This is a genomic window from Mesonia oceanica, assembly GCF_902499555.1.
Classification (GTDB): Bacteria; Bacteroidota; Bacteroidia; order Flavobacteriales; family Flavobacteriaceae; genus Mesonia; species Mesonia oceanica.
The window spans coordinates 403,700-447,101 of the sequence record NZ_CABVMM010000001.1; the positions used below are offsets into that span (position 1 = coordinate 403,700).

Annotated in this window: 23 protein-coding genes, 1 tRNA gene and 1 CRISPR repeat array; of the genes, 11 read left to right on the forward strand and 13 right to left on the reverse strand. The window is 36.4% G+C overall.

Annotation, left to right across the window (positions count from 1 at the left end; all coding sequences use genetic code 11):
* The first annotated feature begins 123 nt into the window (after positions 1-123).
* From FVB9532_RS01845 to FVB9532_RS01855, 3 genes are all read left to right on the forward strand, one after another.
* Complete coding sequence (locus FVB9532_RS01845) at positions 124-855, forward strand: hypothetical protein (protein ID WP_150543507.1); 732 nt, start codon at positions 124-126, stop codon at positions 853-855.
* 89 nt (positions 856-944) lie between these two features.
* The gene (radA, locus tag FVB9532_RS01850) at positions 945-2,309 is read left to right on the forward strand and encodes a DNA repair protein RadA (protein ID WP_150543508.1); all 1,365 of its coding nucleotides are present in this window, start codon (positions 945-947) and stop codon (positions 2,307-2,309) included.
* A 29-nt stretch (positions 2,310-2,338) separates the two neighbouring features.
* Positions 2,339-3,466 (forward strand): SH3 domain-containing M23 family metallopeptidase, encoded by a 1,128-nt coding sequence (locus FVB9532_RS01855; RefSeq protein ID WP_150543509.1) that lies wholly within the window; start codon positions 2,339-2,341, stop codon positions 3,464-3,466.
* Between the two features lie 206 nt (positions 3,467-3,672).
* Here FVB9532_RS01855 and FVB9532_RS01860 read toward each other — a convergent pair whose 3' ends face one another.
* The 11 genes from FVB9532_RS01860 to FVB9532_RS01910 form a co-directional block, all read right to left on the reverse strand.
* Positions 3,673-4,632, reverse strand: coding sequence for an OmpA family protein (locus FVB9532_RS01860; protein ID WP_150543510.1), 960 nt, complete (start codon positions 4,630-4,632; stop codon positions 3,673-3,675).
* 10 nt (positions 4,633-4,642) lie between these two features.
* On the reverse strand, positions 4,643-5,410 hold the full coding sequence (locus FVB9532_RS01865) for an exodeoxyribonuclease III (protein WP_150543511.1): 768 nt from the start codon (positions 5,408-5,410) through the stop codon (positions 4,643-4,645).
* A 138-nt stretch (positions 5,411-5,548) separates the two neighbouring features.
* Positions 5,549-13,036: a CRISPR direct-repeat array (repeat unit 37 nt; unit sequence GTTTCAATCCTAATTGTTTAATGGAATGCTCTGGAAG).
* Positions 13,037-13,229: 193 nt separating this feature from the next.
* Complete coding sequence (gene cas4, locus FVB9532_RS01870; protein ID WP_150543512.1) at positions 13,230-13,805, reverse strand: CRISPR-associated protein Cas4; 576 nt, start codon at positions 13,803-13,805, stop codon at positions 13,230-13,232.
* Positions 13,805-14,095: a CRISPR-associated endonuclease Cas2 gene (gene cas2, locus FVB9532_RS01875; protein WP_013071010.1), complete on the reverse strand. Its 291-nt coding sequence runs from the start codon at positions 14,093-14,095 to the stop codon at positions 13,805-13,807. The genes cas4 and cas2 overlap by 1 nt, the downstream gene beginning before the upstream one ends.
* 143 nt (positions 14,096-14,238) lie before the next feature.
* Positions 14,239-15,237, reverse strand: coding sequence for a CRISPR-associated endonuclease Cas1 (gene cas1, locus FVB9532_RS01880; RefSeq protein ID WP_150543513.1), 999 nt, complete (start codon positions 15,235-15,237; stop codon positions 14,239-14,241).
* The gene (locus FVB9532_RS01885; protein ID WP_150543514.1) at positions 15,237-15,923 is read right to left on the reverse strand and encodes a CRISPR-associated endonuclease Cas6; all 687 of its coding nucleotides are present in this window, start codon (positions 15,921-15,923) and stop codon (positions 15,237-15,239) included. Before FVB9532_RS01885 ends, cas1 begins: the two co-directional genes overlap by 1 nt.
* A 40-nt stretch (positions 15,924-15,963) precedes the next feature.
* Positions 15,964-18,369, reverse strand: coding sequence for a CRISPR-associated helicase Cas3' (gene cas3, locus FVB9532_RS01890; RefSeq protein WP_150543515.1), 2,406 nt, complete (start codon positions 18,367-18,369; stop codon positions 15,964-15,966).
* Positions 18,366-19,127, reverse strand: a complete 762-nt coding sequence (gene cas5b, locus FVB9532_RS01895) for a type I-B CRISPR-associated protein Cas5b (RefSeq protein WP_150543516.1) — start codon at positions 19,125-19,127, stop codon at positions 18,366-18,368. Before cas5b ends, cas3 begins: the two co-directional genes overlap by 4 nt.
* A complete protein-coding gene (gene cas7b, locus FVB9532_RS01900) occupies positions 19,117-20,034 on the reverse strand; it encodes a type I-B CRISPR-associated protein Cas7/Csh2 (RefSeq protein ID WP_150543517.1) in 918 nt (305 codons plus the stop codon). The genes cas5b and cas7b overlap by 11 nt, the downstream gene beginning before the upstream one ends.
* A gap of 22 nt (positions 20,035-20,056) precedes the next feature.
* Positions 20,057-20,476 carry a TM1802 family CRISPR-associated protein gene (locus FVB9532_RS19845; protein WP_150543518.1) on the reverse strand — a complete coding sequence of 140 codons (420 nt, stop codon included), beginning with the start codon at positions 20,474-20,476 and terminating at the stop codon, positions 20,057-20,059.
* An 11-nt stretch (positions 20,477-20,487) separates the two neighbouring features.
* Positions 20,488-21,897, reverse strand: a complete 1,410-nt coding sequence (locus FVB9532_RS01910) for a TM1802 family CRISPR-associated protein (RefSeq protein WP_150543519.1) — start codon at positions 21,895-21,897, stop codon at positions 20,488-20,490.
* A 165-nt stretch (positions 21,898-22,062) separates the two neighbouring features.
* Here FVB9532_RS01910 and FVB9532_RS01915 point away from each other — a divergent pair.
* A tRNA-OTHER gene (locus FVB9532_RS01915) sits at positions 22,063-22,135 on the forward strand.
* 394 nt (positions 22,136-22,529) lie between these two features.
* A complete protein-coding gene (locus FVB9532_RS01920; protein ID WP_150543520.1) occupies positions 22,530-25,940 on the forward strand; it encodes a DUF8818 domain-containing protein in 3,411 nt (1,136 codons plus the stop codon).
* 53 nt (positions 25,941-25,993) lie between these two features.
* On the opposite strand, the gene FVB9532_RS01925 is transcribed toward FVB9532_RS01920, so the two are convergent.
* Positions 25,994-27,058: an endonuclease/exonuclease/phosphatase family protein gene (locus FVB9532_RS01925; protein WP_150543521.1), complete on the reverse strand. Its 1,065-nt coding sequence runs from the start codon at positions 27,056-27,058 to the stop codon at positions 25,994-25,996.
* 122 nt (positions 27,059-27,180) lie between these two features.
* Here FVB9532_RS01925 and FVB9532_RS01930 point away from each other — a divergent pair, with 122 nt between their 5' ends.
* Positions 27,181-29,943: a carboxypeptidase-like regulatory domain-containing protein gene (locus FVB9532_RS01930; protein ID WP_150543522.1), complete on the forward strand. Its 2,763-nt coding sequence runs from the start codon at positions 27,181-27,183 to the stop codon at positions 29,941-29,943.
* Positions 29,944-29,956: 13 nt separating this feature from the next.
* Positions 29,957-31,873: a DUF5689 domain-containing protein gene (locus FVB9532_RS01935; RefSeq protein WP_150543523.1), complete on the forward strand. Its 1,917-nt coding sequence runs from the start codon at positions 29,957-29,959 to the stop codon at positions 31,871-31,873.
* A gap of 69 nt (positions 31,874-31,942) precedes the next feature.
* On the opposite strand, the gene hflX is transcribed toward FVB9532_RS01935, so the two are convergent.
* Entirely contained in the window at positions 31,943-33,181 is a 1,239-nt protein-coding gene (gene hflX, locus FVB9532_RS01940) for a GTPase HflX (RefSeq protein WP_150543524.1), read from the reverse strand.
* A 228-nt stretch (positions 33,182-33,409) separates the two neighbouring features.
* Between hflX and FVB9532_RS01945 the strand changes: the two genes are divergently transcribed.
* The 4 genes from FVB9532_RS01945 to FVB9532_RS01960 form a co-directional block, all read left to right on the forward strand.
* Complete coding sequence (locus FVB9532_RS01945; protein WP_150543525.1) at positions 33,410-38,986, forward strand: choice-of-anchor L domain-containing protein; 5,577 nt, start codon at positions 33,410-33,412, stop codon at positions 38,984-38,986.
* An 82-nt stretch (positions 38,987-39,068) separates the two neighbouring features.
* A complete protein-coding gene (locus FVB9532_RS01950) occupies positions 39,069-39,998 on the forward strand; it encodes a PorP/SprF family type IX secretion system membrane protein (protein ID WP_150543526.1) in 930 nt (309 codons plus the stop codon).
* A gap of 29 nt (positions 39,999-40,027) precedes the next feature.
* On the forward strand, positions 40,028-41,929 hold the full coding sequence (locus tag FVB9532_RS01955) for an OmpA family protein (RefSeq protein WP_150543527.1): 1,902 nt from the start codon (positions 40,028-40,030) through the stop codon (positions 41,927-41,929).
* 121 nt (positions 41,930-42,050) lie between these two features.
* A partial coding sequence (locus tag FVB9532_RS01960; protein ID WP_150543528.1) for a choice-of-anchor J domain-containing protein occupies positions 42,051-43,402 on the forward strand: 1,352 nt, incomplete at its 3' end.

The following is a 43,402-nucleotide window of genomic DNA, read 5'->3' on the forward strand; positions in this document are numbered from 1 at the left end:
TAATAGTTCCTCTATAGTTCTTTTCCTAAGAACTGATCTCTACCAACCAAGTTTTTTTAATTAGTAAGGAATAAGTAAAAATGATCCAAGACATCTATGAATCAGTTTTTTTAGATAATAGTTATGATTACGGGCTTATTCTTGTTTGGATGTTCTTCAAACAGTAAAAAGAGCGAGCCTTTAGAATTGACCATTCTTAATAAAGAATTCTATGCCTATTGCCCTGCCGAGGAATGTAATAGTTTTGAATCCTATAAACAAAATAGAAATTCAAATAAATATAAAAATATAGTTTCCTTTAAAATTACTAACCATTCTAAGGATAACTATTTATTTATTCCATTTAATCTATATCATACCTTAGGCAGTACTCATTTCTTTGAATTTCCCAAACCCCATTCTGGACTTAGCCTCACTAATATAGTTCTAAACGGATCTATAGATAGTACCCATTTTGGGTCTATAATGGGAAGAACAAGTGAATACACTATTCAAACGGAAGAGATCGTCAATAATTTCCGCGATAATATGGGAACAGAGAAGTGGGTTAATGCATTTCATCCTATGATTGTCAATGATAACTTAATAATTATCCCGGCAAAAAGTACGATGTATTTCAAAACCTATTTTTCGCTACCCTATAATAAAACTTATGTTTTTTCAACCGGAGAAGAAATTATCTTAGATAAGAACAAAGAGTATACGGCAGCATTATATTTTCGGGCAACAGCAGCCGATATTTTAAAGTATTTAAATGAGGGTTCTAAAAAAACACTGGAACAGGATAACTTTAAACTTTTTGATGGGGAACTAACCTCTACCAACCAAGTTCCTTTAATTATCAAAGAAAACTAAAATTTAACACCTCAGTAGGGGGTAAAACTATAAGCTGTTCTGCATAAAAAAAGTAAATTTGATGTTCGCTTATAACGAGATCATCATTTATGGCAAAAACAAAAACCACATTTTATTGTCAAAACTGTGGCGCACAATATGCAAAATGGCAAGGCCAGTGTTCTTCCTGCAAACAATGGAATACCATCGCCGAAGAAGTTCTTCAAAAAGAAGATAAAAAAGACTGGAAAACGCCCAGCACAACCGCAAAAAAAAGAGTCCCCAAACCCACGCTGGTCAATGAGATTCAATACGAACAAGAATCTCGTTTGGATACGAATAACAATGAACTTAATCGAGTCTTAGGCGGCGGTTTAGTACCCGGATCACTCACTCTTTTGGGCGGAGAGCCCGGAATTGGAAAAAGTACCTTGTTGCTTCAAATCTCCTTGAATTTAAACTACAAAACACTCTATGTCTCCGGGGAAGAAAGCGCGCAACAAATTAAAATGCGGGCCGAACGTATTAACCCGCGTCCTGCCAATTGTTATATTTTAACCGAAACCAAAACCCAACATATCTTCCGACAGATTGAAGCCATAGAACCGGAAGTGGTCATTATCGATTCCATTCAAACCCTGCATAGCGATTTTATTGAAAGCTCGCCCGGAAGTATTTCCCAGATCCGGGAATGTACCACGGAGCTGATTAAATTCGCCAAAGAAACCCATACGCCGGTCTTGCTTATTGGGCATATCACCAAAGAAGGAAGTATTGCCGGACCTAAAATTTTAGAACATATGGTCGATACCGTACTTCAATTTGAAGGCGATCGTAACCATGTGTACCGAATTTTACGGGCCCATAAAAACCGTTTTGGTTCTACCAATGAGTTGGGGATTTACGAAATGCTGGGTGAAGGCTTGCGTGAAGTAAGCAATCCTTCAGAGATCCTCATTTCTAAAAGCGATCAAGACCTGAGTGGAACTTCCATTGCCGCCACCTTAGAAGGAATGCGTCCTTTGATGATCGAAATTCAAGCCTTGGTAAGTACTGCGGTGTACGGAACGCCCCAACGATCGACTACCGGGTACAATGCCAAGCGATTGAATATGTTATTGGCGGTGCTAGAAAAGCGCGCTGGCTTTAGGTTAGGAGCAAAAGATGTCTTTCTCAATATTACCGGAGGGATTACGGTAGATGATCCAGCGATAGATTTAGCGGTTATTGCTGCCATCCTTTCTTCCAACGAAGATATTTCGATTGCCCGTGATATTTGCTTTGCTGCAGAAGTAGGCTTGGCCGGAGAAATACGACCCGTTACGAGAGCCGACCAACGGGTGATAGAAGCCGAAAAATTAGGTTTTGCCACCATTATGGTTTCCAAACAAGTCAAACTTCCCAAAAAGGAGTTTCATATTCATATTCAAAAAGTAGCTAGAATTGAAGAGGTGGTAGAATATCTATTTGGGTAAATTGGCATAATTCCTGATTTTATCTTTTCGTGAAAAAGAAAAATCAATTCCAATTTATCCTAGTTATCCTTGTGGCGGTCTGCGTGTTCGCCTGTTCAAAACTGAATAAATTCACCGATACCCTTACCCAACCTTCCGCAAGGGAAATTTACAAGCGGGAGTTTGAAGAGCGGCCTGCGGTTTTTTCCCATTGGCAAGCCAAATTTGAAAGCGCTAAAACAGATAGCCTTCAAGTCAATTTGCCCTATGCAGAAGTAGGCTCATTTTCATTCCTTCAAAATGAGGTGTTGAGTTACGAGCTAGCGTTGCAAAAAGGAACTGTTTTCACCGCAGAAGTAGCAAAAGATTCTGCCCATCATCGGGTGTTTATCGATTTATTTCAGCAAAAAGATTCCACTTTTCAACAGGTAGAAAGCAATCAACCGGAAGAAAATCAACTCCGTTTTCAGCCTAAACAGAGTGGAACCTATCGGATCATGATTCAACCTGAAGTAGCTGCTCACACATCTTTTTTTATTTCATTTTATGAAGAACCCACCTATCATTTTCCCGTGGCCGGAAAAGGAAATGAAGCCATCCAAAGTTTTTGGGGCAATGCCCGTGATGGAGGGAAGCGCCGTCATGAAGGCATCGATATTTTTGCGCCTCGGGGAACGCCCGTAGTGGCCGCCATCGATGGACGCGTAAGCCGAACGGGAAATCATGGCTTGGGTGGTAAGCAAGTGTGGTTACGCGAAGGCATGTTCGGGAATTCCTTGTATTATGCCCACCTCGATAGCATTATCGCACAATCGGGACAGAAAGTAAAAATGGGTGATACCTTAGGTTTAGTAGGAAATACCGGAAATGCACGTACCACTCCGCCCCATCTTCATTTTGGGATTTATAGGAGCGGAGCCATTAACCCTTTGCCTTACGTATTTCAAACCAAACGTTTACGGCCAATGGACTTTGAGCCACAATTCCAAACGAACTACTTGGTGATTAAAACTTCCAAAGCCAATTTGCGGCAGGGTCCCGATACTTCCTACCCTAAAATAGGGGAGTTAAGCCGGAACGATACTATTCAATTATTAGGAGAATATAAAAATTGGTTACACGTAAAAACCCCAACTCAACAAGCTTTTCTGCATGCATCCTTGGCAAAAGGCTTATAATAACCTGAGTTTGATCTAAAAGTTTTTTGTAGGCATTAGGGATCATTGAGTGAATTTTCAAGGAAAATTTGTATTGAAATGCTAGCAAAATGGAAACTTTGATACAAAATCTTTTGCAAAGATTTCACTCAGTCTCCGAAATTTTCTTTGATCGGACACAGGATAACATAAAAAAGCCATTCATTTTGTGAATGGCTTTTCCCTTATTACATATCGTTGAGTAATTCTGAAATTTCATCGAGTTTAGGAGTGAGAATCACTTCAATCCTACGGTTTTTCGCTTTTCCTTCCGTCGTTTCATTACTGGCCACAGGAACAAATTCCCCTCGTCCGGCAGCGGTTAAACGGTTAGGATCTATCGAGCTGTTTTCTTGTAAAATATGTACAATTGCCGTAGCACGTTTGGTAGAAAGGTCCCAGTTGTCCTGTAAGGGTCCATTTCCCCCATAGGGATCGTTATCGGTATGGCCTTCAATTAATACATTAATATCCGGGTTTTGCGCTAATACCGTACCCAATTGCTTGACCGCTGGACGCCCTTGGCTGCCCACGGCCCAACTTCCGGAAGAAAACAAGAGTTTGTTTTCCATCGAAACATATACTTTTCCATTTCGTTGCTCTACCGTTAAACCTTTTCCTTCAAAATCGGTTAAGGCTTTAGAAATACTGTTTTTTAAGGCTTGCATTTTCGCGTCTTTTGCGGCAATCATGCCTTCCAGTTCATCAATACGGTTAGACCTGGCCTCTAAGTCTTTTTGAAGCTTGTCTAAACGGGCTTGCTCTTTGGCCAATGCCTTTTCTTTTTCTTCCAACTGTGCTAACAGCTCCCGATTTTGTCGGGAATTTTCTGCTAAGGCTGAAGAACTGTTTTTTTCTAAGGCATTATAAGAATCCTGTAGATTGTTATGCGCCCCGGTTAACTGATCGTATTCTTTTTGAAGTTGGTTCTTTTCTTCCTTTACTTGTTGCAACTCTTTTTCGAGGGTTCCCAGTTCTGCTGTTTGAGAAGTGTTGAAATCTTCACAATCGGAAAGGTCATTCCGTAAATTTTCATTTTTCTTTTCCAACTCAGCAAAGCGGTCTTCTAGCTCCTTAAACTTCTTAGCCGGAACGCAAGCCGTGGTAAAGGCAAAAGCCAAAGCGGGGATTATAAAAACTTTTTTCATCTTCTTTAAATTATAAATCAGTTAATTCAACTAAAATGGGGCAGTGATCACTATGATGTGCTTCCTGTAAGATAACGGCCCTTTTAATGTTTTCTTGTAGAGGTTGTGAGACCATGTGGTAATCTATTCTCCAACCTTTGTTATTGGCGCGGGCATTAGCACGGTAGCTCCACCAAGAATATTGTACTTTTTCATCGTTGAGGTATCGAAAAGAATCCACAAAGCCACTATCGATAAAATTGCCAATCCATTCCCGTTCTACCGGTAAGAAACCCGAGGTGTTTTTAAGTCGGACGGGATCATGAATATCAATGGCTTCGTGACAAATGTTATAATCGCCGCAGATCACCAAATTGGGATAGTCCGCTTTCAGCTCATTGATATAGTGCTGAAAATCGGCCATATATTCCAATTTAAATTCCAATCGGTTGATGTTGGTGCCGGAAGGTAAATATAAGCTCATCACCGAAACCTCTTCAAAATCCACTCGAATATTCCGGCCTTCTGCATCCATATAACCGATGCCGGTACCGTAACTAATGTTCTTGGGTTCCCTTTTACTAAGAATAGCCACGCCACTATAGCCTTTTTTCTGTGCCGGGTACCAATAGCAATAGGGATAGCCCAATTCGTGAAAAACCGTTTCGTCAAACTGATCGGGAGTGGCTTTAATCTCTTGCAAGCAGATCACATCGGGATTGGCGTGGGAAAGCCACGTTAGAAAATCTTTTCGGAGGGCGGCCCGAATACCGTTAACATTATAGGAAATAATAACCATAAAGATCCTTTTGCGCCAAAAATAGTATTTTTTAAATGGAAAGTTGGAATTGGAATTATTGAAAACTAATTAAAATTAGTCAGGTCGAGTGATTTTGTGAAGTGTAACTAATCAAAATTGTATCGAGACCCTAATTTAGTTTCAGTCCTAGTTGTTTGATGGAGTGCTCTGGAAGGGTCATAGGTTCGAATCCTGTTGCGATCACTACAGGTTTCAATCCTAGTTGTTTGATGGAATGCTCTGGAAGCGATCTATATCCCGATCGTAACGGAAGTTACTGGATGTTTCAATCCTAGTTGTTTGATGGAATGCTCTGGAAGAGAGGTTTACGAGAAGAAGCTCGAGTTTGCCTTGTCGTTTCAATCCTAGTTGTTTGATGGAATGCTATGGAAGCGCTCTTCTTTTTGGTAGTTGTGCTTTTCCTTACAAGTTTCAATCCTAGTTGTTTAATGGAATGCTCTGGAATCCTCTTCATTGTTTTCATCCATTACGGCATGATCGGTTTCAATCCTAATTGTTTAATGGAATGTTCTGGAAGCTACGTGTACATATCCGTTTTGCCAAGTCTTTTCGTAGTTTCAATCCTAGTTGTTTGATGGAATGCTCTGGAAGTATTCGGCCGGATAGTAGCGATCTTTCACATCAATGTTTCAATCCTAATTATTTAATGGAATGCTCTGGAAGCAGATTCGTTACCTTCAACATCTACCGCAGAAACGGGTTTCAATCCTAGTTGTTTAATGGAATGCTCTGGAAGTTAAGCGCAAATGGTACGGGAACGTTGATGATATCGAGTTTCAATCCTAATTGTTTAATGGAATGCTCTGGAAGGAATCATCCTGATTTAGGTAGTTTCACATTTGCCACGTTTCAATCCTAGTTGTTTGATGGAATGCTCTGGAAGAGAGTTTTCTTGATCAAAAAACATTTTACTTGCCAGTTTCGATCCTAGTTGTTTAATGGAATGCTCTGGAAGGGGGGACTTCATCAGAACCGCCGATGCGCAAATCGTGTTTCAATCCTAGTTGTTTAATGGAATGTTCTGGAAGCGATGTTGATGAACTCAAAAAGCTTTCTATGAATTCGTTTCAATCCTAGTTGTTTGATGGAATGCTCTGGAAGTTAAAATGCCCAGGTGAGTTACTTCACTTCTTGTTTTGTTTCAATCCTAGTTGTTTGATGGAATGTTCTGGAAGATTGGGCTGTTTTTCATATTAATAATCTTGAAGGAAGTTTCAATCCTAGTTGTTTGATGGAATGTTCTGGAAGCGTGCCAAGCCTGACTAAATATAATCAAGGGGTTCATGTTTCAATCCTAGTTGTTTAATGGAATGCTCTGGAAGTCTGTAGTTCTATCTAATTCTTTTTGAGACTTTTTGTTTCAATCCTAGTTGTTTGATGGAATGCTCTGGAAGTCGCAGAAATAAGCTCTGGACGCATTGTAACGTACTTGTTTCAATCCTAATTGTTTAATGGAATGCTCTGGAAGAGCTGATAGTTTAATCCTTCCGGAGTTTTACATTATGTTTCAATCCTAATTGTTTAATGGAATGCTCTGGAAGGTTCCCCTTCTCCCATATACGGTAAGCGTGAAAGATGGTTTCAATCCTAATTGTTTAATGGAATGTTCTGGAAGGATAATGTACACTATGAGAACAGAAGGGAAAATTTCGTTTCAATCCTAGTTGTTTAATGGAATGTTCTGGAAGAGGTTGTGAGCTGTAAAAACAGTTATACAATGTCGGTTTCAATCCTAGTTGTTTAATGGAATGTTCTGGAAGAACCCTTTTCAAATAGCTACAATTTTTAAGAATTGGTTTCAATCCTAGTTGTTTGATGGAATGTTCTGGAAGCGTGCCAAGCCTGACTAAATATAATCAAGGGGTTCATGTTTCAATCCTAGTTGTTTAATGGAATGCTCTGGAAGTCTTCCCACGTGATCTCCCACGTGCCAACCACTTCGTTTCAATCCTAATTGTTTAATGGAATGTTCTGGAAGCCCAATAACCAAAGAGGCTATAACCAATATCACGGGTTTCAATCCTAGTTGTTTGATGGAATGCTCTGGAAGCAAGCCAAAGCAATGAACCTATCTTACGCGACGGTGTTTCAATCCTAGTTGTTTAATGGAATGTTCTGGAAGTTTGGCGGTTTCCTTGGCGGTTTTCTTTTGATTGATGGTTTCTCCTAGTTGTTTAATGGAATGCTCTGGAAGTTTTAATGGTGTTCCATATTTTTAAAGGAACTGTCATGTTTCAATCCTAATTGTTTAATGGAATGCTCTGGAAGCGATTTGCACCAATGATTGCCCCAGTGATGCATAAGGGTTTCAATCCTAGTTGTTTGATGGAATGCTCTGGAAGTGGTTTGCCCATTTTGAGAATATATCGTCTCCAGTGGTTTCAATCCTAGTTGTTTAATGGAATGCTCTGGAAGTATTAAAAGAAGCAGCGTAATGAGGTACAAAGAACTGTTTCAATCCTAGTTGTTTAATGGAATGCTCTGGAAGTTTGCTCGGGTGACCGAAGGACGGTAAATAACGAGGGTTTCAATCCTAATTGTTTAATGGAATGCTCTGGAAGAGCTAATTCGTTAGCCTTGTTACCAATGTCTGTATATTGTTTCAATCCTAATTGTTTAATGGAATGCTCTGGAAGAAAATTCAAAAACATTAAGCTCCATCATCGAGAGAGCGTTTCAATCCTAGTTGTTTGATGGAATGCTCTGGAAGATAGATCTGTTGGCGGTGTGAAAAACAGTCAGCACGGTTTCAATCCTAGTTGTTTGATGGAATGCTCTGGAAGAACAAATTTGCTGATTGACCACCTATAATTTTGTTGGTTTCAATCCTAGTTGTTTGATGGAATGCTCTGGAAGGGTCCTGCGTTACCGGTAGATGTAAAAAAACGATGGTGTTTCAATCCTAGTTGTTTGATGGAATGCTCTGGAAGCAAGACCTAATGGTATTTATATTGACGTTGCAGGTTGTTTCAATCCTAGTTGTTTAATGGAATGCTCTGGAAGTTGGTTATTTGAGGGCTTAAAGTACTTGAAGAAGCATTGTTTCAATCCTAGTTGTTTGATGGAATGCTCTGGAAGGTGAGTCACCCTTTATGGTCGATAATCCGCAGTATGTTTCAATCCTAGTTGTTTGATGGAATGCTCTGGAAGGGATGAGGATGATTATACCTCAAACACACCTAGGTTGTTTCAATCCTAGTTGTTTGATGGAATGCTCTGGAAGACAACAACCTTTTAAAAGGGTTGACTTATTAGGTGAGTTTCAATCCTAGTTGTTTGATGGAATGCTCTGGAAGATGTCGCTAACGCGTCATCAGATTTAGTTGATACGTTTCAATCCTAGTTGTTTGATGGAATGCTCTGGAAGTTTCCCTGTATTCGGTGCAGATTCCAAAATATTCACAGTTTCAATCCTAGTTGTTTGATGGAATGCTCTGGAAGCGCTCCGTTGTCGGTCAAGGCTAAAATTTCAGCGTGTTTCAATCCTAGTTGTTTGATGGAATGCTCTGGAAGTTTAATTTTGAAACACCTTCATTCGATAATTTTTCGTTTCAATCCTAGTTGTTTGATGGAATGTTCTGGAAGATTCTAATCTTTTTGATTAGTCTCACGGGATTCAGGTTTCAATCCTAGTTGTTTGATGGAATGTTCTGGAAGAAGTTACACGAGCAATTAACGGAGGTTACAACGGCTGTTTCAATCCTAGTTGTTTGATGGAATGTTCTGGAAGTTTCTGCAGGAGTTTTTAAGCGGTTGATGTCTTTTCGTTTCAATCCTAGTTGTTTGATGGAATGTTCTGGAAGTACCTGGTTCAAAGCTAGGGGGTGAAGGTGGTTCTAAGTTTCAATCCTAGTTGTTTGATGGAATGTTCTGGAAGAGCAACACTGTCCCCAACCATTCTACCAACTTCCTGGTTTCAATCCTAGTTGTTTGATGGAATGTTCTGGAAGTATCTGTCCGGTACTATCTGAACTGCCAGAGCCACTGTTTCAATCCTAGTTGTTTGATGGAATGTTCTGGAAGCAAACCCTTGTTCCTGCTAACTTCCTTAAGGTGTTAGTTTCAATCCTAGTTGTTTGATGGAATGTTCTGGAAGACAAGAACAATACTTCATAATTAATAATAATTTAAGGTTGTTTCAATCCTAGTTGTTTGATGGAATGTTCTGGAAGTCTGTTATTTCTTTTAATAACGCCGGTGTATCAACTCGTTTCAATCCTAGTTGTTTGATGGAATGTTCTGGAAGATTCTAATCTTTTTGATTAGTCTCACGGGATTCAGGTTTCAATCCTAGTTGTTTGATGGAATGTTCTGGAAGATTTGGTTGATATCTCCGAAGATAATGATATCCCAGGTTTCAATCCTAGTTGTTTAATGGAATGCTCTGGAAGTAAACTGGTTAAAATCTTTCATAGTGTTTATTTTTTGTTTCAATCCTAGTTGTTTAATGGAATGCTCTGGAAGAGCCGTGGCGAAAGAAAGTAAAAGTATCGATATTCTGTTTCAATCCTAGTTGTTTAATGGAATGCTCTGGAAGCTTCTATAGTAAATACAACCCGAATGGTTTGTATGTTTCAATCCTAATTGTTTAATGGAATGCTCTGGAAGCCCCAACCCGGGAGTGGTCGATATTTTATATTACGCGTTTCAATCCTAATTGTTTAATGGAATGCTCTGGAAGACTCAAGCAATCGCAGCCTTACGTTTACGAGCTCATGTTTCAATCCTAATTGTTTAATGGAATGCTCTGGAAGCGTACAGGACGTAGCGAAAGAAGTAGGGGAGTTTATGTTTCAATCCTAATTGTTTAATGGAATGCTCTGGAAGATCATATTCCTTTACATACCGCCTTAATAGATTCGTGTTTCAATCCTAATTGTTTAATGGAATGCTCTGGAAGCATTATCGCTTATTACGGGGTGAACTTCATTTTCAAGTTTCAATCCTAATTGTTTAATGGAATGCTCTGGAAGTTTTTGTTCGGATTATCTATCTGTTGGCATCGATATGTTTCAATCCTAATTGTTTAATGGAATGCTCTGGAAGAATCCCCGGTTTACCTTTTAAATCGTATTTGTACTCGTTTCAATCCTAATTGTTTAATGGAATGCTCTGGAAGAGCGTTTTGAAGGAACTCCTAATTTAGGAGTAATATTGTTTCAATCCTAATTGTTTAATGGAATGCTCTGGAAGTTTTTGAATCTCCCCTATTTGTTACTGAAAATCAAAGTTTCAATCCTAATTGTTTAATGGAATGCTCTGGAAGAAAACAGGCTAGTGTTGAAGAAATAGCGGGAAGGTGTTTCAATCCTAATTGTTTAATGGAATGCTCTGGAAGTTATTCCCTTCAATTTTATTATCTACATAACCAACCTGTTTCAATCCTAATTGTTTAATGGAATGCTCTGGAAGCTTTCTGGGGAAATTTAATCATATCCCAATCTTTAGTTTCAATCCTAATTGTTTAATGGAATGCTCTGGAAGACCTGGTTCAAAGCTAGGAGGTGAAGGTGGTTCTAAGTTTCAATCCTAATTGTTTAATGGAATGCTCTGGAAGAAACAGCTTTTGAATTCATCTGCAATATTTACAACAAGTTTCAATCCTAATTGTTTAATGGAATGCTCTGGAAGCAATTCCTTTTATTGTTAGCGGATTAATCGAAATATGTTTCAATCCTAATTGTTTAATGGAATGCTCTGGAAGCCAAAGGAGGAGCAAAATATAGAACGTGCTTTCATTAGTTTCAATCCTAATTGTTTAATGGAATGCTCTGGAAGTGGGCAATTATTAATCGAGTCTTATTTACTAATTAGTTTCAATCCTAATTGTTTAATGGAATGCTCTGGAAGATGGTTTAGGAGCAAGGGAAACTGCTACACAAATACGGTTTCAATCCTAATTGTTTAATGGAATGCTCTGGAAGCTAAAAAGCGGTTTCAATTTGCACCGGTCTTAGAGGGTTTCAATCCTAATTGTTTAATGGAATGCTCTGGAAGCATAATTTAAATATTTATTTATTGATTTGTTTGATGTTTCAATCCTAATTGTTTAATGGAATGCTCTGGAAGTTTAAGGGCTGTTTTTAAATTATTCTTATGAAGATATGTTTCAATCCTAATTGTTTAATGGAATGCTCTGGAAGTAAAAGTTGAATTTCAGAAAGAAAATGGGGGTCTCGTTTCAATCCTAATTGTTTAATGGAATGCTCTGGAAGTTTCTATAGTAACGTTATTAAGAGTTATAGAACCTGCGTTTCAATCCTAATTGTTTAATGGAATGCTCTGGAAGAGCCGTTAATTGATCTTGGCTTTCTACTATTTTCTGGTTTCAATCCTAATTGTTTAATGGAATGCTCTGGAAGATTCGTTTAAAAAACTAATTGCGATGATGATTGCAAGTTTCAATCCTAATTGTTTAATGGAATGCTCTGGAAGCAGGCGAACCGGCACCAAAAATGCCCCCAATAACCTGTTTCAATCCTAATTGTTTAATGGAATGCTCTGGAAGACTTTCCATTTTTGTTATATGACAGTGCAACAATGGTGTTTCAATCCTAATTGTTTAATGGAATGCTCTGGAAGTAAAATATTTATGGCTTATTACGGAATCGTTGATATGTTTCAATCCTAATTGTTTAATGGAATGCTCTGGAAGGTTAGCTGCAGATGCCTCTACAAGCCACACACCTTTGTTTCAATCCTAATTGTTTAATGGAATGCTCTGGAAGCTTTTGTAAGGTCGCTTAACGGTCTTAGTATTGGTTGTTTCAATCCTAATTGTTTAATGGAATGCTCTGGAAGAAGGTTACGTTTCTTACGTTTTCTGCTATGTCCTCGTGTTTCAATCCTAATTGTTTAATGGAATGCTCTGGAAGCAACATACTTTCTTCTAAATACTCAATATCAATAACGTTTCAATCCTAATTGTTTAATGGAATGCTCTGGAAGATTCCTGCTTGCTTATCAAATCCTGACATTCCCTGTGTTTCAATCCTAATTGTTTAATGGAATGCTCTGGAAGTTTCGTGAGCTTTCATTTTATTATCCCTAAGAAGCTCGTTTCAATCCTAATTGTTTAATGGAATGCTCTGGAAGCATTTAGAATCAACCTCTACAGCAGGTTTATCCTTAGTTTCAATCCTAATTGTTTAATGGAATGCTCTGGAAGCAGGCTGGCTTCGTGAGGAAGTTGGTACTGACCGCTTGTTTCAATCCTAATTGTTTAATGGAATGCTCTGGAAGTAATAATTGATTAATTAATCCTGTGTAAAATTAATGTTTCAATCCTAATTGTTTAATGGAATGCTCTGGAAGTTGGAAAGCAGTAGAAGGTCATGCAAAAAGAGCCATGTTTCAATCCTAATTGTTTAATGGAATGCTCTGGAAGTATTGATGCTCCTTATCTTGAAAATTGCGGTGAAGGTTTCAATCCTAATTGTTTAATGGAATGCTCTGGAAGAAAATTAGAAATAGTTTCAGCTTCTGCGACAAGCGTGTTTCAATCCTAATTGTTTAATGGAATGCTCTGGAAGTCATATATATCTATGTAATCAAGCCCGTTAGTTTCAGTTTCAATCCTAATTGTTTAATGGAATGCTCTGGAAGCCGATTGTTACGCCTAATTCAGAAATAATGCTGTCTAAACGATTATTTGCAATTTCTAAAACCTTATTTTTCAATATGTCAAAGAACGTAAAAACGGAAAAATAAGTAAATTTTCCGTATTCAAAAAGCCCCGTATTTACTGGCATAAGCGTATAAATTTAAGTGATTAGAAATAAATTGACAGGCGGAATACCTATTTAATGCAGATATTCCGGTAGGTACAATTTACACATCTTTTCTTAAATGTTGTGGCTTTCGGGAATTTATTTTGTTGGATAATCACCAGCATTTTTTCCATACTCGCTTTTATTTCTTTTTTTGCTTCGGGAGGGATGGAGACTTCTATCAATTTATGTTTGCTTCGGGTATAAACCAAAAAGCCTTTATTAACTTTAGCGTGAAAATTCTCTTCTATTAATACCGCATAACAGTAGAGTTGCTGCTTGTAGGTGTCGTAAACCCTATCTTTCCAATATGCAAATTTATAATCCAAGGGAGCAAAACTATTATCCCCTAACTCTAGCACCTCATCTATTTTTCCTCGTAAGCCTTCCACTCCCAAATACTGGTCTACCCATTTGTTTTTCACTCCGATCTTTTTACGTAGATAGGCCTTATTCTGTTCCAACTTTTCGTTATGTACCTCCCTACCTCTAGTAACTTTGTAAAACTTGTCTTCGTATTGCGGAATACGGAGCACGTACTCGAAATAAGTGTATCGAGGACAATAGAGGTATTCGATAATTTGTGAAGGATAAAAGCTTTGCATTAGAAAAAAAGAGCTTTTACTTCATCGGTAACCAATTTATCATCAAAAGCCTGCCCGAGCATCGTACAATCTTTTAATTGTTCTTTATTCATCCGGAAAATATAGATCTTATCGGTGTCTTCATTAATTACTTTTTCAATTTGCAGCTCCAAGCTATCTTTTTCGTTATCATTTAAGCTGCCTAAAAAACAAGAATACTGTACTCGATATAAGCCCGCGTGTTTACAAACTTTAGCGACGTAATTTCTGGCACTATTATTTTTAATGTCATACAAGACCCAAATAATCATCTTTTTACTTTTTTAATGGTTGAAATACTAAATACTTCCATAGCTGAATGTTTCAATAATAGATGTCTTCTCTCATTCAAACATTTCCTCATTCACTCATTATTTCATTTTTTACTCTCCCATTTTTTCATTCAACCATTACATCATTGTTCAGAAATTAAACTGTTAGCGAAACGGTGAGCTTCCAATTGAACTGCATTTAACCGGGTTTGTAATTTTCCTTTATAGCGTATTTTTTCACTATCTAAATATTCTAAATAAGGGGCAACAAAAAAGGCTTTTCCTTCTTCATTTAAAGAAACCCCTCCGGTAAATCCTGTAAAATAATTTTTGTTGATTTTTTTTCCGCTAAATAACCTAAATACAAAACGATCGGCATAGCTGCGGTAAGGCTCTATAAAATCATAAATCAGGCTTTTGGAGTTATAATCGTCCCTATGCATAAAACCCACAAAGGGATCAAGTCCTGCTAACATCAACGCTCGTTCTATACGACTGTATAAAATTCCGTAAGCATAATTAAGCATGGCATTAAATTCGTCTTTTGCCGGGCGAAAACTTCTTCCATTAAAATTAAAATCTTTGGGCATACAAAGGGAAAGGGCATCAAAATATTGTCGGCCTGAAGAGCCTTCCCAACCCCTAAAAGATTCATCAACTTCTTTGATATCTGTAGCAGAAGATTGCATGATTTTTTCCCTGAAATTAAGAATGGCCTCAGATTTCTCTTCAAGGGTTGTATGTAAATTTTTACGATGTTTTTTTAAATCCTGAAGGAAATCTGCTTGATTCTCAAGCTTTACACTCAACCATTCTTTGATCCATTTTACGCCAACTTCGTTTAAAGAGGCTTTTAATTGTTCTTTACGTATTTTGGTGGTACTCCCTAATTTACTGTGCCAAAAACGTCCCATGGGATGCCCGTTGTTTTCTACGATCACAATATCGATATTGTGTTTTAGTGCCAGGGCGATAGCATCGGAAGTAAGGGCTGCACCTTTTGAAACGATAAAGGAAGTTACCTTGTGGGCAGCAATATGATTTACTTTAAAAGGTTGCTTCTTATCCTCACGCACTTTGATCTCAAACATATCGTCTTTAACGTGGAGGTAGGTACCGTATGTATTGATAAAAATTTGCATTAGGCGGGTATTAGGGTGCCAAAGCCACGGCTTACTGCCTTGCCCAGGCCAATCTCGGCAGGCAGGAGGGCATTGACTACAAAACTGCCGGAAAAGGCAATCATACGGTTTTCTTTAAACAAAGTACTTTTTTCCTGAACCTGAACTTTCGCCATCAGGCGCTCATTAGAGCTAAGTTCAATTCCTGTATTTCGAAAAAAGCTGAGTATATGGCCCACTAAAATCGCATTGAGCATGGCTTCTTTTTCGGCTTCTGTTTTTAGGTTTTGATATTTGGGATAGTTCTTTTGGTTTAAGGCCATCCAAAGCGTTTCAAACTTATATTGGTGCAATTGATCACTATAGCCCGTGCTTTCATTGCGCATCTCAATATTTTTACTGCTAATGGGATAGGATTGCCCTGAAATATCCAATTCTTTAATTTTAAGAAAGAGTTGGGGTAATAAAGCAGCTCCTTCATTGATGCCGATTAGCGTGGGCACTTTATTGATTATTTTATATTGAACACTGGGGTATTTATACCGAAAACGGCCATCCTCATAATGATTGTGTAGGATGGGGGATTGCTGTTTAAATAAATTCCCAAAATAGCCCCGCAGTTTATGGGCGTCGCGGGTTTGTAATTTGATTTCCGGGAATTTGATACGGCAAATTTGCAGTTCTTGAGTGGTGGTGGATGTTGTCATAAGTGCTCCTTGTTTTAGTGGATGAGTTTGTGAAATTGAGTTAGAATGTTAAAACGTCAATGCCTTCGAAAATATAGCCTTCTTTATTTTTTGAGAAATCAGTATTGCAGTTATAAATAGGTTTAAATTGATTATCGACATCTACAAAATAAAACCCTAAACAAGGTTCAAAAGGAAGACCAATATTTTCGGAATCGTAGGGAATATTAATATTTATGACATAATCGTAAAACTTAGCTTTTATTAAAGCAAAAGCATTTTTTTTCTCGAAGGGGTTTAAATTTTCATTTTCTTGTATCAAAATGTAATCCTGCCATATTTGTTTTGCATCTTCGTTTAATCCGATAAATATGGATTCTGATTTAGTATTTTCAATGAGTTGAAAATTTCCTGTTTCTTCGAAATTTAAAGCTAGTAAGCTTTTTAAATAGTTATTTTCAGAATAGAGAGAAAGGTCATTTACTTGCAAAAAATAGTTCTGTATCAATTCTAAATACTCTTTTTCTTCGATAGTTTCAAAATCCTTTAAAACGTTCTCGGTTTTCTTGATTAAATCAGCACCATATATAAATCCGGTTACTCTTTCTAGTTCTTCTATTTTATAAAGGTATACTTCGCTTACTTCTTCTTTCTCATCATATCTATTAGCTCTTCCGGCTGCTTGAATTATAGAATCCAGTGGAGCAAGTGCCCTGAATACTGTATCGACCGATATATCAACCCCTGCTTCAACAAGTTGCGTACTGATTATTATTTGACGTTTACCTTTGAATTTTGACTTTATTTTTTTTATAATTTTCTTCCTTTCAAATGGAGTAAGTAAAGTTGTCAAGTAAAAAATATCATTTTCTTTAGTGTCAAGGCTACTATTAATATTCCTATAAGTCTCTAAGGTTATCTTCTTGGTATTTAAAATAATTAAAACATCCTTTTTAGGTTTATCGAGGCAGTATTTGATGATAACTTCATTAAACATCTCTAATGAGATAGATTCTCTCATTTTATTTATTAATCTGGTTCGGTTGAAGAACGAAAAATAGCGTTGATGATTCTCAACCAGCTCTGTGATTTCTTCCTTAGGTTTAAAAATTAAGGGTTGTGTAGCGGACATTAAAACGATATAGCAATTCAAATGTTCTGCTACTGAGAAAAAAGCCTGGCGGATAACTTGCCAAAGAGCATGGGGAATTTGTTGAACTTCATCTAGAATGATCACGGAATTAGATAAAGCGGAAAATTTGAGAAGTTTTGTTTTATTGTTAGTGATAAAGCATTCTAGTAACTGCACAAAAGTGGTTACAATGACAGAGCTTTGCCAAGTTTCTATTAAATATTTACTTTCTTTAGAATCACGTATATTATCTTCATTTTCTTTATATCTAGGTTCGGCTAAATGATGATGTTTTAAAAGTAATGCGTTATTAGGATCATTGAAAACTTCGCTATAAACTTCATAATTTTGATCAATTATACTTGTAAATGGAATAGCTATAATAATTTTTCCCTCTTTTAATTTTGCTAATTCTCTTAATTTTAATGAAGCTCCGAGAGACGTGAGTGTCTTTCCCAATCCCGTGGGTAATGAAATAGAATAAAAGTGATTGGAAGCTTTGAAATCATTTTCTAAAGATTTTATGACCGAATAATAAGCTTCATTCTTAAGGTTATTAATAGTCGTTGAAGGTAAATTGAAACCTTTATTTTTCCTGTAGTCAGATAAATAATTTAAATTGAGATTAGGGATTTCTGGAAATTTCCCTGCCAAGATTACATCAGATTTATCTGAGTACAATAAAGCTCCAAACATCCATAAGAAAAGATAATAGACTTCGGATTTTTTGGGATTTTCCCATTTTTTTTGAAAATTGAGATTGTAAAATGCAATGAGTTCAAGACGTGTTTCTTTACGAGATCCATCATTTTCAAACCAATTGATGAAATCACTCCAGTCCACCGAAATTTTAAGTTTTTCATTCCCTATTTCGATGATTTCTTGAATAGCTTGTTTGTCTATTGATTTAAATTGTTTGTCTAAATCTTCTTTAAAATGATCAATTCCTAGTTCATTTTTGAAGTTACCAAGGTTTCCGTGATGTCTTCTTACAACTATAAAGCAAATCGTAATTAGTAAAAACCTCTCATCTTTGGTAAGTTCTTTTTCTTTTAAGTATTCTTTTGCAACATACAATACAAAAACAGCTGAAGGAAGTGCGTGGTTCTTTAAGCTATTGTGCTGCCCTTCTGGATTTAGAAGGTAATTTTGAAAATAGGAAGTCGCTTTTCCTAAATCGTGATAAAATCCGCATATAAAAAGCAAACCAGCTTTGATTTTTTCTTCTAAACCAAAGTTTGTATTATTCCTATGAGCGATGATTAAACAGTTTTTCGCAACTTCTGTTAAATGATCAATCAAAGGAATTCCCGGGTGTGACTCAATTATTTTCATAGAAACTGTATGTTTCCTTCATTTTTGATATTAAATGAGTTTTTATTTGGTAAAGCTCTTATACTTTCGCCATTCATTTCTATAAGGATTTCCCCGTATCGTTTTATTGTCCTGTCAATTTGCATATCCAGTGGAAAGGTTTCAACCTGAAAAGTTTTTTGCTTAATAAAATCAATATCTATAGGTGCTTTTTCAGATTTTATTTCAGAAAGATTAACAGCCGTACTAAAATCAATATAACTGCTTTCAAAAATTTCAACCAATTCTTTTTCTCCTATAAATTCAATATTGGCGGTCATTTGGCTTATGCCTAAATATGGATTAAAATGAAACCTTTTATTTGCTAAACGTTCTATTAATTCCTTTTCTAGTGGATGATCCCATTGAAGATAAATTCTAAATTTCGGGTCCTTTAAAATTTCATATTCTATTTGAGTTCTGTTTGTTACATTAAAGAAAGATTGATAGGATCCTGTATCTAATAGATTAAAGCCAATATTTACTTTCTTTATTTCAGAAATGGGCCTAATTGCTAGAGAAGCATTTTTATTGGAGAAAACTTCTCTTAGATGTTCTTTTTTCTCTCTTATTTTATTGTGAGAATCTTCTCGTTCAATACCTAAAACCGCTCCCAAAAGTCCAAAAATGGCTGAAGGCGTTGGAATACTATATGTTAATGGAGAAGTTGTAGTATTGAATTTTCTAAAATGGCCATATTCTCCATAAACATCGAATATGATTGCTGTCTTAGAAGTCATTTACCTGATATGTTTTGTTATCTAAGTTGTAGACTTCTCCATTATTTATGAATTTTAAGCGACTATCTACCTGAACTTCTACAGAAGTGATTTTATCAGATTGAGCTTTAATTTCTTTAAGCAGTCCTGTAAGATCTATATTATAATCTTCGGTATTTCTTATTTGTAAATCGCTTTTTTCCGAGCTGATTTTTAAACGTTGTCTCAACCCGCCGATATAATATGGCTCTTTATAATTAACAGTTAAAAGCAATAGAGGATTCTGACCGAATTTTGAACGTGAGATAAGATTTTTTGTTCCGTTCCATATCCCCTCCAATAATAGCTTCCGGTCTTCTTCGGTCATTTTGGTATACTGTGCAGCTTTTTCGTTTACAATTCCATTAAAACCGATAAGTGCATAAGGAATTTTATATTCTGTTCTAAATGTAGTTTGTTTCTTTTTATCTCCTGAAGCAAAAGCACCTGTTCCTTGCTCCGTAATAATTTCTGTTTGATGCAATGATTTACCCATTTGAAATTGTACTGGTCCAGTATAAGTAAAAGTGTCTTTTTTAATTGGCAAAACACCTCCAAAAACTCGAACATCGATACAAGTTTCTAATACTTTATCACTACTTTCTTTGAACAATTCAGCTCTTCGTGAACCAGATGAAATATATTCTTCTTTTCCATCAGAATATTTTGTTTCACGTACAAAAATATCTTTATCATCAGAGCCGTTAAAGCCCTTATATTCAAACCAATAATCTCTTATCGTTCTTTTTAAACGTACATCTGAAACAAGGACTTTGTTTTCTTCAGTATCAAATCTTGGACGATTTTCATTTAAAGGATCACCATTGGGATTTGCATTCTCGATTTCATATAAGAATAGTATTTCTGATCGGTTTTTAATTTCTTCCATTATAATTATTTTAGGTTGATTATTATGATTTAAATTTTCTTCCTAATTCAAGTCCGCATACAAAATTGAATGAGATTTCCTGATTAGACATTTTTTCTATTTCCTTTTTATGAGTACTTAACTTATCGGCGATAAATTCACGAAGGTCTTTATAGGTATTCTGATAGGAATATTGATTTACCTTTTCTACCGCCTCTGTATAAATCCGTTCAACATCTCTCGAGGTAATATGCAATCCCTTTAGTTTTTTCTCAAAAGGTGTACTGTTTAGGTTGGCTTGTTGCATACTAAAAACCAAATGAACGAGCACGCCGAGGCTAAAAATTCCTGCTGATGCATCTTTTCTTACAAAATCTTCGTTTTCTGACATGAAGCTTTTAAGCTTTTCAAAATCAAAGGAAACTTTTTTCCTGATTTCTTCTTTTTCTTCTTCGGTTACCATAGTTCTAATATTTAGTTCTCATAATTAATTAGATTGAGTTCTGAAAAATAGTTTTGAAGTAAATAGCACTTCGCAATTAATAAATCCCCTCTTTCAACAAAACCCTCGTTATTTACTTTTTTAATATAGTTTGCCCGTATAACTTTCATAAAACGTTTATGCAATTCTTTTTCATTTATTTTTCTTCCCATAAATATTTTATAGGTCATTTCATAGAAATTATCCTCGAAGAATTGTTTGATTAATCTAAAACTAAATCGCAAATCTTGTTTTTGCTTTTTCTTGTAGTGGTAATCTATATCTTTAAAAAGGGGGCTGTTATTTATAATTTTAGGGACTTCTATAAATAATTTCCGAAACCGGGAAGGAGGGATTTCTTCTAGCATCATCTTTATTTTAATAGCTTTTGTAGTTGGATTTTCTTCAAAAAAAAGAAGATTTAATGTAAATACATTGTTGTCGATTTCTCCAATTCTTTCCATCAAAAAATCTTCAGTTGAAGAGATAGATTCACTATTTTTTATTTGATAATCAATATCATTAAAAAGGTTTAAAGCATCATTCAGTGCTTCGGTGTCGTTAGGGAGAACTGCCTTAGGAATTAAAAAATAACTTTTACCGAAAAAATATTTTGTAAGATATTTGGTTATGTAGTTTTTTCCCAACTCCATTTCAATAGCACAACTTTCACAAATTGGATAATTTATCCAGTTGTTTTTCTGATTAAAGAACCCGCTTACGGTACCTGTTTTGTCTACTGTACTGTATTTAAATGGTGAGCCAAACCCAAAAACCTCCGGCTTAGTTTGATGGCATATACTACATCTCTTGTTTTTACTTTTAGAAACAACATTATATTTTTTGTAGTTTCCTTCTATTCCGTTTTTAGCAATTAGCTGTTGGACAGCTTCAAAGTCAGATAATAACTTTCTTTCATTATCAATATCAATTGTTAAAGTAAATGCGCTGCTAAGTTTATCTTGTTTTCCTTGGTTGTCATAAGCCTTTTGTAATTCATCTTTAATTTTATCGTAGTTTTTAATAAACGAATTCTTCCAGTCTTTATAAAAATCAACTTTCTCAGCCTCTTCCTTTTTTGATAGTTCAATTAAGTTTGGAAATTGAGTATTGATAAGTGTGTTTAATTTTTTATCTAAATCCCCGAATTTGGTGGTAAAAGTTATGTCACCACCACGTGCGGAACCCTTACGATAGGCATACTTCGGAAAGTTTTGCTCATTCACATTTTGGAAGTCGATACCTTTAAAGGATATTTCTCTTTCTTTTTGTCGGAACTCAATTAAAAGCATTTTACAAACCTTATTTGGATACGGCTCCTGTGTGAAAAGCTCATAGGGTTTGAGATTTGAGTTCTTCTTAAACTCTAATTTTCCAATATCTGTTATTGCCCTGTCTTGCATAGTTTTATCTATTATATAAACAAATATAATTTAAATAATTTACATATAGTTGTTTATTGTTAACTAGATTTAATTATATTTGCCTCATCCAAATTAAAAAGGATTGAAACCATATAGTTGTTTATTTAAAATAATCCATAAAAAAATAAGGATTGTAAAAAAATAGCCCCCGTAGCTCAATTGGATAGAGCAGAACTACCGAAAGTTCAGGTTCCAAGTTCGAATCTTGGCGGGGGTTCTTATTAAGTTAAATCCCATTTACTTTTTCCTTGGCTTTGCCATTCTTCAATCTTTAAAAGTGTTTGAAGCATATTTTTATATCTTTTATGATAAGCTAAAGATAATTAACTTTTTGTTGAGAGCCTTACGGTTTCCCGTATTTATAATATTTTCTTTGCGTGTACAAAGAATGAGCAAGACCTACATTCTTACCCATAAAAAAAGCCACTAACTTTTTACAGCTAATGGTTTTTCTATTGATTTGCGAAAACTAAATTTTAAAACAATTTATGACCTATAATCACTCAAAAATTTCTTTATTAGTAGGCTTCCTCTTATGAATTTACTCCAGCAGATAGGAAAGAATAAGGCTTTTGGTAAAATATTTCTAAAAAGCTTTAGTTTTACCATTAATGGGGAAGCGTACTCTTTTTATTTTTTTGCTATGCTGGGCGGGCTATCTTCCAACCCAAGCGCAAACCGACTTTCAGCAAAGGAAAGTGGCGGTAGGGGATAGCATTCGTATAGAAGAGGTAAGTATTAATCCCGATAGGTTTCAGGTGTTAGATGCCCAAGGAGAACCAATTGATAGTACACTTTACGAAGTAGATTTTGGGAAGGGTATTTTAATCCTTAAGGATTCCCTAAAAGCAGGAAACGATTCCATTACCATTCAGTATAGAAAATATCCTGATTTTCTCACCCGGTCGTATTATCAATTTGACCCTAAGGTTATTACCGATGGAAGTTTAAGTCAGCGGCTATATGCTTTAGAACAGGAAGAACGTCCGCGTGCTTTTACTCCTTTTGAGGGATTAACTACCAGTGGGAGTATTTCCCGGGGAATTACCACGGGAACCAATCAAAACACCGTATTGGATTCTGAGTTGGATTTACAGATTTCCGGAAACATTTCCCCCAACGTAGGCTTGCGGGCTTCCATTCAAGATTCTAATATTCCTATTCAGGAAAGCGGATATTCGCAAAACTTAGATGAATTTGATCAGATTTTTATTGAACTCTACGGAGAACATTGGAACATTCGTGCGGGCGATGTCAACTTGGTACAGGATGATTCCTATTTTGCCAGTTTTACCAAAAAGGTTCAAGGACTTTCGGTGGGTGCCACTTTGAACCCGAAGGGGAATAGCACCGATGTGTATGCCGCTGGAGCTTTGGTGCGTGGGGTGTTTACCCGAAATCAGTTTACCGCGCAAGAAGGAAATCAAGGGCCGTATAAATTAAGCGGACCCAATGGAGAAGTGTATGTGCAAATTGTTTCAGGCAGTGAAGCGGTTTTTGTGAATGGAATTCGGCTGGAACGGGGTGAAAATGAAGATTATATTATTGATTACAATGCGGGGGAAATCATTTTTAATGCTACCTATCCCATTACTTCAGAGATGCGGATTACGGTAGAATTTCAATATACCGATAGGAATTATTCGCGGGTAATTGCCACCGGAGGCGGGAAATATCACGGCGAAAAACTGCAAATAGGCGGTTTTGTGTATTCGGAAAACGATTTGCGGAATCAGCCCCTTCAGCAAAATTTAAGCAATATTCAGAAAGAAATACTGTCGGAAGCGGGAGACAATGAAGCTGAAATGATAGCGCCAAGTGCGGTTCCCGAAACTTTTGAAGAAAATAAAGTCTTGTATAGAAGGGAGATGGTTAATGGGGAAGAGGTGTATGTTTATTCAGTAGATCCCGAAGAAGAACTGTATAGCGTTCGCTTTTCCTTGGTGGGGGCAAATCAAGGAAATTATATCTTGAGCAATGCCAGTGCGATTACCCGAATTTATGAATATGTGGCTCCGGTGAACGGAATTCCGCAAGGAAATTACGCGCCCGTGGTACAGCTTTTTGCACCTACTAAACTTCAAATTGGCGTGGTGAATGGAACTTATCAAGCTTCCCAAAAAACGAATATTGCGTTTGAAGTGGCGGGAAGTAAGAATGATAAGAATTTATTTTCTGACTTGGATGATGGTGATAATGATGGTTTTGCCGGAAGGCTAAAAGCTAATCAAGCTTTGTATGCTACGGAAGAAAATGAGTTAATCGCTTTTGGGACGTTTAATTTTATTCAAAAAAACTACCAAAGTGTAGAGCGTTTGTACAATGTGGAGTTTAACCGGGATTGGAACTTGGCAGCAACTCTTCCGGAAGGGAACCAAAGTTTCTTGGATACAGGCTTGGAATATGCTAGTAAAAATCACGGACTGGCCCGATACAGTTTTCAAAAACTGGATTATTCAGGGAATTATAGCGGAGCTCGCCAATTGCTTCAGTCGAACTTGCGTTTTGGGAAACTTCAGCTTCAGCTCAACGGAAGTTATTTAGAAAGCAATGGGGAAGTTTTTGATTCAGAATTTTTTAGGATGTATGCTAACGCGGTGTATGATTTTGGTAAGTTGTGGACGGGTACCAAAATTGCCATGGAAAACAACCAACAAACCGATAATGCGACAGACGAGTTGACGGGTATTAGTCAGAAATTTAGCAGTTACGAAGTCTATACAGGAATTGGTGATAGCACGAATGTGTATGCTGAAGTGGGGTATCGTTACCGAGTGAATGACAGCCTTCGAGACGGAACTTTACAACGTGTAAGCACATCGGACAACTATTATTTAAAGTCGCAATTAATCAATTCTAAAAACACAAAGCTTTCGGTTTTTGCGAATTATAGGGAGCTACATAATGAGGAAGCAGGGAAGGAAGATGAGCAATCGCTCAATTCCAGGATATTGTACAATCAGTTTTTGTTTACCCGAATTGTGAATCTAAACACGGCTTATGAAACCAACAGCGGAACCCTTCCGCAGCAAGAATTTACCTATGTGGAAGTAAATGCTGGAGAAGGACAATACACATGGATTGATTATAATGAAAATGGAGTGCAGGAATTGGAAGAATTTGAAATCGCAGCTTATCCGGATGAAGCCAAATACATTCGGGTGCTATTGCCCAATCAGGTGTTTGTAAAAACGCATCAAAATAAATTCAGTCAGATTATAAGCTTGAATTTTCAGCAATGGAGCAATGAAGAAGGGGCTAAAAAGTTTTTATCGCATTTCTACAACCAAACTTCTTATTTAGTAGATCGGAAAATTGAGCGGGAAGGCAGTAATTTTGATTTGAATCCTTTCCATGAAACCGACGATGAACTGGCGGTCAACCTCAACTTTAGAAATACCATTTTCTTTAACCGCGGAAGGCAGCATTACACGACTTCGTATAGCTATATTTCTACCCGAAATAAAAATTTGCTTTCCACAGGATTGCAAGAAAATAAAATAGAGAGTCATCAATTGAACTTCAACCATAAATTTGAAGAAAGTTGGTTGGTGACTTTGCAGCAAAAATTAAATGAAACGGAAAGTACTTCTGAAAATTTTCAAAACAGAAATTATAAAATTGAAGGCTTTACCTTAAATCCGGAGCTTTCTTACTTGCTTTCGCAACGAACCCGCTTTAATATATTTTATCAATTGGAAGAACAGGAAAACCAATTAGGGGAACAGGAGAAACTTCAGCAAAATAAATTAGGGGCTTCCTTTAGCTTTAATAATGCCCAGAAATATTCGGTTACCGGAGAGTTCAATTACATTTATAATAAATATGAAGGCGATACTTTTTCGCCGGTCGCCTATCAACTATTGCAGGGCCTTCAGCCTGAAAAGAATTACACGTGGACGCTTTTAGCGCAAAAGAAACTCACGAATTATTTAGATTTAAACCTTTCTTATTTTGGAAGAAAGAGTGAAAACTCCACCACCATCCATACGGGAACGGTGCAATTGCGGGCTTATTTTTAAGAATAAAAAAAGCTCCAAGGTGAATTGGAGCTTTTTGAGTTATGTTTTAGCAATTATTTGTTGACTTCTTTTACAAGGTAAACATACACTGGAAAGTGGTCGCTGTACCCTCCGGAAAAACCGCCACCGGAAAAGCTTCTAAAAGGATAACCTTTGTAACGCCCTCTAGGATTGGCTAAATATTTAGGGTTATAGATACCGGCTTTGTAAAAACGATAAGAACTATAATCGTCTTCTAGAAAAGGTTGCGAAAGAATCATTTGGTCAAATAAATCCCAACTATCGCGATAGGCAATCGTCCCTAGTCCTTTTTTCTTTTGCATATTTTCCATAGGATTGTAAAGTTCTTTAAGTTTTACCTCCTCTTTTTCGGCTTTTGCTCCTAACACTTCTTTTACGCTGGTATTATAAGGACCATCGTTTAAATCGCCCATGGTAATGATTTTAGCATAAGGGTCTTCTGCTTGCAAAGAGTCTATAATTTTTTTATTAAGGGCAGCAGCTTTTTCTCTTTTAAATCTACTTCTAGCTTCCCCGCCACTTCTAGAAGGCCAGTGATTAACGATAAAGTGCATTTTGTCGTTATCCAGCATCCCGGTGACTAATAATTGGTCACGGGTATAGATTCTTTTATCAGGATTTTCATTATCGTAAATCATTAAGGTATGTGAGGAAGTGCTGGTGGGCTTGAAAATACCTTTTTTATAAAGTAAGGCTACATCAATTCCCCTTTTATCGGGAGAATCAAAATGAACAATCCCGTAATTTTCATTTACCAATTGTGGTTCGTTAAGTAAATCTTCCAATACTCGTCTGTTTTCTACTTCACAAACTCCGATGATTGCAGGAGGATGACCGGTGACGTCTTTTCCTATTTGAGAAAGAACTTTCGCCATATTGGCCAATTTTTTTTGATAGACATCTTCTCTTAGGGCTTCGGCCATTTCCATAATAGGGCTGGCTTCGTCATACTTGTCAGGGTCGTTTTCTGGATCAAATAGGTTTTCTAGGTTATAGAAGGCTACAGTATTTACCCGGTAAGTTTTTTCATTTTGGGCATTTGAAACCAAAAATGCAAAGGTACAGATAGTTAAAATTAAATATTTTAGTCTATTCATTTTTTCTAATATTATTTTAGTGTAAACAATCATACAAATTGAAGGCCAAAAGTAGGTAATGTAGATAAAACATGTACATTTGCAGCCCCAAAATAATATTTTCTTAACTTAAACAATTATTAATGAAGGGATTTAGAATAAAAAATGCTTGTTTCTTTTTAACATTTTTATGTTCTTCTTTAGTTGCTTTTGCTCAGCAAACTTCAGTAACAGGTAAGGTTGTAGACGCTGCTACAAACGAACCTCTTCCTGATGTAGAAGTACACATGGAGAATACAGCATTTACGGTAATGACCGATGCAAAGGGTGAATTTAGCTTTAATGCTTATAAAGTTCCTCTTGGTGAGCAGATTATTGGTTTAGAAAAAGAAGGGTTCGTGAAAAAAAGATACCCGGTGGTCGTTAATGAAGGAAAAGTTCTAGAATTAGGAACTTTAGACTTGGAAGTAGACATTAACGAAGAGAATTTTCAAATCGGTACAATTAGTTTGTCCGATAGTCAATTAAGTAATGAAGAAAGTACTTCAGATAACATGACTGGGCTTTTGCAAGCTTCACGTGATGTTTTCTTAAATGCTGCAGCTTTCGATTTTAGCGCAACTTTCTTTAATCCTAGAGGTTTTGATTCTAAAAACGGAAAAGTTTTGATTAACGGAATCGAAATGAACAAAATGTATAACGGAAGGCCTCAGTGGAGTAACTGGGGAGGTTTAAATGATGCACAACGTAATCAGGTGTTTTCTATGGGGGTTACACCTAATGATTATACGTTTGGAGATTTAGCAGGAACTAACAATATTATTATGAGAGCTTCACAATACCAAAAAGGTGGGCGTGTTTCTTATGCTTCTTCTAATAGAAGTTATACAGGGCGTGTGATGGCTTCTTATAATACGGGATTGTTAGAAGATGGTTGGGCGTTTAGCTTTTTAGCTTCTAGAAGATTTGGAGAGGAAGGTTATAATGATGGTACGCTATACGATGCCAATTCATTTTTCTTTTCCGTTGAAAAACAATTAGGAGAAAACCACAGCTTAAACTTTACTTCTATCTATACGCCTAACAGAAGAGGGAAATCTTCTGCAAGCACACAAGAAGTTTATGATATTAAAGGAAGAAGCTATAACGAATACTGGGGATACTACGATGGGGAGATTAGAAACTCAAGAATTCGTGAAATAGAAGAACCTATTTTGATGTTGAACCATTATTGGGATATTTCAGAAAAAACGAGACTGAATACAAACGTTTCTTATCAGTTTGGGAAAATGGGGAATAGCCGTTTAGGTAATGATAATGCCACCAACCCGAGACCATCTTATTACCGTAACTTACCAAGTTTTGAGTTAGCTCAAGATCCTATAAATTATGAATCTGCTTATAAGAAATTAGTAGCTTTTCAAGAAGACGGACAAATAGACTGGAATAACATTTATCGTACGAATATATTGTATGGAGGTACTTCTCGCTATTACCTTTATGAAGATCGTGTAGACGATAAGCAACTTACCGCAAATACTATTATTTCTAGTGATATTAGTGATCATATTACCTTAAACGGTTCTTTAAACTACAGAAGGCTTAATTCTGAAAATTTCGCCAATATGTTAGATCTTTTAGGTGGTAATGGTTATTTAGATGTGGATACTTTTAGTACTGGGGATGAAAGACAAAGAGATCTTAATAACCCGGATAGAGTGGTAGAAAAAGGAGATACCTTTAGGTATAATTATGAGTTTGATGCTGAAGAGTACGAGGCTTTTGCTCAAGCTAGGTTTTCGTATAATAAGTTAGATTTCTACGTAGCTGGAAATGGTGGTAGAACTACTTATCAACGAAATGGTTTTTATAAAGTAGGTGTTTTCCCGGACAATTCTTTAGGGAAAAGTGAAAAATTAGAATTTACTACTTTTGGAGCTAAAGCAGGTTCTACTTATAGAATTTCAGGAAAGCATCAGCTTAGGCTTAATTTAGCTTATATTCAAGATGCTCCGGGATTAAGAGAATCTTTTTCAAACTCAAGACAAAACAATAGTACCGTTAATAATATTACAGAGGTAAAGAAACAAAATATAGATTTGAGCTATGTTTTTCAAACACCTACCGTTAAAGCTCGATTAACAGGTTACTATACTAAATTTGAAGATGAAACCGATATTTCTTTTTACTACTCTAACGGTATCTCTTTTTCAACAGGAACAGATAATAGTGCTTTTGTTCAAGAAATATTAACAGGTATAGATAAACAACATATAGGAGGGGAATTTGGTATAGAAGCGCAAGTTACTCCAACGATTAAATTAAAAGGGGTGGCAGCTATAGGTCAAAATACCTATACAAATAATCCTGATTTATACTTAACTTCAGATGATTTTGATGAAGAATTAAATTTAGGGAAGTCTTATTTAAAAGATTATCACGTAGCTGGAGGCCCTCAGCAGGCTTACCAATTTGGATTCGAGTATAGAGATCCAGATTACTGGTGGATTGGTGCTACAGCAAACTATTTTTCTCATGGTTACGTAGATATTTCACCAATTATGAGAACACGTAATTTTTATTCAAATTCTTCAGGTGTGGTAGATCCCAATTATAATGAAGAGGTAGCTAGAGAGCTTTTAAAGCAAGAACAATTTGATGATTATACCTTAGTAAATGTAGTGGGAGGTAAATCTTGGAAAATTAACGATTATTACCTTGGTTTCTTTGCTACGATTAATAACGTGTTTGATACTAAATATAAAACAGGCGGATACGAGCAAGGAAGAAATGCAAACTATGAGAGCTTGTTAGAAGATAATAACAACCCCAAAAAGCAATTTGGTTCTAGATACTGGTATGGTTACGGAACAACCTACTACTTAAATTTATATGTAAGATTTTAATAAATAAATGAATATGAAAGCGATTAAAAACATTAAATTGATAGTAATACTTGCATTGGCTACTTTTGTACTGGATGCTTGTGTTCAAGATGACGATTTTCAGACTCCTGTCATAGAAATCGAAGAGCCTGATGTAACGGTGAATTATACCTTACAAGAAATTAAAGATGCTATCCAAGCTAATAATGGAGAACCATTTATTATCCAAGCAGAATCTAATGATCCTGTATATGTTGAGGCTTATGTGGTGTCTGACGATGAAGCGGGTAATATTTATCAAAAGATATATGTTCAAGATAAGCCTGAAAATCCAGAAGTAGGGATGGCCATATCAACTTTTGCAACAGATGTATACCCAATTTACGCAAAAGGTAGAAAGGTGTACATTCGTGTAGATGGACTTGCTGCGGCATCCTCTAATGGAATGCCTAGTATTGGGGCTGATGTAGATTCGCAGTATGGAGTTACAAGAATCGCTCAGGAAAGACTAAGAGAGCTTGTTCTTATCTCTACAACTATGGAAGAAATTGTTCCTACAGAAGTTACTGTATCAGAATTACAAAGCGATCAACACTTAGCTACTTTGGTTAAACTGAACAACGTTCAATTTGCTAATCCAGATCAGAACTATACTTCAAATAACCAAACTACAAATATTACATTTGAAGATTGTGAAGGGAATAGTAGTTATTTAAGAAACAGTAATTATGCAGACTTTGCCGATACGCCGCTTCCTAATGGAAATGGTACTATAGAAGGTATTGCTGCTGTTTACAATTCAGATTATCAATTGTTTATCAACTCTTCGGAAGATGTTGATTTAAATGGTGATCGATGTGGTGGTTATGTGCCAATCGAGGCGTTAGAATTGCCTTTTGAAGAAGGTTTTGAAAATGCAACAGTAGGTTCTAATGTAAATATAGAAGGTTGGGCTAATGTAAATGTTACCGGAGGAGAAAAAGTATTTTCGGTAGCAGAATTTGATAATAATAGCTATGCTCAAATAAGTGCTTATAATTCAGATGAGAGTTCTATAGAGACTTGGTTGGTTACTCCTGGATTAGCTGTTGGTCAAACAACTGATCCTGTATTGTCTTTTGATACTAAAGATGGATATAATAATGGAGATGCGTTAAGCGTCTTTATTACTACAGAATTTGATGGAGATCCTTCTAATTCTTCTTGGACAGAAGTTAATGCAACTTTATCAACAGGAAACTCAACAGGATACGCTAATTCATTTACCAATTCTGGTGAGATCGATTTATCTGCTTATGCAAATCAAGTAATTTATGTTGGTTTCAAATACGAAGGAGGTAGTGATGGTGTAACTACTACATTCCAAATTGATAACGTATATGCCGGTACTGCTCAGGGAGATGGTGGAGGAACTACTGATCCAGAAATCGTTGAACCTCCATTTAATGAAGATTTTGAAGCAGAGACTGCCGGAACAGGAGAATCTGTTTCTATTAATGGATGGACTAATGTTAATGCTAATGGTGGTTCTAGAGTATTTGAAGTAAGAGAGTTTGATGGTAATAAATATGCACAAACCTCTGCTTACAATTCAGATGAAAACCCTTATGAAGCTTGGTTAGTAATGCCTGGTGTAGATTTATCTAACTCAACTAGTGCTACTTTGTCTTTTGCTACTAAAGATGGTTATTATAATGGTACGGCGCTTACCACTTATATTTCAACAGATTTTGACGGTGATGTCAACAATGCTACTTGGACAGAAATCACAGGAGTTACCTATTCTACCGGTAATACTAGTGGTTATGCAGATAGTTTTGTGCCTTCAGGAGATATTGACTTGTCAGCTTATGCTGGGCAAACCGTTTATGTTGCTTTTCAATATTTAGGAGCAAGCGATGGAGTTACTTCTACTTATCAAATCGATAATATTTCTCTTACAGCTAATTAGGAGAAAAGTAAATCATCAATAAAAAAGCCACTTCGTTTGAAGTGGCTTTTTTTTATTGGAAGTTTTTGATTATTCTTCTTCTTCGTCCTTTAGCTCTCCTGTATATTTATCATATTCAGGATAAAGGAAGTTGTTGTATGGAAATCTTGTGATATGTATTTTTCTAACTTCTTCATACACTTTCTTTCTGAAGTCTTCAATGTTTTCCTTATTAATAGCTGAGATAAATAAAGCGTTATCGCCTATTCTATTCATCCAAGTTCTTTCCCATTCCTCTAAGGTATAATGAGCTGTGGTTCTTTCGGTAACTAAATCATCTTCATCTATTTTTTCAGGTTGATAAGCGTCAATTTTATTAAAAACCATAACGGTGGGTTTGTCGGCTGCGCCTATTTCATCTAAAATTTGATTTACTGAGGAGATATGCTCTTCAAAATTAGGATGAGAAATATCTACAACATGTAACACTAAATCAGATTCCCTTACTTCATCTAAAGTAGATTTAAAAGACTCTACCAATTGGGTGGGTAACTTTCTAATAAAGCCTACGGTATCGGTTAGCAAAAAGGGTAAATTCCTTATGACGACCTTACGTACAGTAGTATCAAGGGTGGCGAAAAGTTTATTTTCAGCAAAGACATCACTTTTACTAATGACATTCATTAAGGTAGATTTTCCTACATTGGTATATCCCACTAATGCAACCCTAATTAATTGTCCGCGATTTCCTCGCTGCACCGCCATCTGTTTGTCAATAGTCTTTAATTTATCTTTGAGTTGCTTAATTTTATCCCTAACAATACGGCGGTCGGTTTCAATCTCTGTTTCCCCAGGACCTCTCATTCCAATACCTCCACGTTGTCTTTCTAAGTGTGTCCATAACCCGGCCAGTCTAGGGAGTAAATACTCGTATTGGGCGAGTTCAACTTGTGTACGCGCATAACTGGTTTGTGCGCGTTGAGCAAAAATATCTAGAATAAGGTAAGTTCGGTCTACCACCTTACATTTCAATATTTTTTCAATATTTTTTTGTTGCGCCGGACTTAATTCGTCATCAAAAATAGCGGTACCTATGTCATTTTCGCTAATGTAAACTCTTACATCTTCCATTTTTCCGGTCCCAATAAAAGTTTTGGGATGGGGGGTGTCTAATTTTTGGGTAAACCTTTTTGCTACTTCGCCCCCAGCGGTATAAGTTAAAAACTCTAATTCATCTAGGTATTCCTTAGATTTCTCTTCATCTTGTTGCTGGTTGATAATACCTATTAAGACAGATTTTTCGTATTCAATGTTTTCTTCTTCGAGCATAGTTCGATTTTCGGTTATTCTTTCAAAGTTAAGAAAAGATTTGCTAGCAGTTAAGATTAGTTAAGGTAGCTTGTTAAATTGAGGAAAATGAATAAATCGCGCAAAAGCCCCGATGTATTGGCATTCTTGTGTTGCTTGTGGTTTCGATTCTGTAAAAAAATAACATTTAGTTAAGAAATAATTGATAATTTTTATATCTTCAAGGCCTTAACTCAAAAACTATCCTTAATGAAAAAAATTACATTATTGTTATTTATAATTTGCGGATATCTCTCTTCTTATGGGCAGATAGGTATTCTTGAAAATTTCGACGATGGAGTCCCTGCCGGGTGGTCGAGCTCCTTTTTGGGGAGTGGTACTCAGGCTTGTGAGGGTCAAAGTATTCGTGATAATCTTTATTCAGGGAGTACAACAGGAAACTTAATTTCGCCTAATATTGAAGGTCAATCCAATGAAACAGAGCTAAGCATTAGTTTTGATTATAAGATTGTAGATTGGTCAGCTGCTACGAATCCTACCGCAGCAGGTTGGGGGAATTTTACCGTAGATTATTCTACCGATGCAGGTGCTACATGGATTAATGTGGGAACCGTAGATGATTCTAATCATGTGGTTTCTGCAGAATGTGCAACCATGAGCTATACGGTTCCTGCTACAGACTTGCCTGAGGGGTCAGACTTTCAATTAAGATTTAATATTACTTGGGCGGCAGGAGATTATTATATGTATTATGATAATTTGTCTGCTATGCAAGTAGCGGAAAACCCACCTAACTGTGATGCTGTTTTAACTACTCCGGAAGATGGAGCAACAGAAGTGTCTATTCAAGATAGTACTATTTCATGGTCTACTGCTACTGGTTTGCCAAGTTCGTATGTGTTAACAGTGGGAACCACTTCTGGCGGTTCTGATATGGTTGATGGTGAAAATGTGGGGAATGTTACTAGTTATGATATAGGTGATTTAGCATATTCTACTACTTATTATGTAACTATTGTTCCTGAAAACAATATAGGGGCTGCGACAGACTGTACTGAATATAGTTTTACGGTAGAGGATGATCCTGCTATAATTGTTGATTGTTCTGATGGAACACCGGAAATTTTAAATTTCTGTTACGATGGAAATAATGAAGTTTTAGAATACAGTTTTACTAGTTCCGATGGTTCTGGTATTACCATTAATGTTACTGAAGGACAAGTAGAAAACAACTATGATGAATTTATTGTTTTGGATTCTGATGGAACAGAGTTGTATAATGGATACGGAGCTTCCGGTGATCTTTCTGGATTAACATTTATGTCTAGTGGAGATAATTTGACAGTACAGGTCAGTTCAGATATTTCTGTTAATTGTGGAAGTAGTAGCAACTATACTCCTATTAATATTGAGACAACTTGTTCTTCATGTTTAATGCCACAAGCAAGCTTTGAAGTAGTGAGTGATTGTGCAAACGGCCCTCAATTTATGATTGATGTGGATCTTACTGGTTTAGGGGATGCAAATGATATAGATATTTCTGATAATCAAGGAAACAGTCAAACAGTGTCTTCCACAGGAGTGTATACTTTTGGCCCTTATACTAATAATACCGATGTAGAATTTACAGTTGCAAATAGCCAAGATTCCTCTTGTACTTTATCAAGTGAAGTTTTAACGCAACCCTATTGCTCTGATAACTATTTAGAATGTGGGATTGATGAGCCTATAAATTCTGTTTTTTGCTATGAAGGTTATGAGACAGTAGAGTTAACTTATACTACAGATGATGGTTCTAATATGAACCTTGTGGTAAACTCGGGTATGATTTATACTTATGGTGGTACTTTTGATGTGATAGACGCTGATGGAACGGTTTTGTATTCCGGTTATGGAGATGAAGGAGATCTTTCTGGAATTACTTTGCAATCAATGGGAGATACCATCACGGTTTCTTATACCGCTGGTTTTTATGATTGTGAGGGGTATAATTCTTCAGAAATAGACCTTACCGTATCTTGTTCTTCTTGTTTAAACCCTCAAGCAGACTTTGCTATAGTGGAAGATTGTATTAACGGTCCTCAATTTTTTATAGATGTTGATTTAACTAGTCTTGGAAGTGCAGATGATGTTACTATAGAAGATAATCAAGGAAACTCTCAATTGGTTGATGCCTTAGGGGCTTATAACTTTGGTCCTTATAGTAATGGAACCTTAGTTGAAGTTGTGGTTACCAACAATCAGGACGATTCTTGTGATGTTACCAGTGGGGAATTAACTCAAGAATATTGTGCTGAGAATTATTTAGAATGTGCAAGTGGTGATCCTGTAACTACTGTTTTTTGTTATGAAGGTTATGAGACAGTAGAGTTAACTTATACTACAGATGATGGTTCTAACATGAACCTTTTGGTGAACTCTGGTATGATTTACACCTTTGGAGGTAGTTTTGATGTATTAGATACCAATGGAGATGTTTTGTATTCTGGTTATGGAGAGCAAGGAGATGGTGATCTTGCAGGGCTTACTGTGCAATCGACAGGAGATACTATGACAGTTTCTTATACTGCTGGTTTTTATGACTGTGAAGGTTTTAATTCTTCAGCGATAGATCTTACCGTATCTTGTTCTAGTTGTATAAACCCTCAAGTTACTTACGAAGTAGTAAGTGATTGTACCAGTGGTACCGATCAGTTTTTTGTGGATGTTGAATTGGAAGGTTTAGGTTCGGCAAGTGAAGTATCCATCAATGATAACCAAGGAAGTGCTGAAGTTACGGCAACCTCTCCAGGATCTTTTACGTTTGGTCCTTTTCCAAATGATACACCAGTGGTTATTACTACAGAAAATTTAGATGATTCTAGTTGTACGGTAATCAGTCCGGTCCAGTCCCAAAATTTCTGTCCGCAACCACCTATTATTGTTGATGAGTCAACATACACAGTAGAAGAATTAATAACAGATGTGTTGTTAGGTACTCCTTGTGCTACGGTGAGTAACGTTACTTGGTCAACAGGTACAGACTTTGGAGATGTTAATGGAATTAGTTATTTTGATGATAATGATTCTAACTTTCCTATAGAGAGTGGGGTGTTGTTGTATAGTGGAGATGTGAATGATGTTCCCGGTCCGGAAGACGGTGTTAATTCGTCTGGAGGTTATAACTGGGGTGGAGATGATGACCTAACCGATTTAATTCAATCTATAGAAGGAAACACGACATCAACTTCTCAAAATGCAACAGTCATTGAGTTTGACTTTGTTCCATTTATTGAAGAAATAAGTTTTGATTTCTTATTTGCTTCTGAAGAATATGGTACTTTTCAATGTACTTATTCAGATCCATTTGGATTTTTCTTAACTGGTCCGGATGGTACTACTACCAATATCGCAATTGTTCCAGGGACAAATGATCCTATAGCAGTAACTACTGTTAGGGATAACGCTTACAATGCCAGTTGTGAGTCTGTTAATGAGCAATATTTTGGAGAGTATTACGGAGATTTACCTCCAGCGGCTTCTCCTATAGATCTTATAGGGCGTACTGTTGTAATGACTGCCACTGCGAATGTTATTCCTGGACAGGAATACCATATTAAATTAGCTGTAGCAGATAGAAATGATACGGCCTATAATTCAGCGGTTTTCTTAGCAGCTGGTTCCTTGGAAATTGGAGAACCTGAGTTAGGGGATGATATTACTGTTGAAAATGGAAATACTACGTGTGGAGATGATTCAATTGTATTGGATACGGGATTACCGGATTCAGATTTTGTTACCTTTTTCTGGGCCTATACCGATTTGGATGGAAATGTAAGTACGGTTAATGATGATCAAGGGAATGCTATTGATGCGCCAAGTATTGAGGTAACGGAAGAAGGAACTTATACCATTCAGGTATTGTATGGAACTTCTTGTTTGCCGGATCCTGTAAATATTGAAGTGGAGTTTTACCCTTCTCCGGAAGTGGCCATTGAAGACGATATGTTACAGATTTGTAGTGGAGGGGCGGTTGCCATTGATGCTACCCCTAGTAATATGGGAGAGTTGAATAATGTTACTTATGAATGGTTCTTAGATGATGCGCCGCTTTCAGCTAGTCCAACTAACCCGGTATATGTGGCTTCTGTACCAGGAACCTATGAGGTGATAGTCACGGATGATACGGGAGGTTGTTCGGTAACAGAGACCGTAGAAGTTGAGTTGATTGATTTTGATGTTAATTTCGACGGGATATCGATAGGCTGTATCGAGGAAGGGGAGCCAACTAGTTTTGAACTTACCCCAATCATTGATAATGTGCCTGCAGAAGATATGGGAGATTTAACCTATACTTGGTCTACTAATGGGGAAACAACGCCATCTATTGTGATTACAGAAGATGGAGAGTATACCGTAACCGTAAATTATCAAGGTTGTTTTGAAACAGCAACATTCAATGCGGTTTTTGTTCAATCACCTATCATAGATTTGGGGCAAAATCAGTCAGTATGTGACGGAGGTAGTGTTTTACTCAATGCTACACCTAGTAATTCTGGTGATTATGATACATTAACTTATGAATGGACAGATGGAGATGGGCTTGAAGTGCCGGGAGTAGGTAATAGTTCAACTGCTAACTTGCCGGAAGGTGAATATACGGTAGTAGTTACAGGTGTTTACACCGATGCTAATAGTGGAGATGTTATTACTTGTTCAGGTACAAATACTGTGTTTGTAGAAGATGTCACGTATACGGTAGATCTAGGTGCAGATCAATTTAATTGTGATGATGTAGCTAGCGAACTAACAGCCGTTGTCAGCGGAGAAGATGCTTCAAATGCTACTTATCAGTGGTACTTAGGAGGTGTAGCGATCACAGGAGAAACAGGTGCGACTTATACTCCTGTTGCTGAAGGTGTGTATACTGTGGAAGTTTCTATTGAAGGATGTGTGAAAACAGATGAAGTTAGCATATTGTTAGATTTAACCCCACAGGTGGATTTAGGTGGAGATCAGGTTACTTGTAGCTTAGGAGATTATACGATAGATGTAACTCCTTCTAATATGAATAGTTCGGAAGTGACCTATATTTGGATGTTAGACGGAACTACAATTGCTGAACAGGGGCCAACGGTTAATCCAAGCGTTTATGGCTATGGTACTTATGAGGTGAATATCACTTCTAATGATGATCCAACTGGAGATTGTAGTGCTAATCTAACGATTGCTTTTATAGAAGCTAACTATTCTGTGAATCTAACGAATTCTGGAGGAGCCCTAATCACTGCAATTAATTATTGCGAAGAAGAAGGGGAAATCCCAACCCATGAGATAACATTTTCCGCAGAATTAGAAGGGGTAGATGCGAGTGAGGTAAGTTTCGTTTGGTATATGGGTGAAGATGAAATTATAGGCGCCACTGGTCCTACCTATACAGTTGTTTACAATGAAATGGGAGAATTTACAGAGGAGTATTCAGTAGATGTTATGTATGGTGACTGTGTAGAAATATCTTCTGTTTCTTCAGTGGATGTGTCTATTCTGCCTTATGAGTCTGGATGTGTGATTTCTCAAGGTTTATCTCCTAATGGAGACGGTATGAATGATTGTTTAAACCTTGAGTTCTTAGATGATCGTACAGGTATTGCAAGCTTAAAAGTATATAATAGATACGGTAGGTTGGTATATGAAATGAATGATTACGTCGATTCTTTCTGTGGACAAAACTCAGACGGTGATAATTTAACCACAGGTACCTATTTCTATGTTTTAGAGCTAGAAGGAAATGATCCAGTTTTTGGAAATGTTAAAAAAGGTTGGATTTATATAAATCAAGATAAATAAAATTTAAGAAGTAAATACTAAACCCTATTTTTAGGGTTTAGTATTTACTTAAAACCCTAAATTGAAAAATAACAACAAGCAAATGAAAAAACTTTTTGTAGCTATTTGCGCATTTTTTATACTCACAGTTTTTGAGGTGAATGCACAACAGGACCCACAGTATACTCAGTATATGTATAATATGAACGTAGTAAATCCTGCCTATGCAGGTTCAAAAGAGAGCCTGAATATTGGATTATTGTATAGAGACCAGTGGTCTGGTTTTCCAGGGGCACCGAGAACTTTTACCATGTCTGCCCATTCCCCGGTTGGAGATAAAACTGGCTTAGGCCTTTCTGCTATTTCGGACGAGATAGGACCAGTAAAAGAAACTAATGTATATGCAGACTTCTCTTATACCTTAGATTTTGGGAATAGTAGAAAATTAGCTTTTGGGGTGAAAGCTGGGGCAACATTTCATGACGTAGGTCTTACAAATCTTGAGTTGCAAGATGGAAACGGAGACTTAGGACCAGTTGATCCTGCTTTTGCTGCAGATGTCAATAATACCTATCCAAATTTTGGAGCAGGGTTTTTATATTATACAAATAATTGGTATGTAGGTGTTTCTGTTCCTAATATGTTGCAGTCTACCCATTTAGATGCCGATCCCGATGGAAGGGAATATGGAAATGAAGAGATGCATTATTTTGCTACTGCAGGATATGTATTTCAGTTAAGCGAGAATACAAAATTTAAGCCTTCTACCTTGGTGAAGTCTTCTTTTAATTCTCCAATTTCGTTTGACGTAAATGCTAACTTTTTATTTTATGATAGGTTTGAAATCGGGGCTTCCTATAGATATGAGGACGCGGTTAGTGGTTTGGCTAGTGTAAGAGCAACAGATTGGGTGCAATTTGGTTTCGCTTACGACCATTCCATATCAGATATAAATCAACCTTCTTACGAAGCATTTGTAATATTTGATATATTCTTTAACAAGAAAACATATCTTTCACCAAGATATTTCTAAAACCTTATTTTATTTAAGAAGACATCATTATGAGAAAAACATACTATATTTTAAGTTTAGCATTCTTTCTGGGATTTGTTAGCGTTTATGCTCAAACAGACGATACTAAGAAAGCAGATAAATACTTCCAGAGGTTAGAATACGTAAAAGCTATTGAGGAATATGAAGACCTCGTTGAGGACGGAGATGGGACACCATATATTTATCACCAATTAGCAGAAGCTTATTTTAATATTTATAATACTGAAAAAAGTGAATATTACTATAAAATGTATATTCAAGAAGCAGATGATGTAGACGGTACGGTTTACTATCGTTATGCTCAAATGCTTAAAGCTAATCAGAAGTTTGACGAGTCAAATGAAGCGATGAAAAAATTCGCTTCTAAGTCTCCCAACGATGAAAGAGCAAAAGCTTTTAAAGCAAACCCTGATTATCTTCCCAAATTATTAAGTGGAGATCCAAAGTTTACCGTAGATGCTATCTCTTTTAATACAGAACTTTCAGATTTTGGAGGCTATGAATATAATGATAAATTATATTTTGTTTCTGCAAGAAATAAATCCAGAAGAAATTATGGTTGGAACGATCAGCCTACCTTAGATGTATATGTGGCCACTAAGGAGAATGGAGAATACCAAAATCCAGAAGAATTAAAAGGAGAAGTGAATTCTAAATACCATGAAGGTACAGTGAGTATTACTCCTGATGGGAAAACCATGTTTTTTACAAGAAACAATTACTTAGATGGTGATTATGAAAAGAGTTCAGAAGGAATTGGAAAATTAAAAATATATAAAGCCAATTTAGTAAATGGAAAGTGGGACGATGTTCAAGAATTACCATTTAACTCAGACGAATATTCTACAGGTCATACTGCCCTTAGTCCAGATGGAAAGACCTTATATTTTTCTAGCGATATGCCAGGAGGTATGGGAATGTCAGATTTATATAAAGTCTCTATTAATGAAGACGGGAGTTTTGGAGAACCTGAAAATTTGGGATCAAGCATCAATACAGAAGCTAGAGAGAGTTTTCCGTATATAGATTCAGAAGGTACTTTATATTTCTCTAGTGATGGTCAATTAGGGATTGGTGGACTTGATGTGTTCTATGCAAAAGCAGACGGTGATGGTTTTTCTTCTGTTAAGAATATGGGGCAGCCTATTAACAGTACTGGTGATGATTTTGCTTTTACCTTTAATATAAATGAAGAATCGGGCTTTGTGAGTTCTAATCGTAGTGGAATTGAAGAAACCGTCGCTAACGATAATATTTACCGAGTGATGCAAATCCAGCCATTAGATGAAATTATCGTGAACTCTAAAGTAGTTGATGCCGAAACGGGGAAACCAATTGCTGGTGCAACTGTAATTGTGTATGATACTGAAGAGAACGAAATTGCAAAAGCTATGACAACACCGCAGGGAGAAGCAGATTTCACCTTGCCTGGAAGCGTTGATTATTCTATTCAAGTAAATGCAGATGATTACGAAAGTAATATGGCTTCTGTATCAAAAGAAGAAGACGGTGAAGTCGATTTGGTTATTGAATTAAATCCTATCGAGGAAATTATTACCGAGGAAGAAATTGTACTTAATCCAATTATGTTTGATTTTGATAAATCAAACATAAGAAAACAAGCTGCTTTTGAACTGGATAAATTAGTACAGGTAATGAAGAAATATCCTGATATGGTTATAAAAGTAAATAGTTATACCGATCGTAGAGGTCCAGAATCATATAATCAAGGATTATCTGAAAGAAGGGCACAAAGTACAGTGCAATATGTGATTTCACAAGGAATTGATGAGTCTAGAATTAGCGGAGAAGGATTTGGGGAATCTGATCCTAAAGTAGATTGTGATCAATGTACAGAAGAACAATATGAAATGAACAGACGTTCAGAATTTAAAATAATAAAAAGATAAATATTTATCTATTTAAGATAGAAAGTCCTAATTTTTAAACAATTAGGGCTTTTTAGTTCTTTAATTATCCTCAATTACAAAATTTATAGTTAATTTTACATTTCAATGAAATTTTGATAAGATGAAAAAGAAAATTACAACAATTTTAGCCTTAGTGATTTTGTCTCTCATAGGATGGCAAATGGAAGCTCAGGTTTTTGAAGATTTTGAATCAGGATATCCTGCTGGCTGGACAAATTACCAGACAGAAAGTGATGATCCTGGTTTTGTTATAACGACTAGTCAAGCTTATAGTGGAACGCAGTCAGTTTATCATAATGATGATAACCTTGCTGCCATTTCTACTTCTTGGATGGTCACTAATGTCAATACAATTGCTGAAGGCGTTAATGATTATCTTTCTTTCTGGTATAGACAAAATTATACGCCTACCTATTATGTGTATTCCGGGGTGTATATATCTACGGCTTCTGGTGATCCTATCGCTAATCCTGATGACTTTGTGGAGTTACAGGAGTTTAATGGAGATTTTGGATATTCGGAAGATGAGTGGACTGAATATACGCTATCACTTACAAGCTACGTAGGAGAAGATGTTTACTTGGCATTTAAATATGAAGGTGATTTTGATCATGAATTTTATATCGATGATTTTTCCTTAGAGCCAATACCAACTTGTCCTAAACCAACCTCTCTTGCGTTAGATAATATTACAGCTAACTCGGTAGATGTTAATTGGGTTGCTGGTAATGATGAAACGGAATGGGAGCTTGTATATGGAGCACCCGGTTTTGATCCGGAGACAGAAGGTGAGACCATTTCAATTACGGATGGAACACCAAGTGAAACAATAACAGACCTTGATTCTGAAACAGATTATGAGGTGTATGTAATTGCTATTTGTGGTACAGATGATGAAAGTGATTATGTAGGTCCAGAGTCATTTACAACAGCAATTAGTTGTCCTGCACCTACTGGGATAAGCTTAGATGGAATTACTACATCTTCTTTGGATATTAGTTGGAATGCTGGAGGAAGTGAAACCGAATGGGTAATTATTTACGGAGCCCCAGGTTTTGATACAGAAACAGAAGGTGAAACCATACAAGATACAGATGGTACCCCAGGAGAAACAATTTCTTCTTTATCTTCTGGAACAGATTATGAAATTTATGTAAAGGCAGTTTGTAGTACAGATGATGAAAGTTCATTAGTAGGACCTGTATTGTTTAATACAGCTACTTTAGTAGATTGTGGTGTGGGACCTGTATCCGAAAATTTCTGCTATGGAAACAATGAAGATTTACAAATTGATTATGTAAGTTCAGACGGTAGTTCACTTAATTTAGTTATAAATTCAGGTTTCTTGGAAAGTTGTTGTGACGATTTTATCGTATTGGATTCTGATGGAACCGAACTTTTCAATAGTGGAGGAGATATTTCTGGACAATCATTTCAATCAACCGGTGATCA

Coding starts and splice junctions, on each gene's coding strand:
- FVB9532_RS01845 (WP_150543507.1), top strand. CDS start 124: ATGATTACGGGCTTATTCTTGTTTGGATGTTCTTCAAACAGTAAAAAG.
- radA (WP_150543508.1), top strand. CDS start 945: ATGGCAAAAACAAAAACCACATTTTATTGTCAAAACTGTGGCGCACAA.
- FVB9532_RS01860 (WP_150543510.1), bottom strand. CDS start 4,632: ATGAAAAAAGTTTTTATAATCCCCGCTTTGGCTTTTGCCTTTACCACG.
- FVB9532_RS01865 (WP_150543511.1), bottom strand. CDS start 5,410: ATGGTTATTATTTCCTATAATGTTAACGGTATTCGGGCCGCCCTCCGA.
- cas4 (WP_150543512.1), bottom strand. CDS start 13,805: ATGCAAAGCTTTTATCCTTCACAAATTATCGAATACCTCTATTGTCCT.
- cas2 (WP_013071010.1), bottom strand. CDS start 14,095: ATGATTATTTGGGTCTTGTATGACATTAAAAATAATAGTGCCAGAAAT.
- cas1 (WP_150543513.1), bottom strand. CDS start 15,237: ATGCAAATTTTTATCAATACATACGGTACCTACCTCCACGTTAAAGAC.
- FVB9532_RS01885 (WP_150543514.1), bottom strand. CDS start 15,923: ATGACAACATCCACCACCACTCAAGAACTGCAAATTTGCCGTATCAAA.
- cas3 (WP_150543515.1), bottom strand. CDS start 18,369: ATGAAAATAATTGAGTCACACCCGGGAATTCCTTTGATTGATCATTTA.
- cas5b (WP_150543516.1), bottom strand. CDS start 19,127: ATGACTTCTAAGACAGCAATCATATTCGATGTTTATGGAGAATATGGC.
- cas7b (WP_150543517.1), bottom strand. CDS start 20,034: ATGGAAGAAATTAAAAACCGATCAGAAATACTATTCTTATATGAAATC.
- FVB9532_RS19845 (WP_150543518.1), bottom strand. CDS start 20,476: ATGGTAACCGAAGAAGAAAAAGAAGAAATCAGGAAAAAAGTTTCCTTT.
- FVB9532_RS01910 (WP_150543519.1), bottom strand. CDS start 21,897: ATGCAAGACAGGGCAATAACAGATATTGGAAAATTAGAGTTTAAGAAG.
- FVB9532_RS01920 (WP_150543520.1), top strand. CDS start 22,530: ATGGGGAAGCGTACTCTTTTTATTTTTTTGCTATGCTGGGCGGGCTAT.
- FVB9532_RS01925 (WP_150543521.1), bottom strand. CDS start 27,058: ATGAATAGACTAAAATATTTAATTTTAACTATCTGTACCTTTGCATTT.
- FVB9532_RS01930 (WP_150543522.1), top strand. CDS start 27,181: ATGAAGGGATTTAGAATAAAAAATGCTTGTTTCTTTTTAACATTTTTA.
- FVB9532_RS01935 (WP_150543523.1), top strand. CDS start 29,957: ATGAAAGCGATTAAAAACATTAAATTGATAGTAATACTTGCATTGGCT.
- hflX (WP_150543524.1), bottom strand. CDS start 33,181: ATGCTCGAAGAAGAAAACATTGAATACGAAAAATCTGTCTTAATAGGT.
- FVB9532_RS01945 (WP_150543525.1), top strand. CDS start 33,410: ATGAAAAAAATTACATTATTGTTATTTATAATTTGCGGATATCTCTCT.
- FVB9532_RS01950 (WP_150543526.1), top strand. CDS start 39,069: ATGAAAAAACTTTTTGTAGCTATTTGCGCATTTTTTATACTCACAGTT.
- FVB9532_RS01955 (WP_150543527.1), top strand. CDS start 40,028: ATGAGAAAAACATACTATATTTTAAGTTTAGCATTCTTTCTGGGATTT.